Source organism: Oceanobacillus sp. AG (assembly GCF_009746545.1).
Lineage (GTDB): Bacteria > Bacillota > Bacilli > Bacillales > Amphibacillaceae > Oceanobacillus > Oceanobacillus indicireducens.
Genome location: NZ_WOWT01000009.1, coordinates 1 through 57,671, shown reverse-complemented (window position 1 = coordinate 57,671; position 57,671 = coordinate 1). Strand labels below are relative to the sequence as shown.

The following is a 57,671-nucleotide window of genomic DNA, read 5'->3' as shown; positions in this document are numbered from 1 at the left end:
TCATTTTCCCCTGCATCCGTCTCTGTCGCGTCTTCATCTGGTGTGTCGCTCGTATTGGCACCACCATCCCCACTACACGCTACGAGTGCTAATAAAAAAATCAGCAATGCAGCAAGTAAAGTCACGCGTAACTTCATTTCTTTATCCCCCTTTTTTCTTACTAAAAATATATTTTATTACTTGTCATTATATAAATGACAGGCAACAAAATGCTGATCATCGACCGGACCGAATTCCGGCCTTACTTGCGAACAAATATCCATCGCAAACGGGCATCTCGTATGGAATGCACACCCGGTCGGTGGATTCGCGGGACTTGGCACATCCCCCTCAAGAATAACCCGCTCTTTCACAATGTCCGGATCGGGTTCCGGCACGGCAGATAATAATGCTTTGGTATATGGATGCTTCGGTTCCTCGTATAAGGCATCCTTCTCAGCGAGTTCAACCATCCGGCCTAAATACATAACCCCGACCCGATCGCTAATATGTTTAACAACACTTAAATCATGTGCAATAAAAATATAGGTTAATTGAAACTCATCACGGAGTTCTTCCATTAAATTTAATATTTGTGACTGTACCGATACGTCAAGAGCAGATACAGGCTCATCACAAATAATTAATTTCGGATGATTTGCGAGGGCCCTAGCAATCCCAATTCGCTGTCTTTGACCTCCACTGAACTGATGCGGGTATCTTGAGACATGATAGCTGCTTAAGCCGACAATTTCTAGGAGCTGCCTTACACGTTTCTTTCGTTCATTCTTTGATTTCAATCCATGAACGAGTAAAGGTTCACCAACAATTTTCTCCACGGTATGCCGCGGATTTAAGGATGCGTATGGGTCCTGGAAAATAATTTGCATATCCCTTCTTAATTTCCGCATATCCTCTGAACCAAATTTTGTTATATCTTTCCCTTCGAATTTCACTTCACCTTCCGTCGGTTCGATCAATCGCAGAATCGATTTTCCCGTCGTTGATTTCCCGCAGCCTGACTCCCCGACAATTCCTAAGATTTCCCCTTCCCGCACGTGGAAAGAAACGTCATCAACCGCTTTCACTTCACCAACGGTTTTACCAAACACACCGCCTTGGATCGGGAAATATTTTTTTAACCCTTTCACTTCAAGTATTGGTTGTGACATTCTTTAATCGCTCTCCTTCCTGCTCCGAATGTAAGAAGCAACGACTTTCACGGTCTTCGCCTAAGTTGTAAATTTGCGGGTTCTCCTTGAAGCAACGTTCAAAGGCGAATTCACAACGGGGAGCAAAACGGCAGCCAATATGATCTTTCCTCGGCCTAGCTACCGTACCGGGAATGGAATAAAGCTTCTTCTCCTTCCCATGGAGCTTTGGCAAGGAACGAATTAACCCTTGCGTATAAGGATGTTTCGGATCCTTCAAGATTTCCCTTGTCGTTCCTTGTTCAACTACTTGTCCAGAATACATGACGACAACCCGGTCGCAAATATCGGCTACAACACCTAAATCATGGGTAATAAGTAAAATACTTGTCTGTTCTTCTTTATTGATTTTTTTCATTAAATCAAGAATCTGCGCTTGAATCGTCACGTCAAGTGCAGTTGTCGGCTCGTCAGCTATAAGTAAGCTCGGTTCACTAGCCATCGCCATTGCTATCATGACGCGCTGGCGCATTCCACCCGATAATTGATGGGGGTATTCATTTACAATATCTTCTGCTCGCGGTATCCCTACAACCTTCAACATCTGAATCGCTTTTTCCGTTGCCGCCTGTTTACTTACCTTCTGATGAATACGGATTGCTTCTCGCATTTGATTACCGATTGTAAATACGGGATTCAATGAAGTCATGGGCTCTTGGAAGATCATCGAAATCTCATTGCCACGAATCTTTTTCATGCGCTTCTCACTTGCTTTTGCCAAGTTTTCATCCTTATAAAAAATGGAACCGTTTACAATCTTTCCGGGAGGTTTTGGTATTAATTGTAAAATGGATAAGGAAGTAACACTTTTCCCGCTGCCTGATTCCCCCACTACTCCTACCACTTCTCCTTTATGTACGGTAAAACTTACCTGATCCACTGCTGGAATTTCTCCGCTATCCGTAAAGAAATGGGTGCTCAACTCTTTTACCTCCAGGATTGCTTCTGCCATTTTCTACCTCCTTCACATTAAAATAGGGTTAGTCTCCTCATTAATATACAGAAAATTTATTAAAATATCAAGAGAATAATTTTTTACAGTTTAGAAAAAATAGTTTATACTACTTTACAAAGGAGCGTGAACAGGATTGATCGAAGTCTATACAGATGCTGCTTCTAAAGGTAATCCCGGTAAAAGCGGAATCGGCATCGTCATCAAATCTGGAAAAAGAGACGTCGAATATTCTTTTCCAATCGGTACATATTCGAATCATGAAGCAGAATTTCACGCGGTAATCAAGGCATTAGAACTATGTAAGGTACAGTATCCAAAAGAAATACTTTCCTTTCGAACTGACTCCAAGATTGTCGTTGATACCGTAGAAAAGAACTATACAAAAAATAATAACTTCCTTCCCTTGCTTGAAAGAATTCAAGAGTTAAGTGAGCATTTCCCGTTATTTTTCATTAAATGGATCCCAGAAAAACAAAATCAACGAGCAGACCGACTAGCAAAGGAAGGTATTCATAAATAATAATAGAAAGAACAAAGGTGAATAGAACGTGAAGAAAAGTATTGTTTTAATTGGATTCATGGGTGTTGGGAAAACAACACTCGGTAAAGAACTTGCCCGTAAGTTACAATGCGGATTCCTTGACATAGATGCAGAAATTGAAGCGAAATACGGCATGGAAGCTGTCGATATTTTTAAAGTATACGGAGAAAAGGAATTCAGAAAAACGGAAAGAGAAATGATCGTGGACGCCTGTCAATTAGAAGGTAAAGTGATTTCTGTTGGTGGCGGAGCGTTCATGCAGGAAGAAATCCGCAAAGCTTGCATCGAGCATGCAATAGTCATATTTCTTGACATGACATTTGATTATTGGAAAGAGCGTATTAGTCTTTTGCTTCCAACGAGGCCCGTATTACAAGGAAAAAGTCTGGAAGAGATTAAAAGTCTCTTTGATGAACGCCAGGCGATCTACAAGGAACATCATATCCGCCTGCTAATTGATAACCTCGATGTAGACGCTGCAGTTCAAACAATTCATGATAAGTTGAAATTATTATAAGTTAGAAAAGGCGTTTGAAGAAATAAAAAAGACAAGGGGATGAATTGAATTCAAGCCCTTGTCTTTATTGAGATATTAGCGCGCCCAGGAGGATTCGAACCCCCGACAAACCTGGTACCGGAAACCAGTGCTCTATCCGGCTGAGCTATGGGCGCATCATCTATTTATGAACACAAAGATTATTATAACGTTTTTTTAGTAGACTTTCAAGCTTTTTTACATGTATACTTATTTTACTACTGTTTATAAAGATAAATAAACGGGTAAGCTAGCATTTAGTCTGTTTTTATTTAATCGAAGTCTTTCGTTTGACCTTTTTTGACCAATGGTATATGATGAAAAAAGAAAGCTCACAAGAAATACTAACGATTGACAAATGTGAATAAGGAGGATATGTAAATGAATTTAGTACCTACAGTTATTGAACAAACGAACCGTGGAGAACGTGCTTATGATATTTATTCAAGACTTTTGAAAGACCGTATCATTCTGCTTGGTAGCGGTATTGATGATAATGTGGCGAACTCAATTGTCGCTCAACTGCTATTCCTTGAGGCAGAAGATCCTGGTAAAGATATCTCTCTTTATATCAACTCTCCCGGCGGATCCATCACAGCTGGAATGGCAATCTATGATACAATGAATTTCATTAAATCAGATGTATCAACTATTTGTATCGGTATGGCCGCTTCAATGGGTGCATTCCTGCTTGCAGCAGGTGAAAAAGGCAAACGCTACGCCCTTCCAAACAGTGAGATTATGATTCACCAGCCACTTGGCGGTGCGCAAGGGCAAGCAACAGATATTGAAATCCATGCAAAACGAATCATTGAAATTAAGAAACGGATGAATGAAATCCTAGCTGAGAAAACCGGTCAGCCACTAGAAGTAATTGAGCGCGACACAGAGCGTGACAACTTCATGAATGCAGAACGTTCCGTAGAATACGGTTTAATCGACCAAATCTTAGAGCGTAAGCCAGAGGATAATTAATTAGTACTAAAAAATACCCTTTCACTAATCAAGTGAAAGGGTATTTTTTATTCTTTATTTGTGACGAAGGAGATTAAATGGTTTAAAGCTACCTCTTCATCTGGCCCATCGGCGATAATTTTTATTTCCTCACCATTTGCAATGGCCAAGCTCATTAATCCCATAATACTTTTTGCATTCACCTTTTTACCGTCTTTTTCTAAAAATAAATGCGAAGAGTAACGATTCGCTTCTTGCACAAATAGTGCAGCAGGTCTGGCCTGCAGACCTGAATCTAAATCAACCTTCACCAAATTCTCTACCAACTCAACTCATCCTCCCTGAAGTTTAGAAAACGCTACCATTTTGCTTTTACTCAATATTTATCTTTATTATGTAGGCAATAAAATTATTCTGCTTACATCGTTCCGTAGCATTTTATCACTTAATATCCCAATCGGGAATGTTGCAACATTCCCGATCTAAATTTTTTAATTATCAGTATTATAACATGAAATACGGAGAAAGAGAATATCCTTTTATTTCTTCACAAAAATTTCACCTTGCCGGATTTTCTCTGCAAATTCATCTATTTTCTTTAGACGATGATTCACACCTGACTTGGATATCTTTCCACTTCCCACCAACTCACCGAGTTCTTTCAATGAAACATCTTCATGTTCCCTTCGCAAAACAGCAATTTCCTGAAGTTTCTCTGGTAATTGGTCTAGACCGACCGTCTGTTCAATTAGCTTAATATTCTCGATTTGTCGGAATGCGGCTCCAATTGTTTTATTCAAATTAGCTGTTTCACAATTAACGAGCCGATTGACGGAATTACGCATATCACGCACAATCCGTACATCTTCAAATTTAAATAGTGCATTATGCGCTCCGATAATACTCAGGAATTCTGTAATCTTCTCCGCCTCTTTAATATAGACGATATAACCATGTCTTCTTTCAAGTGTCTTGGATTTTAAATCGAATGAATTTAATAATTCGCTTAGGGAATTGTTATGCTCTTCGTGGTAGTTGTAAATTTCCAAATGATAAGAAGAAGTTTCCGGGTTGTTTACCGACCCACCTGCAAGGAACGCACCTCTTAAATAGGCCCGCTTCTTCGCGTCATGGTTAAATATTTCCGCTGAAATCGCCCTAATGATATCATACGGGGGTTGCATAATTTCCAAATCCTGCAAAACCTTTCGTACTTCTTCTTTCATCCTGACAATATAAATATTATTTTTCTTCAATTTCATCTTCTTCCGAACAAGCACTTCAATCGGTACATCATAATTACTTTTAATCAATGTATAGATTCTACGGGCAATCGCGGCATTTTCAGTCTGCACATCAAGAGAGTAGCGCTGCCTTGATACGGAAACAACTCCATTCATGCGGATCAATGCTGCAAGTTCAGCCTTCTTTTCTGTTGCATTCGATTCTATTGTTGTTAATTCTTTCTTAATTTCTGAAGCAAAGGACATCGTGTTCTCCTCCTTCACCTTCGATTCCTTCCCTCTTTTGGTTACGCAAAAAGGCAGGTAAAAATGACACTTCACAAAAGAAGAGGTTCTGCTTAAAACACCCACATTCTACAATGTAAATCTCACCACACACGCTAGTTAGCTTTTCCGCTCCCTAAGCACTACTTGCAGCCTTGATATCGACACATAGACGTGCTAGAAGTCGGCGCTAGCAATAACGATCACGTTTTGAGCCTGCCTCATTCCTTTTCCGCCTTTTTACTACCTACTCTTCTATAATAAGGAATATAACAGCTTTGCAATCTTATCCGTGTCATGACGAAGAGCTGGATGATCTTTGTTAATAATATCCCCTTCGATAATTTCAAGTCCAAATGCAAGCAATTTATCGGTATCATAAATAACTGGTTCGGCATTCTCTTCCGCATATTTTTCCTTGATCGTATCTTTAATCGGTTCATTGTGTACGACGATCGCATCAACAATTCCTTTCCCGATATGACGGTTAATCGCCTCCACATGGTCAGATGCCGTATACCCCGTCGTTTCACCAGCCTGAGTCATCAAATTACAAACATAAACAATTTTAGCTTTTGTCTGTTCTAATGCTTCTTGTACACTTGGGACAATCAGATTGGGCATTATACTCGTATAAAGACTGCCTGGGCCGATGACAACTAGATCAGCCTCAACAATCGCCTGAACTGCATGACTAAATGGTTTTACAGGTTCAGGACTTATAAAAACATGGTCAATCCCTTTATTTGATAACGGAATATTAGATTCCCCCGAAACAATTGTTCCATCTTTCATTTTAGCATGAAGCGATAGATTTTCTGTGGAAATTGGATAGATGGTGCCTTTTACGTTCAACACACGGGAAATCTCTTTTATTCCATCATAAAAGTCGCCCGTGACAGAGGTCATCGCCGCAAGCAATAAATTGCCCAGGGAATGACCGGACAAACCGTTTCCCACTTCAAACCGGTGTTGAAATAATTCAACTAGCATCGGTTCTGCATCCGAAAGTGCAGCAATTACATTGCGAATATCTCCAGGTGCAGGGATGGCCATCTCATCCCGCAATCTCCCGGTACTTCCGCCATCATCTGCTACCGTAACAATTGCAATCAAATCAATTGGTAAATTCTTTAAACCCCGTAGCAGGACAGGCATTCCTGTACCTCCACCGATGACAACGACTCTTGGTTGTTTATCCTCATTCATCCTCAACTTCCCTTTCTCTTATCGATATCGCGATGGCTGATATGGGTAATATAATTCCTTGATAATTCCTTAGCGAAGTGTTCAGCGAGAGCAACAGAACGGTGTTGTCCTCCCGTACATCCAATCGCGATGACAAGTTGGGATTTCCCTTCTTTCTTATACTGTGGAAGCATGAACTCTAATAAATCTAAGACTTTATCAATGAATTTCTGCGTGTCCGACCATTTAAACACATAAGAGGATACTTCTTGATTCAGACCAGTAAGTGGCTTAAGATGGCCTACATAATGAGGGTTCGGTAAGAAGCGGACATCAAAAACCAGATCCGCATCAATCGGAATACCGTATTTAAAACCGAAAGAAACCATATTGATGGAGAAGATTTCCTGATGTTCTTCAGAATATATTTTCAAAATTTTATCGCGAAGCTCTCGCGGTTTCAAATCAGTCGTATCGATAATTCGTTGTGCACGTCCTCTTAATTCATCTAATATTTCTCTTTCCTGCTTAATCCCTGTAAGCGGCAAACCGCCAACAGCTAATGGATGGGAGCGCCTTGTTTCTTTATAACGGCTCACTAGTGCTGTATCTTTTGCATCTAAGAAGAGGATGTGTTCCTTAACCCAATTTTCTTCACTTAGTGAATCCAGTGCTTCGAATAAGGAATCGAAAAATTCCCTGCCCCGCAAGTCCATTACGAGGGCAACTTTTGTAATGTTATTGGTAGAATCCTTCATCAACTCCAGAAATTTAGGTAGTAATGTTGGTGGTAAGTTATCTACACAATAAAATCCCAAGTCTTCAAAGCTCTGTACTGCTACTGTCTTTCCTGCTCCTGACATTCCGGTAATAATTACTAATCGCGTTCCTGTGTCTAAGCCCATTTCCGTCTCTGCCATTTCTAATCGCACTCCTTTAGAGGAACTTTTCTTCGCTTCTTGTTTCTTATATCTATCATATGCTATTCACGAACGAATTTAAACTATATTAATTTATTTTTATTCAAACAGCTAGGTACACTTTTCATTACTTCTTTCGTTCAGCGTAAATACAACTGCCTTCTGGAGGTCCGCAGTCCAGACACCTCTCGCTTTCCGCAGGCGGCTGGTAAGCCTCCTCGTACGCTTTGCGTACTGCGGGGTCTCACCTATGCCTTTCCTCCTGCAGGAGTCTCGAGGTGTCTGGACTGCTCCGAGGAAGGACCCTATTTGGAACACTATTTTTCAGTTAAGGAATTAGAACTATCATCATAGTGGATAGTTTCCGTTAACAATAACCCTCTCTACCAGTTCAGTTGCCCGGTGGACGGTGACTCCTGCGGGAATAGCACGGGTCCGGAGACCCCGCAGGGCGATAGCCCGAGGAGGCTTCGGCTGTGCCCGCGGAAAGCATCCGTCCACCGGGCAACTGAACGGCGGTTAGAGGTCTAGCCAATAGAACGTCTAATCACTTACGCTGAATGAAAGGGATGGTGGTCCATTTAAGATTCGACAGGTTGCAACAAATTTTGATGGGGATTCATTTTTTTCGTAAAGTAAAAAAATGCACAGGTGTAGCAACCTGTGCACAAAAACTAATTTATCTATTAAAAGGGGGTCAATTAGTTATAAATAGTGTACCCAATTATTGTTGCATACGGGTTACAGGAGCGTTAAGAAGTAATGACTTTTCATTAACTTTCTTTACGATTGGGTCGTATCAATTACTTCAGGTAAATTTTCCACATAGCTGATTGCCTCTTCAGCAGCGATACTGCCATCTCCAGTTGCTGTCACAATTTGTCGTAATTTTTTGTCGCGAATATCCCCAGCTGCAAATACGCCTGGTATTTTCGTTGCCATATTTTCGTCTGTTGGAATGTAGCCTTCTTCATCTGTAATTCCGAGGGACTGGAATGGCTCACTTAAAGGTTCTGTTCCAATGTAGATAAATACACCATCTGTTTGGAAGTTAGATTTCTCACCTGTATTCCTATTTTCTAACGTAACACTCACTACTTTACCATTTTCTCCATTTATTTCAGTAACGCCAGTATCCCAGATGAATTCAATTTTTTCATTATTGAATGCTCGTTCTTGGAGAATCTTTTGAGCTCGTAATTCATCACGACGGTGAATAATTGTCACTTTACTCGCAAATCGAGTGAGGTACATTCCCTCCTCAACTGCCGAGTCGCCCCCACCGACAACGACGAGATGCCTTTCCTTAAAGAATGCCCCGTCACATACCGCACAGTAGGAAACTCCGCGTCCGGCTAATTCCTCTTCGCCAGGAATACCTAACTTCTTATGCTCTGCACCTGTTGTAATGATTAATGATTTGGTATTATATTCTTTATTGCCTGCAATAACGGTTTTATAGTCTCCGTGGTCAACAACGTCTTTAATATCACCGTATGCATATTCGGCTCCGAATTTCTTCGCATGTTCAAACATTTTATTTGATAAGTCTGGACCAAGGATATGGTCATATCCAGGATAGTTCTCCACATCTTCCGTGTTCGCTACTTGACCTCCTGGAATGCCGCGCTCGATCATCAATGTTTTTAAATTTGCTCGTGATGCGTAGACAGCTGCAGTCATACCAGCAGGACCTGCTCCAGCTATGATCACATCATATAAAATTTCTTCAGACATGTTTATCGCCTCTTTTATAATTGTTCTTATGTTGAGTTTATAATAATCTACGTTTTTCCGTCTATTTATCTGCTCACGACTCCTGCCAGGGTGCTACGTGATCTTGAAGAGCTCGATGCTTCAAGCAGCCATCTTCCCATAAGTCGAAGGCAAGCTCTTTTTTCCCTATATGGTAACAAGTGATGCTGAACCATTTATAAAAAGATAAATGCCCACGTGCCATACCCCGATTAATTCTTGTAAATCGTCGATAAGCTACGTCATAGTTCCCTGTTTTTGCCATCGTCACCGCAAGCTTAATCTGTTGATCCGCATGTAGCGGATAGACATGGATCAATTCATTTATGATTTTCTCATATGCTTCATGCTGCTCTGCTTCATAGTAGAACAGCGCAAGATTAATCATACTATGCAAGGAATTGCCCACTTCTTTAAAAATCTTCATTTCCAGATCAATTGCCTTCTGCTCTTCTCCGGTATAGAACAAGGCTTGCGCATAATCATGTCTCACAACAAGATGATCCGGAAATAAGAGGAGCATCTCATGAATGAGCGGGATTGCTTTCTGCCATTCCTCATTCTCCATCATATAGAAGACTGTCTCCTGATACTTTAGCAAGTCATCTTCCTCTTCTAATAACCAATCATCGAATTCTTCATCTTCCAGTTCGAATTCGATGAGCTCCATCAGCATCTCCGCTTCTTCACCGAACTCCCCCTCCGGTTCCTTCTCTAAATACGTTTTCGCATATTTCATGGAATCATTGAGAAGCCCAAGATGTGCATAGTTATTCGCAAGTAAATAATAACAATCTACATAATCATTGTTCTGTAATACATGATTTAATAATTGATTTGCCCTGTGATACTTCCCTGTTTCTGTATATACAACGGAAAGCTGGCATTTATATAAAGGATTCGTTGGATCTGAATCGATCGCTTTCGTTAACCACCTTACAGATTGGTCAAATCTCTGCTTCTGGAATGCTTTAACTCCTTTTGAGAAGTAAAATTCCGCCTCCGGAATAAACGGAAGAAACTTATTTGCTTTTTTACGCTGTTTATTCATTAGCCTGCTCCTAAAATTGACATATGTTTTTAGTATAACACATTTCCTTTTATAGGCGAACTTGGAACAGTACCTAAAGGTAGGTAATTGCAACATCCCTATGTTGCCCTACTTTAAGCAAAATTCGTTTTCTCGGAAACAACCAAACAACGGTGGCTGCCATATAGGCTATCACATGTGATGCATTTAATCGATTTAAAATACACCAATCCAGTTCGGCAGATGGGAATGTCACTTGGAGTATAGTTTGTTTTGTTTCATTTATAAGTTCAACTAATGCCCGGAATTTATTCTTTTTCCAAACAAATCCCAACAAAATCTTATACTTATCTTTTAAAAATAGAGCTTCAGCCTCTAGGGTGAGAAATTTCAGTTTAAATAGGAACATAATCTTTTCCCGAAATTACAATTCTCCAGAAGGATATAAAGGAAATGATCTAAGAAAGTTTCCCCTTTACTTTTAGCTTAATGTGCGTACGATTTACATTACTAGAAAAAAAGCTACGTCTGACTGTTTTAATGACTTTTTTGTGAAACTCATCACATTTTATTGTTGTTTCTGTCAGAGGTAATTCCCCCCCTGCACCAAAAAAGCGGCACATATACATGTCCCGCTTTCGCCTAAAGCTAGACTGAACTTTTCAGTCATTCCATTATTTCACGATACGAATATATTTATTCTAGTTGTGTTTTTTCCTGTTTTTTCCGTTCATCCATTTCTTCTTTCGTATATATGATTCGCATCGGGTTTCCACCAACAAATGCGCCTGCTGGAACATTTTTATGGACGAGTGTTCCAGCGGACACCGTAGCACCATCGCCAATCGTAATTCCTGGCAGGATGGTTGAATTCGCACCGATCAGCACTTCATCTCCTATTGCTACTTCCCCAAGACGGTATTCATTAATCAAATATTCATGAGCAAGAATCGTCGTGTTATAACCGATAATACTATTCCTGCCTACTTTGATTTTTTCTGGAAACATAATATCGGGCATGACCATCAAAGCAAATGCGGTCTCCTCCCCAACTTCCATTCTTAAAAAAGTTCGATATAACCAATTTTTCATCGCGAGAAACGGTGTATAGCGGGCAAGTTGGATAATAATAAAGTTTTTAACAACTTTAAGAAACGGGACCGTTTTATAAATCTGCCACAGGGAATTGGAATCTTTCACAGGATATGCTTTCGTCTTACGCATCGGTTACACACCTACTATTTGAAGAAGATCTGCCATATTTTCGAGCATATATGTCGGCTCATATGTAAGTAATCGGTCCCTTCCCTTTTGCGACCAGCTGACAGCCGCGGTCCTTACACCGGCATTGTGGCCTGATTCAATATCATGGGAATTATCTCCAACCATAATCGTAGACTTACTCTCTCCCCCCAGCTCCTCCATCGCTTTAAGAACCGGTTCTGGATGTGGTTTTGCATGTGTCACTTTATCTAACGTAACAATAGAATCAAAAAATCCAGTCAAGCCTGTTTTCTTCAAGCCCATCTCTACACCTTGTCTAATCTTTGTCGTGACGATTCCCATTTTAATATTATTCTTCTTCAATACCTGAAGTGTTTCCAGCACATTCGGAAATGCTGTTACATACTGGTCATGATACAGGTAATTATGGGCCCTGTACGTTGCTACCATCTCATCTGACCGGACTGGATCGATTTTCTTAAATGTCTCCACGAGTGGTGGACCATTAAATTCAATAATTTCCTCATCCGTAAAGTCTAATTTAAAATGTTCAAAAGTATGTTTAAAAGATGCAACAATCAACTGATTCGTATCAATGAGCGTTCCATCCAAATCAAAGAGTATTGTCCGCGTGTCCATGCTTTTAGTTCCTTTCTGGATTTCACATATTTCCTTCTAGAGCTTAACGCTTTTTCTTCTTTTTCTTCCGGTCTTTCTTCGGCTCAAGCATATCAAGATATCTTGTTGTTACCGTTTTACGGCGATAGATGATCAAGATGATCCCTAGCACGATTAATGTCACTGAAACAACTTGTGCAGTCCGCAAACCTTCAACAATATATAAACTATCCGTTCGTAAACCTTCAATAAAGAAGCGTCCAACAGAATAAAATATGAGATAGTTTAAGAATATTAAACCGCGCGTCGGGTTATATTTCCGAAGTAGAAGCAAGAAAATAAATACAAGAATATTCCAGATGGATTCATAAAGGAACGTCGGGTGGTACATGACGCCTCCAATCGTCATCTGATTCATAATAAAATCTGGTAAGTATTGGAGAAAGTTATTATAGGCTGCTTCTGAAACAGGTCCTCCATGGGCTTCCTGGTTCATGAAATTTCCCCAGCGACCAATTGCTTGTCCAAGAATCAAGCTTGGTGCGATAATATCGGCAAGCTTCCAAAATGACAACTTTTTCACTCTCGTATATACGATTGCTGTCAGAACCCCGCCAAGGACCGCGCCATGAATCGCAATTCCACCTTCCCAAATCGCAAACACCTTCCAAAACGGACCGCCAGAATACCGTTCCCATTCAAAGGTAACGTAAAAAATCCGTGCAGTTATAATTGCGATTGGAATGGCATATACGACAAAATCAATAATCGTATCTTTATTCCAACCGAGCCTCTCCGCTTCTCTCATTGCTAAATAAATTCCAAGTAATGCTCCAAAGGCAATAATGACGCCGTACCAATAAACGGTAAAAGGCCCCAATTCAAGCATAACTCGGTTTAATGGCTCTACCGTATAAATCAAAAAAACACCCCCCCTATTCCAACATGTTTTTTTCACTTTGAATGATATCTGTTAACCGCTCGGAAAATTGTTCGGCGGTGTTTATTCCCATGAGTTTGAGCCGGAAGTTCATCGCTGCTACTTCAATAATAACAGCTAAGTTTCTCCCAGGTCGTACCGGTATCGTTGCTTTCGGCAGTTTGACGTCCATAATTTGCAATGTATCTTCATCAAGTCCAAGACGGTCATACTGCTTCGTGTCATCCCAGTTTTCAAGATGAATAGCGACAGAGATACGTTTTTTCGTCCGTACTGCTCCCGCACCAAATAAAGTCATGACATCAATAATCCCTAATCCACGGATTTCCAGCATATGTTCAAGGATTTCAGGTGAGCTGCCAACAAGGCTGTCATAATCTTCTTGGTAAATTTCCACACTGTCGTCCGCAACAAGGCGATGACCACGTTTCACAAGCTCCAGTGCTGTTTCACTCTTTCCAACACCGCTTTGCCCAGTAATCAACACGCCTACACCATAAATATCAACGAGTACACCATGCATTGAAGTAGTCGGCGCGAATTTCCCTTCCAAGTAGTTCGTTAACCGACTTAATACCCGGGTTGTTTTCCGGGGTGAACGCAGAATCGGGACACCCGCTTCATTCGCAACTTCAATCAATATTTCTGGGATATCCATGCCACGTGAAACAACGATTCCTGGTGTGATATCTTCGCAAAGTTTGATTGCCCGGTCGCGTTTTTCTTCATCGGATAGTTCTAGAAAATAAGCCATCTCGGTACGTCCAATTAATTGTAGTCTCTCTTTTGGATAAAAATTAAAATACCCTGTCATTTCTATTCCCGGTCGTGATATATCACTCGTAATGATCTCTCGGTTGATTCCTTGGGCTCCAGCTACTAATGTTAATGTAAAGTTATCAAGCAGATCTTTTGTACAAACCCTCACCATTATCTTCCCTCCATATAAGATGGAAATCTGAACAAGTCGTGAAACTGTATTAACCATCGCTCTAGGAATATACAGTGCTTCCCGTGGACAGCTGACAGCTAAGTGAGCCTTGACACAAGACATGCTAATGCTGGCGTTTCCACAGTACGTATGTAATAGTCTGCCACAGGCTATCTCCTTGAGAGGGCTCACTTAGGCCGTCCGACGAACAGAATGTCTAGTTCCACCGTTGGTTACAGAACGTAAACATACTCTAGTCGCCCCCATAGGAGTCTCCATATAATTGCGAAGTAGGCAAGTAGTTTGTTCAGATTTTATCCATGCTTAAATATAATGTTCCGATTCAATATTTTTAATGTTAACTTATAGAAGTTTCACTTTATTGTAGCATAATGCCGCGAAAAATCGTAGGCGGGTGGCCTACGATTTTGATTGACGTTTATTCTTTCACCAAACCACCGAGCACAAGGGTGATGAGCGAGATAATGATGGATGCGATAAAGGCAGTGCCAAAGCCATCGATGACAAAGGAAGATCCCATCAATGCCTGGGTCGCCATTAGTGTGATGGCATTAATAACGAGCAAGAACAATCCCATTGTCAAGATTGTAATTGGTAAGGTCAGGATGATTAGAATCGGCTTCAAGAGCACATTCAATATAGCTAGAATGATACTTGCTAATATTGCTGTACCTATTCCTTCAATATAGAAAGAAGCAAAGATTTCATTCACTATTAATAGAGCGACTGTGTTGAGTGCTAGGGATATCAGAAAGCGCATCATTAGTAAATCTCCATATCTTTAGGAATAATCAGTGCTGCAACTAAATAAATTAATGCAACCGTGGTAAAACTCGGGATGAGCAATATAACGAAGATGACCCGCAATACAGTGGCATCAACGTTTAAGTAATCAGATAAACCTCCAAATACTCCTGCCACATAGCGGTTATCAGATGAACGATAAAGTTTTTTCATAAAATTCCCTCCTAAGCATAACAATACTTACCTGTTATACGGATAAGCACGAAGAAAAGTTTCGTAGGAATTGCATTTAATCATTATACTTCCATACATAAAATTGCTCGGTCGAGAAATTGTTTGCTACTTCTTTTTTAAATTCTTCCTCACTAAAACCTGGTTGCATAAATTGTGATAAAACCCCTTCAGCTTGGGTCTTATGAGCATAAATCGCCTTCAGCTTCGTATCGATTTCCGCACGAACATCATTCTTCACGTCAGGACTTCCGAGCACATCCTCGAAATTCCTACTAATTGCTTGTGCCCATACGACTGGACGCTCGCTCTTATCCATCATACGAACCGCTTCAATCGCAGCTGCTCCAAGTGCATTATGATCCGGGTGAACCGCATAATCCGAATAATGCGTGATAACTAGAGACGGTTTTATTTGATCGAGATATTCTTTAATATGAGTCGCAACCATCGTCAGGTCTTCAAACTCAAGCGTCTTATCCCTAAACCCGAGCATCTTTACTTCCATATCCAAGACCTTCGCAGCTTCCAGTAATTCTTCCCTTCTAATTTGCGGTAATGTTTCCCTGTTCGCGATTGGAGGATTCCCCATATTCCTCCCCATTTCACCTAATGTTCCGCATAAGTATGTCACAGGAACACCTTGTTTTCGGTATTGGCTTATTGTACCCGCTGCACCAAATGATTCATCATCTGGATGCGGATAAATGACGACAACATGTTTATGTTTTCCCATTTCTATCACCTATTTTCTTATCATTCCGTTTAAAAACAATCTTACTCTTTAATTTGTAAATGGCTGTTCACTAATTTGCAGTGCCACCATTAACCTACCTTCCCTATCATGGCCAGCGAGCAATAATTGCCCTTCTTCCGTTACCGTCCAATCCGTTAAGCCTTCAGCATAAACCCAACCGATTTCCAATTTGAGACCAACTCGGTATACACTGTTATTTTCAACAATTTTAGCATTTGTAAATTTCACTTCAGCATTTCGGATGAAAGCTCCAACGTTATACGCTTTTTCATTTATATGACTCGCGTAAGCACCGTTAGTTGTTTCAAGATGGAGATAAACAGATTTGTTTATGTAGTCATCCAAACAAGCTTGAACTTTTGATACATTAATAGGTTCCATTCCATTATCCTCCTACATAACTCTAGTTTAAATGTACATAATCTAAAGGTTGACGTCAAAAATTACGGCCTGATAAAGTGAAACTTCATTCAATGGGGCATTCCTTACCCCACTGAATGTTAGTTGAACAGAATCAGGTATTTACAGACTGTACATCCCCCACCTACACATGTTGGGCTTCCCTCCTGTTTTTAGAGGCGGGGTATTACAGACCGTTAATGCGTGATAAATAACAATTAACATTACTTTCATTCAGCGTAAGTGTGTGCAACTTTCATCTGGAGGTTCGCAGTCCAGACACCTCTCGCTTTCCGCGGGCGGCCGGCAAGCCTCCTCGGGCTAACGCCCTGTGAGGTCTCGCCAGGCCTATCGACGAACAGGAGGTTCTAATGCCGGCATTGGTCACAGGACGTGACCGTACTTAGCCGGCCTCCCGCAGGAGTCTCAAGGTGTCTGGACTGCTCCGAGGGGAAAGCCAAATTTGGAACACTATTTTTCATTTTAGGAATAGAACGCTGATCTTAGGGTGATAGTTTCCATTCATAATAATCATAATCATCCCTACCAGTTAAGTTTCCCGGAGGACGGTGACTCCTGCGGGAAAGCGGAGACGATGAGACCCCGCAGGAAGTGCTTTTCTTCCGAGGCAGACTAAGAACGCTCTCGTATGTGGCAACGTCTGCATTAGCACATCCTGTGCGTCGAGGCTCAGCGCGGAGCCCTAGGATGCGCATCCGTCCTCCGGGAAACTGAACGGCGATTAGAGCGCCAAATTAAATGAATGCACAAAATACTTACGCTGAATGAAAGTGTGTAGTGTTTAGGATATAAAAACACCCCAAAACTGCTGAAAGCTAGGTGTCTGGGGTGTTTGTAATTGATTAATTGCTTAATGTTTCTTTTTCCTTCATTCTTTCATCCATCCGTTTCCGGTCACGCTCCAGGATGGGTTTCAAGTATTTTCCTGTGTAGGATTTATCCGATTTTCGGGCGATGTCCTCAGGTGTTCCAGTCGCAATAACCTTCCCGCCACCTGCTCCACCTTCAGGACCTAAGTCGATAATATGGTCGGCAGTTTTAATGACATCGAGATTATGTTCGATGATTAGTACAGTATCACCATTTTCAACAAGGCGATGAAGCACCGTCAATAATCGTTTAATGTCATCTGTGTGGAGACCTGTTGTCGGTTCGTCCAGAATATACAAGGATTTCCCGTTTGAACGTTTATGGAGTTCACTTGCAAGCTTCACGCGTTGAGCTTCCCCGCCAGATAAAGTCGTTGCAGGTTGACCCAGTCTTATATAACCAAGGCCGACGTCATAGATTGTCTCGATTTTACGCTTAATTTTAGGAATTGCGCTGAAGAATTCACGTGCTTCCTCTACTCGCATATCCAAAACATCAGCAATACTTTTACCTTTATATTTCACTTCTAGCGTCTCCCGGTTATAACGCTGTCCATGACAGACCTCGCACGGGACGTAAACATCCGGGAGAAAATGCATTTCAATTTTAATAATCCCGTCACCCTTACATGCTTCGCAACGGCCGCCTTTTACATTAAAGCTGAACCGTCCTTTTTTATAACCACGGATTTTCGCTTCGTTCGTCTGGGCAAATACATCACGGATATCATCGAATACACCCGTATAGGTTGCCGGATTTGAACGCGGGGTTCTACCAATCGGTGACTGATCGATTTCAATGATTTTATCTAGATATTCGATGCCTTTAATTTCTTTATGCTTACCCGGTTTCCGTAAACGAGCACGGTAAAGCTTTGTGGACAAGGCTTTATAGATTATTTCATTTACGAGGGTACTTTTGCCTGACCCTGAAACACCTGTCACTACATTGAATAATCCGATTGGAATTTTCGCGTTTACTTTTTTCAAGTTATTTTCTTCGGCCCCAATGACTTCTATATAACGATCATCCGGTTTCCGCCTTGTTGCCGGTAACGGAATGAATTCTTTACCAGCCAAATATCTGCCAGTTAGGGATTCATCATCATTCATCACATTTTCCGGAGTATCACTTGCGATAATCTTACCGCCATGTTCACCTGCACCTGGACCAATATCGATGAGCCAATCCGCTGCAAGCATTGTATCTTCATCATGCTCAACGACAATTAACGTATTATCAAGGTCACGCATTTTTTTCAATGATTCAATCAACTTATCATTATCACGCTGATGCAAGCCAATAGATGGTTCGTCCAACACATAAAGAACACCCGTTAAAGCGGAACCGATCTGAGTTGCGAGACGGATTCGCTGTGCTTCTCCGCCGGAAAGTGTTCCTGCTGAACGGGAAAGTGTTAAATAATCCAGCCCGACATTATTTAAAAAGCTTAGCCGATTCTCAATTTCTTTAAGGACGAGTTTAGCAATCTGTTGTTCTTTTTCAGAGAGCTTCAGATTTTTAATGAAATCCATTGCGTCCACAACAGAATACTCGGTGATCTTGCTAATATGTTTACCGTCAATGAGAACAGATAACGCTTCTTTTTTCAGGCGGTGTCCTTTACAAGTCTTACAATTGTTTACCGCCATATATTTCTCCAATGTCTCTCTTGTAAAGTCAGATGACGTTTCATGGTATCGGCGGTTGATGTTATTCATCACACCTTCAAAGATAATATCCACGTCACGGACTTTTCCGAAGTCATTTTTGAAATAAAAACGAATTTTCTCTTTGCCGCTCCCATATAAAATGATGTCCATTTGTTTTTTCGGGATATCTTTAACCGGAATATCCATTGGTATACCGTAATGGTCACACACACTCTTTAAAAGCTGAGGGTAGTATTGAGAGCTAATGGGCTTCCAAGGTACAATCGCATGCTCCTCAAGTGTTAAATCCCAGTCAGGGATCACAAGGTCTAGGTCAACTTCAAGTTTCGTACCAAGTCCATCACAAGTTGGACAAGCCCCGAACGGACTATTAAAAGAGAATAGCCTTGGCTCAATTTCTCCAATGGAAAATCCGCAAATCGGACACGAGTGATCCTCACTGAATATGAGTTCTTCCTCACCGATCACATCAACAATTATCCGCCCCTCACCTAACCGGAGCCCCGTTTCAATCGAGTCTGCAAGCCGGCCTTCAATGTCCGGTTTAACGACAATTCGGTCGATGACTACTTCAATCGAATGTTTCTTATTCTTCTCAAGACTAATATCTTCATGGATTTCCCGCATCTCGCCGTCAATTCGCAAGCGAACATAACCTTCTTGACGGAGCTTCTCTAATACCTTGACATGCTCCCCCTTTCTTCCAGAAACAACAGGAGCAAGAATCTGCATTCTCGTCCGTTCTGGATACTCCATCACGCGGTCGACCATCTGTTGAACCGTTTGTGAAGTGATTTCAATGCCGTGAATCGGACATGTTGGATGTCCTACTCGCGCATATAACAATCGTAAATAATCATAAATTTCCGTTACAGTTGCAACGGTTGATCTCGGGTTGTTACTTGTCGTTTTCTGGTCAATTGAAATCGCCGGTGATAAGCCTTCAATCACATCTACATCCGGTTTATTCGTTTGACCTAGAAACATTCTGGCATAGGCGGACAATGACTCAACATAACGTCTTTGTCCTTCTGCATAGATCGTATCAAAGGCGAGAGAGGATTTCCCTGAACCGGATAGACCTGTGACGACGACCAATTTATTTTTCGGTATCGTCACATCTATCCCTTTTAAGTTATGCTCTCTCGCTCCTTGTACTACAATTTGTTTTTTCTCTGGCATGTACATGCTCATCCTTCCGCTTTAAGTTCGAAAACAATATCACGAAGCTCTGCTGCTTTTTCAAAATCAAGCGCTTTTGCTGCTTCCCGCATTTCCTTCTCGAGTTGTTCGATAACTTGCGGGCGATTCTTCTTCGTAACTTGGGCAAAGCTAGTAATTTTCTTCTCTTCTGTTTCTTCGTCTGCTGCTTCAATCGTTGCTTTTATGACATCGCGAATATCTTTTTTGATTGTTTTTGGTGTAATTCCATGTTCTTCATTATAGGCAATCTGGATTTGCCGTCTACGATTTGTTTCATCTATTGCCTTCTGCATCGAATCCGTAATCTTGTCGGCATACATAATAACTTCCCCTTTTTCATTACGGGCAGCACGGCCGATCGTTTGAATAAGGGAACGTTCAGAGCGCAGGAAGCCCTCTTTATCCGCATCCAGAATAACGACAAGCGAAACTTCCGGTATATCTAATCCTTCCCGAAGTAGGTTGATTCCAATCAAAACATCATATTTTCCAACCCGTAAATCGCGAATAACTTCGATTCGTTCGAGGGTTTTAATTTCTGAATGTAAGTAGGCTACTTTTATACCAAGCTCCTTCAAATAGTCGGTCAAATCCTCTGACATTTTCTTCGTTAGTGTTGTGACCAGGACCCGTTCATTCCTTTCGGTCCGTTCATTGATTTCTTCAATCAGGTCATCAATTTGCCCTTCGATAGGACGTACTTCAATTTTCGGATCAAGTAATCCCGTCGGTCGGATAATTTGTTCCGTCATTTCCGGAGTATGCTCCAGTTCATAGGGACCTGGTGTTGCTGACACATAAATGAGCTGGTTCGTCTTCTCTTCGAATTCTTCAAAACGAAGTGGCCGGTTATCAAGTGCGGATGGCAGCCGGAAACCATGATCGACAAGCACTTGCTTTCTTGCCTGGTCTCCATTATACATCCCCCGAATTTGCGGTAATGTAACATGGGACTCATCAATAATGACTAAAAAGTCATCTGGGAAATAATCAAGCAATGTATACGGGGTCGCTCCAGCCTCTCTTAATGTAAGATGCCGGGAATAGTTCTCGATTCCGGAACAAAAGCCCATCTCACGCATCATCTCAAGATCATAATTCGTCCGCTGTTCAATCCGCTGCGCTTCCAGCAGTTTATTTTCTGAACGTAATACTTTCAAACGTTCTTCCAGCTCTTTTTCGATGTTCTGAATTGCTTTTTTCATAATATCTTCGCGGGTAACGAAGTGAGATGCCGGGAAAATTGCCACGTGTTCCCTATCACCGATAATTTCGCCGGTTAGGGCATCCACCTCACGAATTCGATCGATTTCATCACCAAAAAATTCAATCCGGATACAATGTTCTTCCCTGGATGCAGGGATAATTTCCACCGAATCACCACGAACGCGGAACGTCCCCCGCTGGAATTCGATATCATTTCTTGCATATTGTATATCTACTAGATCCCGTAATAACTGGTCACGGTCCTTCTCCATCCCCATTCGTAAGGAAAGGACTTGACTACCATACTCTTCTGGACTACCGAGACCGTAAATACAGGATACACTGGCAACAATAAGTACATCCTCGCGCTCAAACAGAGCCGAGGTTGCGGAGTGCCGGAGTTTATCTATTTCATCGTTAACACTTGCATCTTTTTCAATGAAAGTGTCTGTTGATGGTACATAAGCTTCTGGCTGATAATAGTCATAATAACTGACAAAATATTCTACTGCGTTATTTGGGAAAAACTCTTTAAACTCACTATATAGTTGACCCGCTAAGGTTTTATTATGAGCAATTACTAATGTCGGACGGTTGATTTCCTTTACCACGTTCGATACGGTAAATGTTTTCCCTGTTCCAGTTGCACCAAGTAGTGTTTGGTGTCTTTGACCTGCCAAAACCTTTTGCACAAGTTCGTCGATTGCTTGTGGCTGATCACCAGCCGGTTCGTAATTCGATACGAGTTCAAACTTATTATTCACGAGTTCTGCCTCCCTAAATATCTAGTAACTATTTTACCACAAACGGATGAAATAATTAAAGAAAAACGAACGTCTATTCGTTTAATATTTAAAAAACTAGTGACAAAAAGGCGTAATCACTTATTTTATTTGGGGTATAATTAAGAAACATGAACGGAAACCTTCTTTCCGGCTTTCACGACCGCGCCTTCCCACAGGCCGCTGGTGAGCCTTTTTTTAGAAATGGTTCAAGTATTTATTTAAAAGAAAGACTTTAGCACTGGGTTACGTTGATATTTGTCAACAAGAACGCAATTCATTAAACTGTAATAAACAGATAGAGGGGGATGAATATGCAGGAGTTTACGCATTTCGATGAGCAAGGACGGGCCAGGATGGTCGATATAACAGAAAAGCAGACAACCAATCGTACAGCAACAGCAAGATCTAGTGTGAAGATGTCTCAGGAGATCTATAAAAATATTGTGGAACAGAAGAATAAAAAAGGAGATGTCCTTGGGGTTGCAGAAGTTGCTGGCATCATGGGGACGAAGCAAACATCCAACTTGATTCCAATGTGTCATCCGATTCCAATCAGTGGTGTTTCTATTCAGTTTGAATGGAATCGATCGGAGTCAGGAGACTATGAATTAATTATTCTAGCGGAAGTAAAAACAATCGGCAGTACAGGCGTGGAAATGGAAGCATTAACTGCCGTTACGACAGCCGCCTTAACTATCTATGATATGTGTAAGGCAATCGATAAAGGAATTGTAATCGGAGAAACCTATCTGCTCCAAAAAAGCGGTGGAAAAAGCGGAAATTACAAGCGGAAGTCTTGATACTCCGCTTGTAATCTCAGCTTAAATCCTTTTTCAGTTCATGAACGCCATGGGCGATTTCTGGTAGGATAAGTTTCTCCATCGCTAGTCGGACGGCTCCTGTTGAACCAGGTATGATGAAGACGAGACGGTGATTAATGGATCCGCATGTCGCTCGGGACAACATACTTGCACTTCCAATATCCTCTTCGTAACTAATCATCCGGAACAATTCGCCAAATCCCGGCAATTCCTTTGCAAAAAGAGGCTGCACCGCTTCAATCGTCACATCCCTGGCAGCAATTCCAGTACCTCCATTTAGTATAATCGCATCTACCGACTGATTTTTAACTAGTAATTTCATTGTTGCTTTAATGACTTCCGCATCATCCGGTACAATTTCATAACAAGTAACCTCATGTTTATCATGATTCAATAAATCAATAATCAGTTTTCCACTCTTATCATTTTGCTTATTTCGTGTGTCACTAATCGTTAACACTGCGCAATTAATGAAATTCGGCGCAAGTGTTTTATGCTCTTCATGCATCACTAATCCCTCGATCCCTCATTGAATATGGCTGTTAAAGTCCTCTAACCGATTTATGTTAATAAAAGGCCCTTCATCAGAAAACGGCACATATTTCACGTCTGCTTTATCTAACAGTGCACGCATATGCAATCTATCCGTTTCGAGCAATGTCTTGATTCGTTGTTTAAGTGTATGATGATAAAGTGCAATCAATGGTTGCAGTCTTTCATTAACTACTGGAATTACCGCTTGTACTCCTTTTCTTTCCGTTAGTAATCGCTCGAAAACTTCCTTTGCCATAAACGGGACATCTGTTGGTATAACCGCATACCAACAAGCTTCTTTCTCTTGCATTGCAGTATATAGCCCAGCAAGCGGACCTTTCCCGGCAAACTTTTCCATATCGGTAACAATCTCCACTTCCAATTCTGGTGGAAACTTTCCCTTCAGGTCTTGATTTGTAATAAGAATCGTATCATCAACAACTGGTGTAATCGCGTCAAGCGACCACTGGAAAAATGCTTTGTTATCTTTCAATGCGAACGATTTGGGACTTCCGAATCTACGTGATTTCCCACCTGCTAGAATTACGCCAACAATAGTTCCCATCACCATGCCAAATTAACCACCACTGACCGGAGGAATGAAAGCAACGGTATCACCTGACGTAATCGCGTCATCTTCCTTTGCATATTCTTCATTAATAGCCGTCATCACGTCATGTAAATTCAGCTGTGGATAATTTATTTTAAGTTTTTCTTTCAATTGCCGGACAGTGATATTTTGTACTGGAATATCCAGATTCGCCCTCCCAGTTGTTTCCTGTAATTCAGCAAATAGTAATACTTTAATCAAGTCACATCCTCCTTCATATCACAACTTATTACAAAAATGGTAGCACATGACTAATCGCACCGCAAATAAGGGTCGATCCCGCGCACACGGTCAGGACGTGTATAAATATTCATCCGGTCGCCCCGCAAAAATCCAATAACCGTTATCCCAAGTTCATCAGCAAGTTTCACAGCAAGATCTGTAACAGCGGATTTGGACAAAATAATCCCAATTCCCATTTTTGAAATTTTCAGTAACACTTCTGATGAGACTCTTCCACTGAAGACAACAAGTTTTCCCCTTGCAGGAATGTTACCTTGGAGCATGGCCCCAAATACTTTATCAAGCGCATTATGCCTGCCAATATCTGTTCGGGTGAACAATAAATCAGTTGGTGTTGCAAGCGCCGCATTATGGACGCCTCCAGTCCGTTCAAATTCAGGCGAGCTATTCATCAACCCTTTCATCAATCGCATGCACTGATCAACTGTTACTTCAAGCTCACTAGTTATCGTCTTCGCCACCCGAGCATCACTTTTAAAATAAAACTGTCGGCTTTTCCCGCAACAAGATCCAATCATACGGCTGGAGTGATCAAATTGATCCGGTTGCACTGGTTTATGGAGTGCGATATGGGAGAAACCTGTATACACATCAACTTGGATCTCTTTTATTTCAGCAGCTGTACGGATGACCCCTTCCGAAGCAAGAAATCCGACGACTAAATCTTCCAGTTGACCTGGAGAACAAACAATCGTCGCAAACTCATGACCATCCAGCATCAAGGTTAAGGGAAACTCTGCCGCTATTGCTTCTGACACATTTTCTTGATGGGTTCCCTTAATCTTAATCGTCTTCCACCCTGGTTCATCAACAATGCTCATCGGAATCCCTCCTTAGCTTGGCTCCATTTCCAGCTCCTCGATCCGCTTCTCTTTATATTTCATATCTTTATGCGCATAGAAACTATCAGCCTTCTCCACAATAACAAGGGTTGTATATTCCGGTATCCCCGCAAATTCTTCATATACGCCTTGCGGGATGACTACATTCCCCTCTGGCCAATGAAGTTCAATATTTCCGGCTTTAATATTTACGAACTTCGCTTGCCCTTTATACATGCCATATTGATTATAGACAACAATGGGATCTCCTTCCGCAACACCAAGTTCTGCTGCATCCAATTCATTCATCAGTACATCATCCCGGTCCGCTGCATTAAATGGATCTAGTTCGTCATATATCATTGAATTGAATTGTTTTCCTCTTCTCGTCGTTACATGGAAATGCCCTTCCGGCTTCCGGTGTTCGGGAATTTCCACCGCAATTAGATTACCTCTTCCGTCCGGTGTCGGGCATATTCCGTCTTCACAGAGCCAGGCTCCTCCCCACTGGAACAAATCGCCGCGATTCTTCAAATGCTGAATGCCGTCATAATTCGGCGCAGCTTTCGCAATTTCTTCTCGAATCTCAGCTGCGGATGTGAAATTGATTAAATCACTCTCTTCCGGCTTAACACGTTTCGCTAAGTCCACATAAACTTCCCACTCACATCTTGCTTCTTCAATCCGTGGTCCCTTAATCTCTGGTGAAAAATAAACCATCCGCTCTGTTGATGTTGAGGTTCCTCCCCCTTCTTGCTCATACCTTGTCATGGCTGGAAGAACAATGACCGCTTCTTTCGCATCGACTAAGGTAGATGTGTTGAAGATGATATCCTGATGCACTCGGAGATCGATATTCGCTAAGCAACGTTCCACAAAATCCGGATTCGGCATCGTTTCCAGGAAATTACCTCCAGATAAATAATAGAGGGAAAGATGACGTTCATGATTTTCAGGAAGCAAAGCATTTTCCAAGGATACGCCGACAATATCACCTTGCCATTTCGGAATCGGGAAACCCCAAATCTGTTCGACCCGTTCCCGGTTGTCCTTATCCATCCCGCCACCAGGCAAGACAAACGGATCTGCTCCCATTTCTCCAGACCCCTGTACACCGGAATGGCCACGAATTGGCATTAACCCACAATGTTCTCTCCCTAAAAAGCCACGAAGTAAAGCAAGATTCGCTACCTGGGACACATTATCCGTTCCAAAGCGGTGTTGAGTGAGGCCCATCGACCAAACAAATACGGCGGATTTTGATTTGGCAAGCAGTTGGGCTAATTCTAGCATTCTTTCTTTCGTAATCCCGGAAGAAGCCTCCAATGTTTCCCAATCGTAAGCCACCACCTTTTGCTTGAGTTCTTCCAGACCGTTTACATGTTCCTCAATAAATTCATGGTCAAGCGCAGAACCAGGGACATTCTCTTCCATTTCAAACCAATGCTTCATAATGCCATGCATAAAGGCAATATCACCGCCAATATTCACTTGATACACGTCATCCGCAATTTTTGTCCCAAATAAAGCAGATTCCGGAATCGATGGCACCCAATATTCGTCCATTGCAGGTTCATAGTACGGATTGATAATAATGATTTTTGTCCCTTTTCGTTTAGCTGCATACATATATTTCGTTGATACCGGCTGATTGTTGGCTGCAACAGATCCCCAGAAGAGCAGGACATCTGTACCAATCCAGTCTTTATAGTTACAAGTCGATGCGCCGACACCAACTGATCTCGTGAGGGCTGTTTTGGAAGGTGAGTGGCAGATTCGTGATGCATTATCAATATTATTTGTACCGAGAAAACGGGAAACCTTTGCTAGTGTATAATACACTTCATTTGTAATCCCTCTCGAAGTCGTATAAAAACCATATCGTTTCGGATCAAGCGACCGCATTTTTTGCGCAATCCGGTCAAGCGCCGCGTCCCAGGATAATCTTCTGAAACGATCGTCTCCCGGTTCCCGAATGAGCGGATACGGAATCCGGCCCAGCTTCCTCAGTTCGGTGCTCGAAAGCTTCTTTAATTCTTCTATATCGGAATGCAAGATTTCCTCCTTAATTGCGGGCATTGTGTTCAGACGAAGCACATTGAGACGAGTCGTACAAAGGTGTGGACCTTTCAGCGTCTGATCCTGCAGGCCGGAAACGCCGAGTGCGCAGCCATCACAGACACCCTGCGTAAGAATCCTTGTAGCATAAGGCAGATTATCTTTATTTTCCCAAACTACTTTCATCGTGTCGCGAATATGGTGCGGTTTCACCTTCCCAAGCCCAAAAGGCACTTTACTTACCCAGAGACTCGGATCTGGTCGCTTCGTTAATTTTACCGGACCAGTATGTTTCGTTTTCCCCAACTTAACCCCTCCTCATCAATAATAAACAGATTTTTGTTATATTTTCCATATCACTTTTCAGTCTGAAACAGCTCGGTATCCCATTAAAAAACCGTAAATTGTTATATATTTCGTTGATTCTATGAGCTCAATATGATTCATCTGTTTTGATTTTTAGGTGCAATAATGTTGAGTTATAAATTAATTTACGAGTTTTCTATATTTTACAACAACAAAGCACATATGTAAACGCCTACAAACTCATGAAATCATACTGTATTTTAAAAAAGAACAGTATGAATGACGATAAAGTAAAATAATAAAAACCCGAAGATAATATGTGCCCGTCGCTTCTTCACACTTGGAAAATATAATCGCAGCCATCCGGAAAGAACCATGCAGATAAGAATAATAATTGCACCAATTCCGCTCCACATTTTCATATTCGTCCATAAGAAACCATACCGGTGTATAATGATGGTCGCATGGAGAATAATGAGAATAAGCGCCGTTGTACCAATCCAACGGTGAAACGGATAAATCCGTTTCGAGATAGTTGCAAGCTTAATTTTCTTCTTTCGATCAGGAGTATTCCGGATAGTTGAAAAAAATGCATGCCTTGTCCAATTGAATAAGATCAAAAATAGACCTGCTAGTCCGAGTATGATATGAATGGGGAGATGCGCGTAATTATAATCCAGTGTAAAAAGAACAATGATGAATAGTAGCAGATTTAGGTATAGCCATATACTCATTCGAAACAACCTTCCTGTCAATTTCTATCTCATATCCTACCATCTTAACGCGCTTTCTGGCTAAATTCGTTATCTTTTCTTAAGAAAAGGGAATATGATAGACTAAAGACAGGTCATACCTTTGAGAGGAGGATACAGAGATATCTCTGTACATACATCATGAAAATACAAGTATCAGATAAGGCACATCAGTGGTATATTGAGGAAATGGGCTTAGAAAAAGGGGACAGTGTCCGATTTTTTGGGAAGGTCTATGGAAAAACTGAAATCCACGATAATTTCTCCGTTGCAATTAATATTGACCGTCCGAATGATCCGTTAGTTACAGAAACAGTGGATGGTATTACGTATTTTATAGAAAAAAGCGACGACTGGTTTTTCAGCGGATATAACTTCCACGTTGAATATAATGAAGAACTCGATGAAGTGACCTACCATTTTGTAGAGTAAAAAAACTGAGACACGGAGTCTCAGTTTTTTTATTTAATACGGTTTACATAGATTCGTTTGTGATCTTCTACACCGGATAAATAGACTGGAGCGGGATCATTTGTACGGTCAAACTCGGTTGACGAGCCGTCTGCTGAAAGAGTTTCTTCAAATATCTCCTCATACTCTTCTATGCTTACTTCCTTACGTGCATGAAAGAGTTCTTCATGTTGATGAACATATAGGTGGTCTTGATAGTTTGGTTGCAAAATTCCAGTGAAGAACTCGCCGACAGCGCCGGAACCGTAACTATATAATCCAATTCGCTCGCCACCTTCCAAACTGTCATTCTTCTCTAAGAGTGAAAGTAAACTCAAGTACAAGGAACCTGTGTAAATATTACCGACTTTCCGGTTATATTGAATACTTGTCTCATAATTTGCTTTCAAACGTTCACTACCTGATTCGGTTGCTTCATCAAGAATCGTACGTAATGCCTTCAAGCCCATCTTCGTATAGGGTACGTGAAAACAGAGAGCTGAAAAGTCTTCTAAGCTACGTCCAGTTTGCTCTTTATACTTTTCCCACACGGTGTTGAAAAAGTGAATATATTGTTCGTTGGAGAATTTACCGTCGACATAAGCTATATCTGAGTAAAGTGGGCGCCAGAAATCCATAATGTCATTCGTGAAATATGTACTTTCATTTTCTAAAGCAAGTAACTTCGGATCCTTGCTAATAACCATTGCGACCGCCCCTGCTCCTTGTGTTGATTCACCAGGAGTAGCTAAACCGTATCTTGCAATATCTGCACCAATAACCAACACTTTACTTTCCGGGTTTAAAGCGATATGACCTTTAGCCATTTGAATTCCTGCGGTTGCACTGTAGCAAGCTTGCTTTAATTCAACAGCGCGCGCATAAGGATTCAAGCCTAATAAGTGATGGAGATAGACTGCTGCTGATTTGGAATGGTCAATTCCTGATTCCGTGCCGAACAGGACAAGGTCAATTTTCTCCCTATCTTCCTCATCGATAACCTGTAAAGCAGCATTGGCAGCGAGTGTTACCGCATCTTGTGTAACTGGGGCAAGCGCCATTTCATCCTGGCCAATTCCAATTGTAAACTTATCCGGGTCAATCCCTCTTGCTTCAGCAAGCTTAATCATATCCACATAATAATGTGGCGCATAAAAACCAATCTTATCAATTCCGATATTCACTGCAATTCCTCTTTTCCGTATATATTCCACATCTATAAAGTGATGTTTTTCACATTATATTTTTCAGCAATATTTAAATTTTAATATAAATTACTAGGATAAAGCAAACGAAATAGCGAATTAAAAACAAAGGCACAGAGCAGACATGACTAGCCCTGGAAATCTAAGTAAGCCACAGCATTTTTACTTTAAAGTTTCCGATGCAAGAAAAGAAATCGGCTAAAGTGCGATTGTTTCTCTTTAGCCGATTTCACTTAAAATCCGTATTCTGCTTCTTTCGCTTCCCGGATATCTTTCAGCGCATCTGTTAATAAAACCGTATCCTCGATCAGACGTTCAATTCGGAAATGGATATCATCATTAATGATTTCTTTCCGGTAGAAATCTTTTTCTCCAATAAATACATAGGACTGGGTGAGTTGCCCTTTCATATATGATATAATCGGCTTGATTTGAGTTTCCGGGATTAAATAATGCTTCGACGAGCCTGCTGTAACGATAATGCTAACAACTTTATCCTGCAATGCCTGCTCTGGAAGCAGGTCAAATATATTCTTCAATGTGGCTGGAATCGAAGCTTGGAAAATCGGAGTTCCCACAACGATCGCTTCAGCCTCCATCAAGGTCCTTGTTACAAAGCCAGCATCCCCTGTATACTCCAAATAATTTCTCCCATCGCTAAACGGGATATCATAATCAGCCAAATCAAGCATACTGACCTCGATGTTCGGATATTTTTCTCTGAATACCGACTCCACATGCTGGAGGGCTGTTCTCGTCTTTGAGCCGACGATTGACCCTTGCAGTAATGCCACTTTCATTAATGTCCACTCCTTAAATGCTTCATACATATTTACAAATTACAAATTGAATACATAAGTTAGTTACCATTAATAAGTATTTTAAATAATATCGTTATGTAATACAATTGAAACGAACTGGGAATAGGAATCTTTCGTGGAACGCAAAAGAAGTGGAGCGTATGAAAACATTTCACTCCACTTCTTCTTCAATTTCAAGCATAATATTTTCCATTTCGTTGACTGCTTCTTGAAAAATACGCTCCAATTCTTTTTCTACAGTTGCTTGCTTCTCTGGGTCCACCTCTGTAACTCCAATTCGTTCAGCGATATGCTTATCCGTATACTCCCTTAGGGCTGCCAACTGTTTTTGCTTCTCGGCTTCAATAAATGTCTCCCACTCTTTTTCTACTTCCTTGATTTCTTCAGCGAGAACTTCTTTCAGGCGTTCTGTCTGGATTGCTTGCTCTTCCTTAATTGCGCTGTCTATTTCTGCAATCGACTGTTCCGTTTTGTCATCGAGCCAGCTCGTCAGAATTCCTGAGAGGGAGGAATCTGCAACAGTAGCAGTAAGTCCTCTGCCAAACAGGAGCATGATAAGTAATGCGAGTGGGATCACTTGCTTCCTATTCATTAATACTCGATACAACGTCATCAAGCGCTGTTTTTGCTTCTTCTCCGAGTTGCTGGGCTGTTACAGTAATAAGCTCTTGTTGATTTGTAACGAGCGTTGTGACTACTTCGGTAACACTTTCACGAAGATCACGAATTGCCCAATCCACTTGATTGATTAGATTTCTAGTCGTAATTTCTTGGTTCTTAGACACTTCTGCTGCAAGAGTTTCCTGGGCCTGACGAATCGCTTCTTCCAGCTCTGCAACTGCTGCGTCCTTAGCCTGATGGATATCCGCTGCTAATTGTTTAATCGCAGCATTCCCACTGTCTGCTGTGAATGCAGTGAGATCATCTGTTGCAAAGTTTAGCGCATCATTCGCATTGCCTTGGATTTCTAAATATCCATCAAGGAACACATTATAAAACTCCAAGCCAATTCCAGCAAGAATCTCCTGTTGTTCTGCATCAATTTCTCCGATATGTTCAAGTTTCGCTCGGATAATTTCTTCCAATGTCTCTCCAGTTGCAAGCTCTCTGCTTAAATCAATATCAATGCCAGCCTGTGCTTTCAGTTGGTCATATTCAGCTTGCAGCCCCGGTAATCTGCTTTCCATATATGCTTCAGTATCAGCTTCCACTTCCGCAACAGACTGATTAAACAACCCATTGTACCAAGCACGAAGCTGCTCTCCCGCATGTGATGAAGCAAATACCGCTCCAGCACTCCAGACGACAACAACAGCAAGTCCAATCGAAATGATCTTCCCTTTGAATGATTTTAAAAATGATTTCACCTAATAACTCCCCCTTTTTATTTTTTTGATAATAATTCATCTAAAAATATTGCAATCTCTTCTTCCACTTCTACATGCATCTGCTCATTTCTCTCTGTTTCATAAGTAGCGTACACTTCTATTACCGATTGCTTTTCCAATAAATTATTTAATTGCGCTTCCAATCCCTTCCCGTAATTCCTTACTTCCGTGATAATCTGTGATTTTTCGCCATCCAACAACACCTCCAATTCCGCAACTTGCTCTTCTCTTTGCCCGTCCCATTCCTCTATTGGTTTAATAGATTGCTTATGGAAGTACGTCCGAATGGTCTGAACTATTTCTTGGGCTGAATCTTTATGTAATTTCCAAGGAGTGTAGTCACTTGCTGCTATAATAGATATATTAAAAGCAAAAAGAAATAGTAACCCCATGAGTCCAGTCCGAATCGTTTTCCTCATACCCCTCCCCCTCTATTTGTTACGATTGATGTTACGTCCCATCGTATCAGATGGAGTTATAAAAAGAATCGGATAATTAAACTATTTTTCTCATAGGAGGAAAGAGTCTTTACGAGAGATCTTTTAAAAGAGGAAGAAATGATCAGAGTCTTAAAGGATAGGATTTATCTCCCAAAACGGTTTCTTTTAATAGATATTTCTTTAAATCGGAAAAAAGATAATCCGTACCTTATCTTGCTTAAGAACTAGATAGTAGAAATATTATCCATAGTTCATGCCTTTTCGTCATAAAACGAGCGTTCATGCTAGATTTATTGAAAGAGCCTCTACCTTACGACAGCATTTCTTTCCCGCAGAACGAAAATCGACAACACAAACTCAAAAGATATTCTATTAAAAAATGAAACCTATTCTAATCAATTTCCGTATATGGTAGAGGTATGTAATGAGGACAAAGGGAGGAATTATGATGAAACCATTGACGAAAAAACGCTTAAAGGCCTCACTAATTGATGGCTGTATTAGCACGGCAGCTTCTCTAGCTGCAGAATATTTCTTACGGAAAAAAATAAAAAACGAAGCATTCCATATGATTGTGTTACCAATTCTGAGCCAGTACACATTAGAATATGTGCAACTCAAAAACAGTGGACAGACAATTGGTTACAAACTAATGGGAATCGAACTAAAAAGTGAAGACGGCAAGGAATTGACGAACGAACAGATCTTAAAAAGAATGGTGCACCGGGACACTACTAGCACCATCGCGTACATAAAGAATAGGGATAGCTTTGAAGGCCAAGCAGGAAAACTATTCCCTCATGACCGCAAAGCTGGAACAATTGTAATGGAAACAACTAAATAAATAATCTACAGCTCGTCCAAAAAGTGACAGAGCTGTTTTATTTTTGAGAAAAGCGAAACTGAATTGACTTCTATTCCAACCTTTTTTGCCACTCATTCACTTTAATACATAAAAGCATTACTCCGCAAAAGAAAAATGGTTGACTATTAACGAAACTCGTCTTATAATTTACTGCAATTACTTTGTTTGGTGGAGACGAGCGGGGATGAAGGATTTTTTCAGTAAGTTATTAAACGGAATGAGTATCGGAATTGTTGTCGCACTAATTCCAAATGCTTTATTAGGTGAAATTTTAAAAATATTAATTCCATATTTTCCAGCTTTGGAGCATTTATTTGATATAACCGTAATGGTCATGAGTTTACTGCCGATTTTAATTGGAGTAATGGTTGGAGTAACATTTAAGTTAACACCGATTCAAACAGCTTCTGTCGGCATTGCAGCGACGATCGGCAGCGGGGCTATTATGAAAACCGAAGAAGGGCTATTCGCATTAAACGGTATCGGGATCGTGATTAACACTGGTATTACGGCGGCACTTGCTGTCTTATTTGTTCTATGGATTGGAAATCGTTTGAAAGGCTATTCCATTCTATTAATACCGACTTTAAGTATTATTGTTCCAGGTATGATAGGTTATGCTTTACTTCCTTTCATCCGTCATTCAACCGGATTGTTAGGAGAATTGGTTGCTGCTGTTACAAATATGCAGCCGGTTTTGATGGGGGCAATGATTGCAGTGATTTTCTGTCTCATTATCCTCTCCCCTATCTCTACTGTTGGTGTTGCAACGGTAATTATGCTTTCCGGTATCGGCTCTGGAGCGGCAAATCTCGGGATTGTAGCAGCAGGTGTTGGGCTTGCGATTGCAAGCTATAAAGCAAACTCGCTCGGTACAGCTCTTGCCCATGTGCTTGGTTCCCCGAAGATTCAAATGCGGAACTTCATCATGAAACCGAAAATTGCGTTTCCTATGCTGATTACCGCAGCTTTCCTTGGAGGACTTGCGGGGGTATTAAATATTCAAGGGACGCCTTATAGTGCGGGTTTCGGTTTATCTGGACTAGTCGGGCCTTTAAATTATATTAATCTTGCTGAGGGCGGCTGGACGTTAAATAATATAACGATTATGCTTGGCACGTTCCTCATCTTGCCAATTATATTAAACTTAGGATTAATCTATGTGTTCTCCCGGAAATTAAAAATGATTAAAGCAGATGACTATAAATTGAACTTTGAATAGGGCTGGGGATAAATGTCCCCGCCCTATTTTCTTTCCAACTTATATCCCGACTCAACGTATCGCCTTTTCTTTTTCCTTTGTACTTGATGTGTATGGTTCATTTTTTAAAAACCGGATAATAGATGCTGTCGCTTCCTCAACCTTTTCAGCTAAATAGTTCGTGCGTTCATATAAGACACTGCGAAAATGATCCAGTTGCCGCACTACCTTTGCTGTCATTGCTTCCTGCTCCTCGACTCGCTTCTCCAGACCTTTCATCCTGTTCTTGTCAATGGCTAATTGGTTCGTGATCTCCTCCTGGCGTTCCATATATGCTGTAACTTGTTTTGCAAGCCGTTCATTCTCCTCTGAAATAGCTGCTAATTTCGTTAACAGTCTTCTATATTCCGTCTCGAATTCCTGCCATTTCTGCATATTCAGCACATGTTGCCTGTCAGTTGATGATTTTATTTCCGCTACATGCTTCTCGACCGATTCATTGAATTGCGTTTGTTCTTTAAGCCTTTCAGTAGTACGGTTATGAAAATATATTACCTGATTATTATCATCAACCGTTTCATCCGTCTGATAAATATCTTCGTAATCGCCATTGATATATAATCCCATGGTTTCACCCCTTACTTGGTTACTCCCCTTATTTTATGCAAGAAATCGACCGTTAGGGAATTCTTCATTACAGCCGATAGTCCTCATTTATTGGAATCATGGATCTCATCTTACGCTTGCCAATCCGCCGGCCAACTTTCTCTAGAATCAGTTCAAGAGATTCCTCCTGTTTCAAATCATAATCTGCAATATTAATTCGTAAAACAGGACAGGCATTAAAGCTGTCAATCCACTTACTATACCGGTCATGCATTTCTTCCCAGTAACTAACCGGTGTCTTCCGCTCCATCTCTCGCCCCCGCTGGCGAATACGACCAATTATTTCATCTAAAGATCCTTCCAAATAAATCAATAAATCTGGGTGCGGGAAATATGGCGTCATGACCATCGCATCGAATAGGTTTTTATATGTTTCATAATCCGTAGGTGACATTGTTCCTTTTTCGTAATGCATTCTCGCAAAAATTCCAGTATCTTCATAAATCGAGCGATCTTGAACAAAACCGCCACCGTATTCAAATATTTTCTTTTGTTCCTTAAAACGCTCCGCCAGGAAATAAATTTGTAAATGGAAACTCCAACGCTCAAAATCCTTATAAAAGCTTTCCAGATATGGATTATGATCCACTTTTTCAAAAGATGTTTTAAAATCGAGTGCCTCCGCCAAAGCTGTAGTCATCGTCGATTTCCCAACACCTACCGTACCGGCAATCGTAATTACTGCATCATTCGGTATACCGTATTTCTCTCTCCAATTCATTTGCTTGCTCCTTTAATTGTCAGCTGTTCGTTAACCATGTTTAAAATTTTTTCCAGATGATCCTGATTTTGCATGAAATCCATCTCATCCCCGTTAATCCAAATTAGCGGGATATCGGGATTTTCTTTTTCAAATTCGTTCATGAATTGTTTATAATCCCGCGACAGTTGCTGTAAGTACTCCGATTCAATATTTTTCTCGATTTTTCTTCCCCGCTTCCTAATTCGTTCCATAATCGTATCGAGACTACCGGTTATATAAATGACAAGATTAGGTTGCGGCATGTCCTTCGTTAAAATCTCATAAATCTGCCTGTATTTATCAAACTGACCTTCATCTAAAGTCCGTTTTGCGAATATCATATTTTTCGCCATATGATAGTCCGCTACGACCGGATGACCATGCTTCAAATAGTCCTTATCTATATCTTCTAACTGTTTATATCGATTACACAGGAAAAACATTTCTGTTTGAAAACTCCACTCATTTATATCTTCATAAAATTTGTCAAGAAAAGGATTCTCACTTACAATCTCTTTCAACAAATGAAATTCAAAATGACTGGCGATCTTTTTTGCAAGTGAAGTCTTACCAATACCAATTGGACCTTCAACTGCAAGAAAAGGTACCTTCGTCATTATTATTCCTCCTTCAAATTAGATCCTTCATATTTTATCATACTTCATATGTTCCAACCATCACCATTAAAGTGAAACTCCATTTAATAAAAGGTACTTTTTATTCCCCACTGAATGGTATAGACGAATCGAGCTACTACTGGATGGTAGATCTCCCCATTTCGTATTAACGTGTTTCCGAAAACCCTGAAGCGTGATGCATCCAGCCTGTTACACTCGATAGTCGCGCCTACTTTCATAGCTATATAGTACATTCGCCTTTCCCAATTAAAAATTACTGCATTTACTATTATAAGCTCAACTTTCGTAACCTGAAACACAGGATACATCTTAAAAAAATTGAAAGAACTTCCATTCAGCGTAAGTGAAACTTTCATTTAGGCCCACAGTTTATTTAAGGAGACTGCCTTTTGTTGCAATACCATGCCTAACTATACACATCATCGACTATAAATCCCTGGTAAGATTGATTTTTTCAGGAGCGAGAGTTTAGTTATAAGGAAGATTTGAGGTGAAAGAATGCAACGACTGGAAAAATTTGTGGATCCTCTACCGCTTTTAAACACACTTCAACCGAGTAACAAAACAAGGAATGGTGCACATTACGATATAACGATGGAAGAATTCCCGGCCAAATTACACCGTGACTTGCCGCGAACCACATTATGGGGATATAATAGGCAATTTCCTGGACCGCTGATTGAAGCATTCCGTGATGAACCGGTATCTGTAACATGGCATAATGAGCTGCCGAACAGACATATCCTGCCCGTTGATACTTCCATCCATGATTTGGATAAACTCCCTACCGTCCGTACAGTTGTCCATTTACACGGGATGGAAACAAAGCCAGAAAGCGATGGGCATCCTGATGCTTGGTATACAAGAAATTTCCAAGTTACAGGGCCAACATTTACACAACGGACGTTTCATTATCCAAACCATCAGCGCAGCAGCTTACTTTGGTATCACGATCATGCAATGGGACTGACAAGGCTCAATGTATATGCCGGGCTTGCCGGAATGTACATTTTACGGGATAAACATGAAGCATCCCTAAACCTCCCAAGTGGTGACTACGAAATTCCATTAATGATTGTCGATCGGAGCTTCCATCCAGACGGCTCCTTATCCTACCCAGCGCAACCAAATGACGCTGATCCCAATTTACCGAACCCTTCCATTGTGCCAGCATTTTTAGGAGATACAATTGTTGTAAACGGAAAAATTTGGCCATATTTGGAAGTAGAACCTCGGAAATACCGTTTCCGTATTTTAAATGCCTCTAATACGAGAGGTTACCGGCTGTCGCTTGATAATGGAGAGGTTTTACATCAAATCGGCTCAGATGGCGAGCTGCTTAGAAAACGCGTCGAAATGGAAGAAATCGGGCTGCAGCCTGCCGAGCGTATCGATGTCATCATCGATTTTTCGGAATTAGAAGGCCAAACGATTATACTAAAAAATAATCTTGGACCAGGTGCTGATCCAGCTGACGGAATGGGAGAAATTATGCAATTCCGGGTTACAGAAAAGCTAAAAAGTAAAGATACGAGTAATTTACCTGTTAACCTTTCCTATGTCCCTTCCTTAAAACAAGATGAAATTAAGACGGTCCGTTATTTAAAACTAGTTGGTTCCACTGATGAATATGATCGTCCTTTACTGCTTTTAAATAATCTGAAATGGCATGATCCAGTTACGGAAAATCCACAGTTAGATTCGACAGAGATTTGGGCATTCATAAACACAACCAACTTCTCCCATCCAATCCATATTCATCTTATTCAATTTCAAGTGCTGGATCATCAGACCTTTGATCTTGAACGATTCAATGAAGATGGGACCCTTTTGTTTACAGGGGCACCACAAGCTCCTCTTGCGAATAATCGCAGTTGGAAAGATACAATTGAAGTACCCGCTGGAACGATGACCCGCGTGATTGCAAATTTCGGTCCCTATACTGGTGAATACGTCTGGCATTGCCACATCCTCGAACATGAAGATTATGACATGATGCGCCCGTATCGCGTAATTACAGATGAAAGAAAGGACAAAAAATAATGAAACCGGCTGGAAAAACTAACACATTCCAGCTGATTTTCATGCTTTCCATATTGATTTTGATTGATAAGAGTCAGAACGGACATAAGCGCTAGAATCTCTCACAACATCTTGTTTAAAATTTTCCTTTACAACGAAAAAATGGGACAGAGCCTCTGTCCCATTTGGATTAGATTGTGCGAATTCGGATTACATCCTCGATTGTATTAATTTCGGCTTCCATTCCTGGAATGACGTCCCCGTTCACTTTCTCGTCAATATCAATCATCGTATATGCCAAGTCACCACGGCTTTTGTTAATCATTGCCGCAATATTTAGGCCCCTTTTAGAAATAATCGCACTAATTTGGCCGAGCATATTCGGTACATTATGATGGAAAACCGTAACCCGGCGCTTTCCTGTATAAGGAAGAAACGCATTCGGGAAGTTCACCGCGTTTTTAATATTACCTGTCTCTAGGAAATCTCTCACCTGGCGAGTTGCCATTCGTGCACAATTTTCCTCTGATTCAATCGTTGACGCACCAAGATGGGGTAATGTTATCGCATTTTCCATATGAAGTAAGCGATCATTAGGGAAATCAGTAATGTATTTACCGACACGGCTCTTCTCCAGAGCCACTTCAAGCGCATCTTCATCGACAAGCCCGCCACGCGAGAAGTTCAGAATATGGACGCCTGGCTTCATCTGTTCAAAAGCTTCCCTATTTAGCATACCTGCTGTCTCATTTGTAAGGGGAACATGAATTGTGATAAAATCCGCCTGTTCAAATACATCTCCAAGAGACATCGCACGCTTAATATTCCGGGATAGTTCCCAAGCCGTATCAACAGAAATATACGGGTCAAACCCAATAACATCCATATCAAGATTCAGTGCATCATTAGCAACCATCGCTCCAATTGCACCAAGTCCAATGACGCCTAGCTTCTTCCCTTTCGCCTCACGTCCGACAAATTGCTTTTTCCCTTGTTCAACGAGCTGCGGTACTTCTTCCCCTTTGCCTTTTAAATCTTTCACCCAATCGACTCCGTTAAACAGGTTACGAGAGGATGCCATAATAGAAGTAAGCACGAGTTCTTTTACGGCATTCGCATTTGCCCCAGGAGTATTGAATACAACAATACCCTGATTGGAACAAGCATCAACGGGAATATTATTCACACCCGCGCCAGCACGTGCGATAGCTTTTAAATTTCCACCGAATGCCATGTCGTGCATCGGATAACTCCGGACAACAATTGCATCCGGATCATTTGCTTCATTATCAATTGTGTAATCTTCATCATTAAATATTGCGAGACCTACCTCAGCAATATGATTCAACGTTTTAATTCTTTTTGTTTTGTCTAAAGTTATTGTTGTCATCTCTCTACTCTTTCTCCTTTTTACTCTTACTTTTCTTTCTAATCTCCACAACGCAGCCTAGAAACATAAAAAGAGACTGGAAAAAAACTCCAATCTCAGAAAGATCTAGAAAACAACAAATAAACCTTTGTTGTTCTTCTGTCCTTTTGCCTGAGATTTTGAACCCTTCGGCGATGCATATGCATTCTCTCCAGAAGCCGCTCCCGTTATAGTGTCACCCATAACATTCGTCGCTTTTGAATATTCTATTCATTCAAGTCGCCTCCTTAAACATAAAAAGGCAAGGAGTTAAAAATCCCTTACCTCTGCCCAGGCGATCGACATGATTTCATTATGTGCTCCCCCGCGGTGGTCTCCGCGTTTCGCCAGTTACACATAACGTTTCAATTGTTGATGTTATCTTATCAGAATTAAATTATTTTTTCAATGGATAAAACAGGTTTTTTAAAAGTTTTTTAATAATGGTCTTTCCAATTATAGACCGTCTCTTATATAATGTATTCACATTATTGTAGTTGTTTCGAAAGGGTGGACTTTTTGAATATTATTATCGAACCAGATTCGTTTAAAGGAAGCTTATCAGCAATGGAAGCAGCTAAAGCGATAGTCTAATGGGACTCCTTTTATGGATGGAAGAAGAAATTATGCGTTGTAAGGAGAATGTGATAAAAAAGAGAAAGAAACGCGCTTCATTATTACGTTTCTTTCTCTTTTTTACGTGCCGCAAAATGTTTGATAAGATGTCCCGGTGTCATAATTTCTTTTCGCAAATTCCTTCTGTTCATCTGTATGGGCAAAGGGATTTTTCAATAGATGAATTAACTCTTCTGCTGGCGTATAATCTTCCTTTTGAACTGCCGCTTCGATGGCGTCCTCTACCCACTTATTTCTCGGAATCAATGCCGGATTATGCTCATACATAAGCTTGTTGCTTGCTTCCTGCGTCTCGCTTTGTATTTTGATCCTTTCCTGCCATTTGATTTTCCATTTTTTAAATTCATCCATACGTCCAAGCGGAAAGTCTTCTTCTTTGCCATACGTTAACGCTAGGAACGTATTCGTATAATCGGCATGATAATGTTGCATCAACGTGAGCAGTTCTTCAATGAGGGCTTCGTCCCCTTCTCGTTCACCGAATATCCCGAGTTTCTGTCGCATCCCTTTCAGCCAATATTTCTTATATAAGGGACCAAATTCTGAAATAGCTTCTTGTGCATATTTCAAGGCTTCTTCCTTGCTCCTTCCGAGTAAAGGAAGCAGTGTCTCCGCAAAGCGCGCCAGATTCCATGCGGCAATGCTCGGCTGATTCCGGTAGGCATAACGCCCATTCACATCAATCGAACTGAATACAATATCCTGATGATACGCATCCATGAAAGCACATGGACCATAATCAATTGTTTCACCGCTGATCGTCATATTATCGGTATTCATCACGCCATGAATAAACCCGACGAGCTGCCATTTCGCGACTAATTGCGCCTGCCGATCCAACACGTTTCTCAAAAAAGCGAGGTACGGATTTTCCGCATGTTTTACTTCTGGATCATGCCGCTCAATTGTATAATCAGTAAGTTGCACAAGTTCATCTATTTCACAGAAGTGGGCTGCAAATTGAAATGTACCTACCCGAATATGACTGGAAGCCACCCTCGTCAAAATCGCACCCGGGAGTATCGTCTCCCGGCGAATCCCTTCCCCTGTCGTCACTACAGCAAGGCCCCTTGTAGTAGGGATATTTAAGCCATGCATCGCTTCACTAACCATGTACTCCCTAATCATTGGCCCAAGTGCAGCCCGGCCATCACCACCACGGGAATAGGCTGTCCTCCCTGCACCCTTCAGCTGGATATCGAAGCGTTTGGAGTCAGGTGTCACTTGTTCCCCAAGCAGTACCGCACGTCCATCACCGAGCATCGTGAAATGACCGAATTGGTGACCGGCATAACTTTGAGCTAGCGGTATCGCATTTGGCGGGAGAGCATTTCCCCCATAAATAGCGATTGCTTCATCACTTTGCATTTCTTCATTATTGAGACCAAGTGCTTTTCCAAGTTCCTCATTATAAAAAACAAGTTGAGGATTCGCCACCGGGTTCGGCCTCAATTTTTGATAAAAAGTTTCAGGGAGTTCCGCGTACGTGTTCTCCAAGTTGAAATTAAATAAATTCGTCATAAGCTCTCCTTTTATAGCTTGTCATTACCCTTTAGTATACTTGGTAAGGACTAGATTATTCCAATGTGAAAACTTGACTCAATAATTAAATCCCCTTCTCTTGAAAAATCGCTCCTACTCCTGTATAGTAAAAAGTAATTGCATAAGTTGAATGTTTTCTAGGGTTCCGCAACTTTGTTGGTCTGAGACCGAGAGAAAACTCGCAGCTTTGCTGTGCCACGGAAGGATAAAAGCCTGGGAGATACTGTATTTTCACAGTTTCTCCCAGGCTTTTTTGTTTTTCGGAAATTCTTATTTTGGAGGTGCAATACAATTGAATAAAGAATGGATGAAAGTGATTATTGCTGCTTTCTTTGAAGTTTTTTGGGTGATTGGTTTAAAACACGCACAAGATTTTTGGACTTGGGCTGGAACGGTTGTCGCCATCTATATCAGCTTCTATTTAATGATTATGGCTGGAAGGAAACTCCCGGTTGGTACGGTCTATGCGGTTTTTGTCGGTTTAGGAACAGCGGGAACCGTTTTTTCTGAGATAGTATTCTTTGGAGAACCATTCGGGTTAGAGAAAGTAATATTAATTCTTATTTTATTAGCAGGTGTCGTTGGTTTGAAATTAGTGACACCGGATAACGTTAGGGAAGGCGGTGAATCCTAATGGCATGGACTTCGTTAATTTTGGCAGGTATATTTGAAATGTTCGGTGTTGCTATGATCAATAAATTGCATATCGACCGAAACTTTAAAGCATTAGGTTTGTTGATTCTTGGATTTGGGGCTAGTTTTATTTTTCTTGCATATGCCATGAGGACGCTTCCGATGGGAACAGCTTATGCAGTTTGGACAGGGATCGGCGCTTCCGGGGGAGCAATTTTAGGTATGTTAATTTACGGAGAATCCAAGGACTGGAGAAGGATTGTTTTTATTAGTATGGTACTAGGTGGTGCAGTTGGTTTGAAGCTGATTTCATAAAACTTCATAAATCATAACTCAACATTTGCCGTCTGAAACAGTTATGTATTCCTTGGCTATCTAAAGGTCCGCAGTCCCGACACCTCTCGCTTTCCGCAGAGGGCTGTGAGCCTCGACGCATAGGATGTGCTCATGCAGACGTTGCCACATACAAGAGCGTTCTTAGACCGCCTCGGGCTGAGCACTAAAGGGGCTCACCTTACTCTAATGGGAAAACTACTGAGGTTTATTTTCCCATTCGCATGCTCACCTTACTTTAATGGGAAAATTACTGAGGTTTATTCTCCCATCAATCTGTTCAGCTTACTTTAATGGGAAAACAACTGGGTTTTTTCTCCCATCAGCATGTTCAGCTTACTTTAATTGGAAAACAACCTGGGGTTATTCTCCCATCAGCATATTCAGCTTACTTTAACGGGAAAACAACTGGGTTTTATTTTCCCATATGCATGATTAGCTTACTTAACTGGGAAAGTATCCGTCCACCGGGCAACTGAACGGTAATCAGGACACCAAAATAATGACAGCAAGATACTTACGTTGAATGAAAGCATTCATTCATTTTGAGAAGACTTTTTTAATTAATAACGGTTAGGGGCGCTTAATTAGGATGATTTGCTTTAATATTTTCAGGGTGCAAAAGTTGAGTCATAAAAAAAGCTGAAATGGCTAGGACATAACTATTCTAAAATGAGTTAAATCCACACAAAGGCGCAAGCGCCCGTGTTGTTATGTCCCAGCCACTTTCCTCATCTGCTTGATGATCGATACAATAGCAAGTCCAACAAAGGTTCCGATACATAAGAATATAATCGGCAAGAAAACAGGACCAATTAACGCACCGAATATTCTCAAGGTGGAGGAGTAGATTAATCCAATTGTTCCGAAGTATGCGCTGAAAACAAATGGGAGAAAAGAGTAAGGAGACCTCGCTCCTCCTGCATCCCGATAAGCATCCCAAATGGCAAACATATATACACATGGATAGAACATAAGCCAAAGATAATTCGTCTCCGCAATGGCCGTTTGCATCTCTCCTCGGAAACTATAAATGATCACCTGATTCAAATTTGATTTCACATTAATCATGAATTCAGCTGTAATGAAGATAAGACCTTTCACGATTTTCCCATTCAACAATTGTCCAAAACCCGGCAGAGCAATACTCCAAAATATTTTTTCAAGCGGTGATTGCTTCATCCTTTCACATCCTACAGATTAAACGTTTGATAGCATATTAATTATGTTTGTTTTTGCTTTTCGCAAGCTTCTCTTTATCCACTGTACCTGGAGGTTGCTCCAACCATCCGTTTTCAATCATAATCTCTGCTCCATCTTTCGCATATTGTGCTACTTCAAGGGATAAACGTTCATAATTCACGATAAGATCATGCCGCTGACTTGCTCCAGCAGCCGTTGCATAATTTCCAATTCCTAACGCACACAACTCTGCGAACAAGAACATCCCTAGCTTTTCCGAGAAAGGGGGAATCGTTGAATCCGTTATGGAAACATCTGATGAAAGAGGTGCTAGCAAATCATTGTCGGAAAGTATCTTAGCAAAGATTCCAATATGTTTTTTCGTAATATCTCTCCCTCTTAGCATCCAGTTCTGCACCTTCTCAACGGCAGAGACTTGCGCAAAGCTTATTGCAAGCTTCCCTCCAATCATATTCGTCCGTACGTTCATATGAAGATAAGATATTTCCACTGCATTTAGTGGTCGCTTATTACTGAATGGATTCATTCCACTAAAATATTTCTTGCTGTCAATCATGTCTGCTTTTGTTGGATAAGGAATATATGGAGGCCGCACAAATAAACCTTTATCTACGGAAATATCCGTTGCCCTATCATACAACTCCAATACTCCCGTGATTCCTTCCTTAAAAATAGTTTTAATATCTTTCCTGGCACTCGTGGTGATAAAACCACTGTACGCAACTAATCCAACCCTAGTCAAATGCCCAATATATTCAAGCATAAGCCCGTCGGTATATAAGCGCGGTGCATTCAGATTGACATCTTCCTTACCAAAGCCAGCTGGCAGCGGGAGCTTCTCCATAATAAAAAGTTGGTCTAATTTATTCACATGTGTACTTATAAAATCATAAGTTTGTTGGACAAGTGATCGGATTTCCGAATCCTCAACGTCTTTTAAAAAATATTCTAATATACATTGATTCATACTGTCATTCATGTAGGATGTCCAAATTGCTGCGATTTCAGATGATGTTAGTTGTGTATTAGAGTTAGTCATAACATTACCTCCAGCGAATAATTACAAGCACCTTTATTCTTCACATATAATGTAAAATGATACATAAAAGAGCGCGCATTTTAATTAGCGCGCTCTTTAGCAAAGTAAGTATGACCGTTTACTCCTCTTCCTCTGGATCGTTTATATCTCTTCCATTCTTACTCAATTCAAACAATCCTGTGGCGGCAAGTCCACTAATTCCTCCAGCCCAGCTGCGGACAAGAAGATCTGCTCCAAGAAATGTTGCAGACGCTCCAAGCGCAACACCAATAAAAATGGATGCTAAAGGTAAATACCGCTTAGGCACTATTTTGGAAACTTTTAATGCCTGAACAATGCCTGTTGTAACAGGAGCGATTATTGTCCCCATCATAAGAATCTCTACCATGGCTAACCACCTCACCATCATTATATGAAAAGCAAAATAAAGATGTCTCTGCATTTGACATAGATGATAGTTAATTGCTCGCTGATATACTAAAAAGGTGTGTCTCCTAATCATAAGAGAATACACCTTTTATTAAACTTCTGTCATTCCTATCTTCCTAATCTTCCGGTCCATAAAACTTCCATAAAATGATCCCTTGTACAATCAAGCCACCTATAGCCATATACAACCAAATCGATAACATTGGGTTAGTCCACATTGATTATTATTCTCCCTTCCGAATCAGTATCCTACGATTAAATAAAGTGAAACTTCATTCAGTGAGGGTCTCCACTGAATGTTAGTCGAACAGGATCGGGATTTACGGACTGTATATCTCCTCCACTTTCACATGTTGGGCTTCCTTCATGTTTAGAGGTGGGGGTATTACAGACCGTCAATGCGTGATTACGCAGTCTGATCATCTGGGCGCTTTAATACATTAGCCAAAATGATCATTACAGCAATCCCCACACAAGTTGCCCACCCTCCAGCTGCGAGTGGACTGGATTCAATTCCTGTGAATACGATCATTAAATAAGATACAAGCCCAATAACCATAGACGCTTCCGCTGCACGTGGAGAGGCTTTTTTCCGGCTGAAAACAGCGTACATAATAGGACCAAGCGTGCCCGCAGAAACTCCGGAAATCCCAATCCACATCAAGTCGCCAAGAAATGGAGGCGGACTTAATACGAGAAAGCAGGCAAGTATTCCAATAACAATAACAGCCCAGCGACTAATACTCATAGCCGTCTTTTGCATCTGTTCATCGGTTACTTTAACAATTCCTCGTTTAACTAAAAATTTTCTATAAATGTCATTCGCAAATACAGTAGACATGACGACGAATAATCCGTCTGTCGTTGATAGGGCAGCAGCCAAAATCGTAACTACAACTAATGCTCCTAAAAACGCCGGCATGCTCCACTCTACATAAGCAAGTAAACCTAGGTCAGCATTTTGCAACTCTGGTACAGCAACACGACTATAGAAACCACCGAATAAAACAAGTAAGCAAAGCACCGTAGTAATAATATAAACAATAAACATTTTTCGTAAATCACTAGGTTTTTTAAGTGATAAGACTTTGTTGAATAGTTGTGGCTGAGATGCAAAAGCAAATTGAATGATAAATAAACCTAGCACTGCTGAAAAGGCATAGTAATTCGATTCTGGATTGAAAACCTTTAATAAATTCCCGTCTTGTTCTTTGAAGTTCTCGGTAATGTTAGAAAAAGCCGCATTAATATTTCCGTCACCGAATATAACAATACCAGAAATAAATACAATCACAGCAACTATAATCATTAACATCGCTTGGATGGCGTCCGTATAAACGTCGGCATAGGAACCCCCTACGAACACATACGCTATAACAATAACAGCAATAATAACTAGTCCGATGCCATAACTAGTCCCCACAATTTTCTCGAAAATTTGTGCACCTGCGGAGAATTGAGCAGCGATATAAAATAGATTAAATAACATGATAAGTCCGGAGCCAACTCTTAGAAAGTCACTGTTATAATAGTCTCCAAGCCAGTCGGGAAGGGATAAGGAACGTTGCTTTGTATTAACTTTTCTGACCATTTTTCCAACTGTAAGAAAGCCGATGGGAGTTGCTACAGATAACGATAAATAAAGCCATAAATTACTGAATCCCCAGGCATGCGAATATCCTGGATACCCCATAAATGTCGCAGCACTCATTACCGTTGCAGCGAAGGATAAGCCTAAGACAACAGGCCCTAAATTTGCTCCACTTATGGCAAAGTCATCAATTGTTTTCGTCCTTTTCGTCGCAACGACGATAACTATAGCCATAACTAAAATAAAAATAATCAATTGAATCCAGAACCATGTTGATAACATCGTTTCACTCCTACTGACCATAATATTTCCGAAATAATTTTTAATTGACTTTAATAGGCAATAATACAATTCCTGGAGCATTAAGTGTTTGTACTATCAACATATCAAAAGGGGGAAGGTTTTATGAATGATTTTTTATCTAAGGAAATCCACAGTCTGGCAAAACAAATAAAGAAGGGTGAAATCTCTCTAGTACAACTCGTTAAAAGCACAATTGACCGAATTAAAAAAACAGACCCCACATTAAATGCTTATATTACAGTGAATGAGGACAAGGCTCTTAAAGATGCAAATGAGATGGAAAAAGAAATCAAGCAAGGCAACTATAAAGGACCTCTGCATGGCATACCAATTGGGATTAAAGATAATATCTTTACAAAAGGGATTAAAACAACGATGGGTTCCGAAATATATAGGAATTTCTCACCAAAAGAAAATGCTTTCGTAATTAATAGATTAATCAAAGCAGGTGCCATTATAATCGGTAAAAATAATACACATCAATTTGCCTTTGGTCCGACTGGAGACCGTTCTCATGTTGGACCGGCACACAATCCTTATAATATAAAGAAAATGACAGGCGGATCCAGTGGGGGATCAGCTGCTGCCGTGTCAGCATATCTATGTTTCGGCGCCTTAGGAACCGATACAGGTGGTTCCGTCCGGGTTCCAGCATCTTTTTGCGGAATTGTAGGCATGAAACCGACATTTGGAAGTATTAGTAATCGGGGTGTCTATCCCCTTTCTTGGTCACTTGATCATGTTGGACCACTGACAAGATCTGTAATTGATAATGCTTTGCTATTAAATGAGATGGTTGCGTACGACCGAGAGGATCCCAAGTCTATTCGACGGAAAAAAGAAGATTACACTCGCCTATTAGGGAAAGATATGAAAGGAAAAATAATCGGTATCCCCACAGCTTATTATTACGAAGATATTGATGAAGAAATTCAATCTGCCATCAAAAACGTGATTCACACATTTGAAATGTTAGGAGCGGAAATAAGACAAATTAAACTTTCCATCAGTGAGAGAAGTTTAGAGGCACAACGGATAATTCTGCGAACGGAAGCCTACACTGTTCATGAGAATAACCTTAAGGAATATCCGGACCTTTGGGATGAGGAAGTCAAAGAAAGATTACAAACAGGCCTTCTAACAAAAGGCTTTGAATTCGCCCGTGCACTCCAAAATAGAGAATTAGCGAAAAAGGAATTCAACGAGGCACTAGACGATTGTGATATTTTACTCACGCCTACCATGTCTATTTTACCACCCGATATTGGAAGTAGAGATGTAACAATTACGAACAGGTATGGGAATCATATCCGCTCAACTATTACGAAACTCACGTCCCCGACTAATTTGAATGGGTTCCCTAGCTTAACTGTTCCATGCGGCTTTTCAAAAGACAGCCTTCCTATCGGAGTACAGCTTATAGGAAAAGAATTTGACGAAGCAACTTTGTATCAATTCGGCTTTGCGTTGGAGCAGGAAATCTCCCAAGAAATCAATAAAAAACGTCATTCTATTATGTTGTCTTTATAAACAGTCGTCCCCATTCCTGATCCAATTTTTAAGCCCTGAAGATACAAAAGCATGGATCCGATAAACTACTAACCGCCGTATTTTCCACACGTAATGTGTCATCTTTTCCATTCATGAAATTTAAAAACACAAAAAGCAGTGAGTATATCGCTTTGCTCACTGCTTTCATAATTACTTTTAACAAATAGATTCTTTTTTCATGTTAATACATTAGTTTATTTTAATTCTCGACGATCCAGGCTTAAGTCTTTTTGATTTTTATTTTCCTGTTGAATCACTTCATTGAAAAGATTATCATTTGGATTGTTCGGGCGATGAAGAAGTGGCGGCAATTGTTGTTGCGCTGCTAAGGATTGCAGGTCCCTAAATGTAACAGGCTTTGCTTCATCCACTAATTCATAGCCTAATTGACCACTAATTTCTATTGTACCAGTTTTCACATCGGTTATGGAAGATATCCCCTATTCTCTTAATTTAGATTCTAATTGGTCAACGGACATACGCAGCTTTTTTAAATTCCTACTTAAAACTTGTCCGTTTTGGATAACTAGTATTGCTTTACCCATTATCCACTTTTCTGCAAAATCAAATTTTACCGAAAGAAATTGGACAGTGATCAATAGAGCAATGAATAAACATAAAACCAAAATTGTTTTCCATAATCCATCCTCCCCCACCCCATGTCCAATCATAGAAGCCACTGTGAAGGAGCGCCAACATAAACGTAATAATTAAAAATATACTAAATAACTCCTGTGCAGCAACTAAATTCGCATTGAAAATGGAAGTAAATCCGCTGATAATATCCCCTTTATACACCCATGCAATGACAAATGTTCCGAGTAAGGTTAGTAACACAACACCTTTGCGGAAAATCATCGTCATAATAATCAAAAGCGTAAACAAGCCGTATAATAAATGAGAAATGGTCAATTCCAAATGCACACATCCTCTCATATAACATGCAATAGCCTATGCAAGAATATGAGGAAATGCTCCTGGAAACTTCCTTGTATTCATCACGTTCAATATGTGTATAGAATTGACATGTCTTCTAGGGAGAAGCAATGATTTAAACAGCATTATCGTTAGATGTTAAGCCATCTCTGCTTCTTGAATAATTAGAAACCTGCTTCTCCGCAATCAAATTGTCTAATATTTTTTTACTGTTTCCTAATGCCACCTGCATCACCGGGCCAAGTGCAAAGACCATAACTACAGTACCGACACCAATCGGTCCGCCTAATAAAAATCCAGCGACCGCAACACTGACTTCCATCATCGTACGTGCAACTCGTATACTTAATTTAAACTTTTTAACAATGAGCAGCATCAGACTATCTCGCGGACCTGCTCCTAAATTTGCTGAAATATAAATACCCGAACCACTACCTAATAATAAAATGCCGAGAATAAAACTGACCAGTTGCAGCGTAAAAGTATGTAGATCGGGAATCAGCCAATTAAAAAAATCGATAAATAAACCGACCGAAACCATATTTAAAAAGGTACCTAGTTTTGGAAATTCACGTAAACCAATAGAAGCAATCGTAATTACGATAATCCCTGCGATAATGGACCACATGCCAATCGATAACCCGAGATTTTGAAATAGACCAATATGCAACACATCCCAAGAGCCCACACCAAACCGCTGACCTTTGATGGTTAACGATACTCCGAGACCTAGCAGCATAATTCCGATAAAAAAGAAAACCCAGCGGTAAACAAAAGCTTTTTTCATCTACATCCTTCTTTCTATTAAGATACGGCAAAAATCTGCATTAATACTTATTCAACTAATCTATTATAGCTAATAAAGCTTTTTACGAGAAATTAGTTGCTTGGTAAGTGGTTAATTGAACCGTAAACATCCAGCTTTCCTATTTTGGGAAAATTACAATTTTATTTGTTTTTCTTAAATTATTAAGCTACAATCTTATTGAACTATGTGTAGTTATCAATTAAAGTGGTTAAAAAAGTTCCTGCCTAAAAATAAGTTACTTTACGAGGGGGAGTAAATTGAAAATAGCAAAAGTGTTAATTATACTTATAATGATCTATTTTGGGATCAGATTTATCTATCCAATAACGGATTCTCTTTTGTTTGTTGTAATATGGTATTCAGCAATAATATTTGGCTTAATAAATCTCGAGAGGTTATTTAGCAATACAACAACATACCTGATAGTAAGCTCAATTATATTTGGATTGTTTTTAGGTTCCGCTTTTTTTGTTATCGAGCATAGTTTCTTATTAAATAGCGAAAAAACAGTCGAAACTGTAAACGTCTTTATACCTCTTATAGCCTATATAAATTCTATAAAAAGATTTAAACATTTGATTTAATGATTATTGCAGTGAAGAAAGATGAATTAGACAGGTATGGTGGTACGGTTTGTGGGTACTGAGCCTGCAAGTGCATCATTTATAACCACTGGCAATGAAAAGTAAATAGCTATTGGAAGTTAGCTTCCAATAGCTATTATTTGTTCTAGTTTAACGCTTTTTCCACACATCTTCTTTGTCTTACTACGGAGGGAAACTCAAACCCGCTTAAAGCCCCCCTAATACCTCCCAATATAGCTCATCGTATCTATCCCATTCATTAAATCATAATGCCGCAGTTTTAACTCGAACAAGAAAAGAGGATCTTGATAGATTTCAGGTTGTTCACGCATCTCATTTAAAGAACCGTTCTTTTCTTCAATAGCTGCTTGTACTTCCTCTATTATACGATGGAGCTCTTCCTGTGGATTGAAGAAAAACTTGTTTACATCCCATCCGATGGATTCCTCAAAAAACTGTAATTGCTGGGTAAATGTTTTTGTCATTTCCTCCGCGACTTCACTGTAATCAGCATTCTCGATATAGTCCCTATACCTCCCGAGGAGCATCTCTTTATTTTTTGACAGGGGAGCTAACAGTTTTCCAGCTCCTTTTAATAACAACTGGGAAGGATTATTCCGCAACAAAATATTTACTTCTTCAAAGCGTAATAATCCCCTTGATATCCGCTCGATATCCCGCTTCCAGTCATCCAATATTTTAAAGTCACCTGACAATACAACTTTCTCTTGTTTAAATTGCTGGTTTATATTTTCACTCACTTCATCAAATAGCATCTGGCTTTCTTGAAACTCTCTTTCGCAAGTATCTAACCATTCCTCTGTCACAGATTTAAATTCGGCTAAGACTTCCTTTTCCATGTACTGTGCCATCCGGTTATTCATTTCTTCATTCAATACAAGATGAAGTTTGGAAAAGTCGCTGTCCTCTTTCACTAAATCGGAACAGTTCTTGAGTAACTCAGGTAGTTTAACTTGCGCTTTCTCCATTAATTTATTCTTTAAATCACGGAACGAACTTATCATGATGTTGGCCTTATCTTTCTCCACATCAAGTATCTCTTGATGGAAATCATGCAGTTCTGTTAAGACCTCCTCACTCCAATCAATTTCCCGCAAAATAACATTCTCGAGCTCTGCCTGCTGGTCTGAAATGTATGCTAATGCATCTTTAATAACTTCTCGAATCCTTGTTGGGCCTACCTCTTCTATTTTATATTCATCTAGCCTAGGTCCCATAAATTCTGTTAACCCTTCTAGTAAACCTTCTTTCTCCGCCCACACTTTAATAGAATCCAAAAGCTTTATTCCTTCTTCTTTGCCACTTTGATCCGGACTTGCATTTTTAAACGCTTGTTCTGCTTCCTGAATCAATGATGTATCCATCGCTGAAGGGAAAAGCTCATTCCAGGCTAGTATTGCGGCCGAAGAGATGAGACGATCGGAAGTCGAAGATACCGCTAACCAATTCGTTAAATGATCCTGCACTAAATTTGAAACATCATTTATTAAAAATCTACCACTAATTAAATAATAGTACCCTTCTTTAAATAGACTTGGTAGATTCCTCCAGTTGTAAGAGGCTTCCATGTTTTGGTACAAGAGAAGCTGGTTCACCTCTTCTAGCCAACGAAAATAATACTCGCTTTGCTTAAAGCTCCTCCATAATCCATCCGTCAAACGTTCAAAATGATATTTATCAATAGAGTATAATGTAACTAACACGTTATTGAAATAAGCAGGATCATGGTTAGATGTGACGCCAAGGTTGGCATACCCTTCTAATACCTCAAACCAGGACAGAGATTCCGTCCGGATTGCTTCATTAACTGCAAGTTCGATTGCACTATCCCAATCTTTGATACTCTCAAAATAACGCTTTGCTATTTCTGTTACATCAGCATAATCTGGATTCAATTGAACCGCTTTTTTAATGATATCAACGGACTTTTCCATTTGGTCTTGTTGGATATACAGCGAGAAAAGTTGCAGCATGACTTCTGTTTTTAATGTAACGGAATCCGTCTCCACTTCCTTATAAAACTTCTCTGCGTACTCCAATAAACCCATTTCCATGTGCGCATCTGCTATATTTTTCTGTCCCCATGGTATCAAGGATTTGTCTAAAGGATGCTGCCACTTATAAATCGCAGCTTCATAATCTTGATTCAAGAAATAAACTTCTCCTTGAGCAAAACGGATCGCAGACAGTTCAGGCTGTTCCTTCTTCATTTCTTCCATATACATCTCACCCAGTATCTTGATTGGGTGCTCTTTTTCTTTTTCATTTTCATCTATAATCGTTTGATAATAGGATTTCATAATTAATTTATTCTCCATCGTTACGATCATTCCTTTCTTCGGATACATAACTTATACTATTCATCCATTCACGTATCAATCACCAAAGTTTACTATAGGATGATAAAGGGCACAAATCTTATCCTCATTAAAGAATAATTACCCCCATCTGGTCCGCTTCTAACAGCGCAAAAATTATGACTAGAGCGCCATTCCTATCGCTCTAGAAATAGCGCTCCATAATTACGATAAAATAAAACCTCATTCAGTGGGAGTTTTTGCTCTTTTCCCACGGAGTGTTAATTGAATAAATTAGGTTGTTAGCGCTCCTTATCTACCCCCCTAAATTGTTTTAATTTATCTACCCATTTTCAGCATAAAAAAGAATAGCCAACGGTAAATATATGCCTTGGTCATCTATATCATTCTTTTAATATACAGCAGAAAAAACTTATCCTTCATCTTTAATATTTGTTCAATTAATTTATTATAGCAGATAAAGCTTTTTCAAGAAATTAGTTTCCTAGCGGTTTCTTTGGATTAGTGGAAACCCAGCCACCAACAGCACGCTTCTTAGGGTCACCTTAATAACTTACGGCTTGAGGTTCCATACCTGCACTGTTACGCTATTCCTGGAAAAACGTATCGTTCGGTGTTATTTTGACTGCTCTGCATTAAGGTTGAAACTTCGGTTTGAACAATAAAAAAGGATCAGTCCCCTCCCATGCTAACACTTTAGCACAGCAAGGAACTAATCCCATAACTTCAAAGCCTCGCTTGGATAAGACAAGTGCTCTGACCGCTCATCTTACTTCAAGTTTTCAAAAACATCAACTGCTGCTTGTGCAACTTGGATATCATGCTCAACAGCACTTCCACTTGCACCAACAGCCCCAATCACTTTATCATTTTCAACTAAGGGGATGCCTCCGCCAAAGAGAACTAACCGCCCATTATTTGTCGTGTTTAATCCATAGAGTTCAGCGTGCGGAACAGTCGCTTCAGCTAAATTGGATGTTGGCATTTTTAAAGCAACAGAAGTCCACGCTTTATTTTGTGCGATGTCAACGCTAGCCAACCAGGCATCATCCATACGATGTACTGCGATAAGATTTCCACCCTCATCCACAACAGAGATAACCATTTGTATTCCAAGTTCTGCTGCTTTTTTCTCGGCACCTTCGATAAGTTGCTTTGCTAACTCAAGATTCATTTTCGTCATGTACTACACTCCTCCCGCTCCTTATTGTAGGAATTTTATAAAAATCATTTCCATCCTTAGTATAAAAGTTACTTTCCCTTCCGTAAAATAGCTAATACTGATATTCCTCCATCTGTAAAACTGATATCATTCTTTTAAATTAGAAATAGGACTGTAAAAAATTATAAAAAAATCAGTGGATAAGAAAACACCCACCGATGTATTTTTTTATATGATAAAAAGAACAAAGTTGCCCTTCAAACGGAATATTCTTTAATTGCCGAGATATCTACATTTGGATTAACGAACGGACGGGGAATTTCATTTTCTAATATATGAATGGTATCAATAAACTTTTGCATCGTTTTTGTTAAATACGTATCCGCCTGTCTAATGAAGACAGTTGATATCTCACTATATTTTTTAGGTACTGGGTAACACCGAACATCCCCAGCTAATTTTAAATAACGAACAGTGGATTTGGGTACAAGACTGATCCCAAGCCCAGCTATCACACTTTCCAAAATCGTTTCCAATGTTCCAAATTCCATTACTTTAGCATTCACAATTCCGCTATCATGTAACCAATTCTCCAGCCGCGCTCGATAACTGCATCCCTTACTAAAAACAAGCATTGGCCTATTTTTCAAACTGCTATAACTAACTTTTTTGTTATCTGCTATTAAAACGAGTTCTTCCTTAAAAACTTCAATCTGCTCAATATCGGGGTGCCTCCCAAATCCTGTAACAAAGGCACCGTCTAATTTGCGATTCAAAATATCATTTATTAAATCATTGTTAACACCCGTTTTTAGTGTTAACTCCACATTGGGATAATTTTTATGAAAGTTGGATAAAATCATCGGTAGCTTCGTGACGGTCTCAACAGTCCCGATCTCGAGAGTACCTGAGGGATTGCTACATTCTTGAAATTCTTTCTTCATCTCTTCTATCATGTGTAAAATCTTCTCTGAATGGACTAAAAGCCTCTTTCCTTCCGAATTTAATGTCGTTCCTTTACTATGACGATCAAATAGTCGTGTTTTCAAACTTAATTCTAATGACTTAATTCGAGAAGTGATATGGGATTGTACATAATTAAGTTCATCTGCAGCTTTACTAATACTTCCATTACGAGCAACACTTTGAAAAATTAGCAAGTCTTTAATTTCCATTCTTTCCCTCCTTGTCTACTCTACCGCTCAGTATTTGTGATGGCATCTGTCATTATAAATCGTTATACATGATTTACTTCCATTTTATAGCACTTCTTAGTTTTAGACAAATTACAATTATCAGACATAGGAGATAAGAAAGAATGAAGAACCTGAGACAAGGAACTTATAAACTATATAATAAAGACAGATTAAGTTCTTATAAAAATAAGCTTCCTTATCACTCTATAAGCGTGATGTTTACTGTTTTTCTTCCCCAGTTGTATGCTTCTTCTTTTGTTGGGAGATGTACATCTATTTTATTTCCTTTGATGGCTCCACCTGTATCACCTGCCACAGCATATCCATAGCCTTCTACATAGACTTGTGTACCTAGCGGAATAACATTAGGATCTACAGCAATAACTTTTGCATAAGGGTCGTTATTCAGATTAATTCCAGTTGCAGTAACACCAGAACAGCCGGAACAGCCTGCAGTATAGGCGGTTGCTTCAACAGCAAATGTTTCTCCTCTAACTTCCCCGGTTGTTGTTTCCTCAACCTTGTTGGCCGATTCAACTTGCTCTTCTACAGCCTCTTGACTCTCTTCCGCTGAATCCTGACTCTCTTCCACTGCCTCTTGATGCTCTTCATTTGCGTCAGTACCTGTCTCAACTTCCGGTTCATCTGCTGTTTGCTCCGACTCTTCACTTACTGTTGGTTCAACTCCCACACCATTCACATTTAAACGCTGTCCCGTTATAATTAGGTCGGAGGGTAGATTATTCCATTCCCTCAGTTTATCGACCGTTACATCTTCACTATAGGAATTACTAATATGTGTCAGAGTATCTCCCTCTTGCACAATATAAAACTCCGCCTCCGTCTCTACTCCGAGTTTCAATACTTGTTTCGGATGAATTAATGACGATTTGAGTCCATTTATTTCCATCAATATTTCAACAGTTGTATTATTTTCATTCGCTATTTTCCAAAGACTGTCTCCCTTTTGTACCTCATAATCAGCTGCTGACACTGAAGTCGCAGCAATCCCTATAATAACCAGCCCTATCAATACGGATACTAACTTTTTCATTAGTAGTCCCCCTTTTGTTATTGCGTATTGTCAAAAGTTTCTTAGTAAAAACCTGTGTTTTCATTGTTTTTATGCGTTTTAACACAAAAAAACTTGCCACCCCCTTAAAAATAGGTTATTTATGAGGTAACCACACACTCAA

The 57,671-nt window shown here is 40.3% G+C and carries 58 protein-coding genes, 1 tRNA gene, 1 pseudogene and 3 riboswitches (1 of these 63 running past the window's edge); of the genes and pseudogenes, 11 read left to right on the top strand and 49 right to left on the bottom strand.

Annotated elements, in window-relative coordinates:
- The 3 genes in view from GN217_RS05890 to GN217_RS05880 are tightly spaced (at most 39 nt apart) and all read right to left on the bottom strand, a layout consistent with a single transcriptional unit that may run on beyond the window.
- Positions 1 to 137, bottom strand: partial view of an ABC transporter substrate-binding protein gene (locus GN217_RS05890; RefSeq protein ID WP_156855739.1) — the 5' end (the start) only. 1,549 nt of this gene lie to the left of the window's left edge; the window shows 137 of its 1,686 coding nt (coding positions 1-137); its start codon is at positions 135 to 137; the stop codon falls past the left edge of the window.
- Positions 138 to 176: 39 nt separating this feature from the next.
- Positions 177 to 1,151: an ABC transporter ATP-binding protein gene (locus tag GN217_RS05885; RefSeq protein ID WP_156855738.1), complete on the bottom strand. Its 975-nt coding sequence runs from the start codon at positions 1,149 to 1,151 to the stop codon at positions 177 to 179.
- A complete protein-coding gene (locus GN217_RS05880; RefSeq protein ID WP_156855737.1) occupies positions 1,132 to 2,142 on the bottom strand; it encodes an ABC transporter ATP-binding protein in 1,011 nt (336 codons plus the stop codon). Before GN217_RS05880 ends, GN217_RS05885 begins: the two co-directional genes overlap by 20 nt.
- Before the next feature lie 136 nt (positions 2,143 to 2,278).
- Here GN217_RS05880 and GN217_RS05875 point away from each other — a divergent pair, with 136 nt between their 5' ends.
- Both GN217_RS05875 and GN217_RS05870 read left to right on the top strand, forming a co-directional pair.
- Entirely contained in the window at positions 2,279 to 2,665 is a 387-nt protein-coding gene (locus tag GN217_RS05875; RefSeq protein ID WP_156855736.1) for a ribonuclease HI family protein, read from the top strand.
- Positions 2,666 to 2,723: 58 nt separating this feature from the next.
- A complete protein-coding gene (locus tag GN217_RS05870) occupies positions 2,724 to 3,203 on the top strand; it encodes a shikimate kinase (protein ID WP_156855823.1) in 480 nt (159 codons plus the stop codon).
- Positions 3,204 to 3,282: 79 nt separating this feature from the next.
- On the opposite strand, the gene GN217_RS05865 is transcribed toward GN217_RS05870, so the two are convergent.
- Positions 3,283 to 3,358 (bottom strand) — tRNA-Arg (locus GN217_RS05865).
- A gap of 244 nt (positions 3,359 to 3,602) precedes the next feature.
- Here GN217_RS05865 and clpP point away from each other — a divergent pair.
- Positions 3,603 to 4,196, top strand: a complete 594-nt coding sequence (gene clpP / locus GN217_RS05860; protein WP_156855735.1) for an ATP-dependent Clp endopeptidase proteolytic subunit ClpP — start codon at positions 3,603 to 3,605, stop codon at positions 4,194 to 4,196.
- Between the two features lie 47 nt (positions 4,197 to 4,243).
- On the opposite strand, the gene GN217_RS05855 is transcribed toward clpP, so the two are convergent.
- From GN217_RS05855 to uvrB, 17 genes are all read right to left on the bottom strand, one after another.
- Complete coding sequence (locus GN217_RS05855; RefSeq protein WP_156855734.1) at positions 4,244 to 4,501, bottom strand: HPr family phosphocarrier protein; 258 nt, start codon at positions 4,499 to 4,501, stop codon at positions 4,244 to 4,246.
- Between the two features lie 213 nt (positions 4,502 to 4,714).
- Positions 4,715 to 5,665 carry a DNA-binding protein WhiA gene (whiA, locus tag GN217_RS05850; protein ID WP_156855733.1) on the bottom strand — a complete coding sequence of 317 codons (951 nt, stop codon included), beginning with the start codon at positions 5,663 to 5,665 and terminating at the stop codon, positions 4,715 to 4,717.
- 273 nt (positions 5,666 to 5,938) lie between these two features.
- Positions 5,939 to 6,892, bottom strand: a complete 954-nt coding sequence (locus GN217_RS05845) for a gluconeogenesis factor YvcK family protein (RefSeq protein ID WP_156855732.1) — start codon at positions 6,890 to 6,892, stop codon at positions 5,939 to 5,941.
- Positions 6,893 to 6,894: 2 nt separating this feature from the next.
- On the bottom strand, positions 6,895 to 7,791 hold the full coding sequence (rapZ, locus tag GN217_RS05840; RefSeq protein WP_229782795.1) for an RNase adapter RapZ: 897 nt from the start codon (positions 7,789 to 7,791) through the stop codon (positions 6,895 to 6,897).
- A gap of 783 nt (positions 7,792 to 8,574) precedes the next feature.
- Positions 8,575 to 9,546: a thioredoxin-disulfide reductase gene (gene trxB / locus GN217_RS05835; RefSeq protein ID WP_255454353.1), complete on the bottom strand. Its 972-nt coding sequence runs from the start codon at positions 9,544 to 9,546 to the stop codon at positions 8,575 to 8,577.
- A gap of 55 nt (positions 9,547 to 9,601) precedes the next feature.
- Positions 9,602 to 10,597: a tetratricopeptide repeat protein gene (locus tag GN217_RS05830; protein WP_156855730.1), complete on the bottom strand. Its 996-nt coding sequence runs from the start codon at positions 10,595 to 10,597 to the stop codon at positions 9,602 to 9,604.
- 73 nt (positions 10,598 to 10,670) lie between these two features.
- Positions 10,671 to 10,985 carry a hypothetical protein gene (locus GN217_RS05825; RefSeq protein WP_156855729.1) on the bottom strand — a complete coding sequence of 105 codons (315 nt, stop codon included), beginning with the start codon at positions 10,983 to 10,985 and terminating at the stop codon, positions 10,671 to 10,673.
- Positions 10,986 to 11,272: 287 nt separating this feature from the next.
- A complete protein-coding gene (locus tag GN217_RS05820; protein WP_156855728.1) occupies positions 11,273 to 11,800 on the bottom strand; it encodes an acyltransferase in 528 nt (175 codons plus the stop codon).
- Positions 11,801 to 11,803: 3 nt separating this feature from the next.
- Positions 11,804 to 12,439, bottom strand: coding sequence for a pyrophosphatase PpaX (gene ppaX, locus GN217_RS05815; RefSeq protein ID WP_156855727.1), 636 nt, complete (start codon positions 12,437 to 12,439; stop codon positions 11,804 to 11,806).
- 43 nt (positions 12,440 to 12,482) lie between these two features.
- Positions 12,483 to 13,340 (bottom strand): prolipoprotein diacylglyceryl transferase, encoded by an 858-nt coding sequence (gene lgt, locus GN217_RS05810; RefSeq protein WP_156855726.1) that lies wholly within the window; start codon positions 13,338 to 13,340, stop codon positions 12,483 to 12,485.
- Positions 13,341 to 13,353: 13 nt separating this feature from the next.
- Complete coding sequence (gene hprK, locus GN217_RS05805; protein ID WP_198042601.1) at positions 13,354 to 14,289, bottom strand: HPr(Ser) kinase/phosphatase; 936 nt, start codon at positions 14,287 to 14,289, stop codon at positions 13,354 to 13,356.
- A gap of 439 nt (positions 14,290 to 14,728) precedes the next feature.
- Complete coding sequence (locus GN217_RS05800) at positions 14,729 to 15,070, bottom strand: phage holin family protein (protein ID WP_198042603.1); 342 nt, start codon at positions 15,068 to 15,070, stop codon at positions 14,729 to 14,731.
- Positions 15,071 to 15,072: 2 nt separating this feature from the next.
- Entirely contained in the window at positions 15,073 to 15,267 is a 195-nt protein-coding gene (locus tag GN217_RS05795; RefSeq protein ID WP_156855724.1) for a PspC domain-containing protein, read from the bottom strand.
- Between the two features lie 76 nt (positions 15,268 to 15,343).
- Positions 15,344 to 16,021, bottom strand: a complete 678-nt coding sequence (gene bshB2 / locus GN217_RS05790; RefSeq protein ID WP_156855723.1) for a bacillithiol biosynthesis deacetylase BshB2 — start codon at positions 16,019 to 16,021, stop codon at positions 15,344 to 15,346.
- 48 nt (positions 16,022 to 16,069) lie between these two features.
- Positions 16,070 to 16,423: a YojF family protein gene (locus GN217_RS05785; protein ID WP_156855722.1), complete on the bottom strand. Its 354-nt coding sequence runs from the start codon at positions 16,421 to 16,423 to the stop codon at positions 16,070 to 16,072.
- 881 nt (positions 16,424 to 17,304) lie between these two features.
- Positions 17,305 to 20,187, bottom strand: coding sequence for an excinuclease ABC subunit UvrA (uvrA, locus tag GN217_RS05780; RefSeq protein ID WP_156855721.1), 2,883 nt, complete (start codon positions 20,185 to 20,187; stop codon positions 17,305 to 17,307).
- A gap of 8 nt (positions 20,188 to 20,195) precedes the next feature.
- On the bottom strand, positions 20,196 to 22,178 hold the full coding sequence (uvrB, locus tag GN217_RS05775; RefSeq protein WP_156855720.1) for an excinuclease ABC subunit UvrB: 1,983 nt from the start codon (positions 22,176 to 22,178) through the stop codon (positions 20,196 to 20,198).
- A 332-nt stretch (positions 22,179 to 22,510) separates the two neighbouring features.
- Here uvrB and moaC point away from each other — a divergent pair, with 332 nt between their 5' ends.
- On the top strand, positions 22,511 to 22,999 hold the full coding sequence (moaC, locus tag GN217_RS05770) for a cyclic pyranopterin monophosphate synthase MoaC (RefSeq protein WP_156855719.1): 489 nt from the start codon (positions 22,511 to 22,513) through the stop codon (positions 22,997 to 22,999).
- A gap of 16 nt (positions 23,000 to 23,015) precedes the next feature.
- On the opposite strand, the gene GN217_RS05765 is transcribed toward moaC, so the two are convergent.
- The 6 genes from GN217_RS05765 to GN217_RS05740 all read right to left on the bottom strand — a co-directional run bounded on the left by GN217_RS05765 (position 23,016) and on the right by GN217_RS05740 (position 28,326).
- Positions 23,016 to 23,528, bottom strand: a complete 513-nt coding sequence (locus GN217_RS05765; protein ID WP_370459730.1) for a MogA/MoaB family molybdenum cofactor biosynthesis protein — start codon at positions 23,526 to 23,528, stop codon at positions 23,016 to 23,018.
- Between the two features lie 18 nt (positions 23,529 to 23,546).
- Complete coding sequence (locus tag GN217_RS05760; protein WP_156855717.1) at positions 23,547 to 24,125, bottom strand: molybdenum cofactor guanylyltransferase; 579 nt, start codon at positions 24,123 to 24,125, stop codon at positions 23,547 to 23,549.
- A 6-nt stretch (positions 24,126 to 24,131) separates the two neighbouring features.
- Positions 24,132 to 24,365, bottom strand: a complete 234-nt coding sequence (moaD, locus tag GN217_RS05755) for a molybdopterin converting factor subunit 1 (RefSeq protein WP_156855716.1) — start codon at positions 24,363 to 24,365, stop codon at positions 24,132 to 24,134.
- Positions 24,366 to 24,415: 50 nt separating this feature from the next.
- On the bottom strand, positions 24,416 to 25,228 hold the full coding sequence (gene fdhD, locus GN217_RS05750; RefSeq protein ID WP_156855715.1) for a formate dehydrogenase accessory sulfurtransferase FdhD: 813 nt from the start codon (positions 25,226 to 25,228) through the stop codon (positions 24,416 to 24,418).
- 12 nt (positions 25,229 to 25,240) lie between these two features.
- Positions 25,241 to 27,592, bottom strand: a complete 2,352-nt coding sequence (locus GN217_RS05745; protein WP_156855714.1) for an FdhF/YdeP family oxidoreductase — start codon at positions 27,590 to 27,592, stop codon at positions 25,241 to 25,243.
- A gap of 260 nt (positions 27,593 to 27,852) precedes the next feature.
- Positions 27,853 to 28,326 carry a hypothetical protein gene (locus GN217_RS05740; RefSeq protein ID WP_156855713.1) on the bottom strand — a complete coding sequence of 158 codons (474 nt, stop codon included), beginning with the start codon at positions 28,324 to 28,326 and terminating at the stop codon, positions 27,853 to 27,855.
- A 159-nt stretch (positions 28,327 to 28,485) separates the two neighbouring features.
- Here GN217_RS05740 and GN217_RS05735 point away from each other — a divergent pair, with 159 nt between their 5' ends.
- Positions 28,486 to 28,776 carry a HesB/YadR/YfhF family protein gene (locus tag GN217_RS05735; protein ID WP_156855712.1) on the top strand — a complete coding sequence of 97 codons (291 nt, stop codon included), beginning with the start codon at positions 28,486 to 28,488 and terminating at the stop codon, positions 28,774 to 28,776.
- 29 nt (positions 28,777 to 28,805) lie between these two features.
- Here the strand turns inward: GN217_RS05735 and GN217_RS05730 are convergent, their stop codons facing one another.
- The 5 genes from GN217_RS05730 to GN217_RS05710 form a co-directional block, all read right to left on the bottom strand.
- The gene (locus tag GN217_RS05730; protein WP_156855711.1) at positions 28,806 to 29,978 is read right to left on the bottom strand and encodes a hydroxymethylglutaryl-CoA synthase; all 1,173 of its coding nucleotides are present in this window, start codon (positions 29,976 to 29,978) and stop codon (positions 28,806 to 28,808) included.
- A 254-nt stretch (positions 29,979 to 30,232) separates the two neighbouring features.
- Positions 30,233 to 30,799, bottom strand: a complete 567-nt coding sequence (locus tag GN217_RS05725) for an NADPH-dependent FMN reductase (RefSeq protein ID WP_156855710.1) — start codon at positions 30,797 to 30,799, stop codon at positions 30,233 to 30,235.
- 172 nt (positions 30,800 to 30,971) lie between these two features.
- Positions 30,972 to 31,412: a hypothetical protein gene (locus tag GN217_RS05720; protein WP_156855709.1), complete on the bottom strand. Its 441-nt coding sequence runs from the start codon at positions 31,410 to 31,412 to the stop codon at positions 30,972 to 30,974.
- The gene (locus GN217_RS05715) at positions 31,405 to 32,187 is read right to left on the bottom strand and encodes a hypothetical protein (RefSeq protein WP_156855708.1); all 783 of its coding nucleotides are present in this window, start codon (positions 32,185 to 32,187) and stop codon (positions 31,405 to 31,407) included. The genes GN217_RS05720 and GN217_RS05715 overlap by 8 nt, the downstream gene beginning before the upstream one ends.
- A 17-nt stretch (positions 32,188 to 32,204) precedes the next feature.
- A complete protein-coding gene (locus tag GN217_RS05710) occupies positions 32,205 to 32,627 on the bottom strand; it encodes a hypothetical protein (RefSeq protein WP_156855707.1) in 423 nt (140 codons plus the stop codon).
- Positions 32,628 to 33,096: 469 nt separating this feature from the next.
- On the opposite strand from GN217_RS05710, the gene GN217_RS05705 reads away from it, so the two are divergent.
- Both GN217_RS05705 and GN217_RS05700 read left to right on the top strand, forming a co-directional pair.
- Positions 33,097 to 33,492: an RDD family protein gene (locus GN217_RS05705; RefSeq protein WP_156855820.1), complete on the top strand. Its 396-nt coding sequence runs from the start codon at positions 33,097 to 33,099 to the stop codon at positions 33,490 to 33,492.
- Between the two features lie 205 nt (positions 33,493 to 33,697).
- Entirely contained in the window at positions 33,698 to 34,735 is a 1,038-nt protein-coding gene (locus tag GN217_RS05700) for a PTS sugar transporter subunit IIC (RefSeq protein ID WP_156855706.1), read from the top strand.
- Positions 34,736 to 34,786: 51 nt separating this feature from the next.
- On the opposite strand, the gene GN217_RS05695 is transcribed toward GN217_RS05700, so the two are convergent.
- The 3 genes from GN217_RS05695 to GN217_RS05685 all read right to left on the bottom strand — a co-directional run bounded on the left by GN217_RS05695 (position 34,787) and on the right by GN217_RS05685 (position 36,739).
- On the bottom strand, positions 34,787 to 35,341 hold the full coding sequence (locus tag GN217_RS05695; RefSeq protein ID WP_156855705.1) for a hypothetical protein: 555 nt from the start codon (positions 35,339 to 35,341) through the stop codon (positions 34,787 to 34,789).
- Positions 35,342 to 35,408: 67 nt separating this feature from the next.
- Positions 35,409 to 36,101 (bottom strand): deoxynucleoside kinase, encoded by a 693-nt coding sequence (locus GN217_RS05690; protein ID WP_156855704.1) that lies wholly within the window; start codon positions 36,099 to 36,101, stop codon positions 35,409 to 35,411.
- Complete coding sequence (locus GN217_RS05685; protein WP_156855703.1) at positions 36,098 to 36,739, bottom strand: deoxynucleoside kinase; 642 nt, start codon at positions 36,737 to 36,739, stop codon at positions 36,098 to 36,100. Before GN217_RS05685 ends, GN217_RS05690 begins: the two co-directional genes overlap by 4 nt.
- A 519-nt stretch (positions 36,740 to 37,258) precedes the next feature.
- On the opposite strand from GN217_RS05685, the gene GN217_RS05680 reads away from it, so the two are divergent.
- Positions 37,259 to 38,803: a multicopper oxidase family protein gene (locus tag GN217_RS05680; protein ID WP_156855702.1), complete on the top strand. Its 1,545-nt coding sequence runs from the start codon at positions 37,259 to 37,261 to the stop codon at positions 38,801 to 38,803.
- 169 nt (positions 38,804 to 38,972) lie between these two features.
- On the opposite strand, the gene GN217_RS05675 is transcribed toward GN217_RS05680, so the two are convergent.
- On the bottom strand, positions 38,973 to 40,172 hold the full coding sequence (locus GN217_RS05675; protein WP_156855701.1) for a phosphoglycerate dehydrogenase: 1,200 nt from the start codon (positions 40,170 to 40,172) through the stop codon (positions 38,973 to 38,975).
- A gap of 128 nt (positions 40,173 to 40,300) precedes the next feature.
- Positions 40,301 to 40,376: riboswitch (glycine riboswitch) on the bottom strand.
- A 96-nt stretch (positions 40,377 to 40,472) separates the two neighbouring features.
- A riboswitch (ZMP/ZTP riboswitch) is annotated at positions 40,473 to 40,555 on the bottom strand.
- Positions 40,556 to 40,886: 331 nt separating this feature from the next.
- On the bottom strand, positions 40,887 to 42,347 hold the full coding sequence (locus tag GN217_RS05670) for a protein adenylyltransferase SelO (RefSeq protein WP_156855700.1): 1,461 nt from the start codon (positions 42,345 to 42,347) through the stop codon (positions 40,887 to 40,889).
- A 147-nt stretch (positions 42,348 to 42,494) separates the two neighbouring features.
- Positions 42,495 to 42,590, top strand: a riboswitch (guanidine-I (ykkC/yxkD leader).
- A 70-nt stretch (positions 42,591 to 42,660) separates the two neighbouring features.
- Between GN217_RS05670 and GN217_RS05665 the strand changes: the two genes are divergently transcribed.
- Positions 42,661 to 43,002 carry a DMT family transporter gene (locus GN217_RS05665; RefSeq protein ID WP_156855699.1) on the top strand — a complete coding sequence of 114 codons (342 nt, stop codon included), beginning with the start codon at positions 42,661 to 42,663 and terminating at the stop codon, positions 43,000 to 43,002.
- A complete protein-coding gene (locus GN217_RS05660; protein WP_156855698.1) occupies positions 43,002 to 43,316 on the top strand; it encodes a DMT family transporter in 315 nt (104 codons plus the stop codon). Before GN217_RS05665 ends, GN217_RS05660 begins: the two co-directional genes overlap by 1 nt.
- A gap of 729 nt (positions 43,317 to 44,045) precedes the next feature.
- Here GN217_RS05660 and GN217_RS05655 read toward each other — a convergent pair.
- The 4 genes from GN217_RS05655 to GN217_RS05640 all read right to left on the bottom strand — a co-directional run bounded on the left by GN217_RS05655 (position 44,046) and on the right by GN217_RS05640 (position 47,878).
- Positions 44,046 to 44,516: a hypothetical protein gene (locus tag GN217_RS05655; protein WP_156855697.1), complete on the bottom strand. Its 471-nt coding sequence runs from the start codon at positions 44,514 to 44,516 to the stop codon at positions 44,046 to 44,048.
- A gap of 37 nt (positions 44,517 to 44,553) precedes the next feature.
- The gene (locus GN217_RS05650) at positions 44,554 to 45,576 is read right to left on the bottom strand and encodes a DUF3231 family protein (RefSeq protein WP_156855696.1); all 1,023 of its coding nucleotides are present in this window, start codon (positions 45,574 to 45,576) and stop codon (positions 44,554 to 44,556) included.
- 118 nt (positions 45,577 to 45,694) lie between these two features.
- Entirely contained in the window at positions 45,695 to 45,964 is a 270-nt protein-coding gene (locus GN217_RS05645) for a holin (RefSeq protein WP_156855695.1), read from the bottom strand.
- Between the two features lie 447 nt (positions 45,965 to 46,411).
- Positions 46,412 to 47,878, bottom strand: a complete 1,467-nt coding sequence (locus tag GN217_RS05640; protein ID WP_156855694.1) for a sodium:solute symporter family protein — start codon at positions 47,876 to 47,878, stop codon at positions 46,412 to 46,414.
- 123 nt (positions 47,879 to 48,001) lie between these two features.
- On the opposite strand from GN217_RS05640, the gene GN217_RS05635 reads away from it, so the two are divergent.
- Positions 48,002 to 49,429 (top strand): amidase, encoded by a 1,428-nt coding sequence (locus tag GN217_RS05635; RefSeq protein ID WP_156855693.1) that lies wholly within the window; start codon positions 48,002 to 48,004, stop codon positions 49,427 to 49,429.
- A 215-nt stretch (positions 49,430 to 49,644) separates the two neighbouring features.
- On the opposite strand, the gene GN217_RS19535 is transcribed toward GN217_RS05635, so the two are convergent.
- The 8 genes and pseudogenes from GN217_RS19535 to GN217_RS05595 form a co-directional block, all read right to left on the bottom strand.
- Complete coding sequence (locus tag GN217_RS19535) at positions 49,645 to 49,869, bottom strand: hypothetical protein (RefSeq protein WP_156855692.1); 225 nt, start codon at positions 49,867 to 49,869, stop codon at positions 49,645 to 49,647.
- Between the two features lie 21 nt (positions 49,870 to 49,890).
- Positions 49,891 to 49,995 (bottom strand): YetF domain-containing protein, encoded by a 105-nt coding sequence (locus tag GN217_RS19530; RefSeq protein WP_198042600.1) that lies wholly within the window; start codon positions 49,993 to 49,995, stop codon positions 49,891 to 49,893.
- A gap of 133 nt (positions 49,996 to 50,128) precedes the next feature.
- Positions 50,129 to 50,368: pseudogene (locus GN217_RS05620) on the bottom strand (hypothetical protein); the annotation flags it as partial.
- 133 nt (positions 50,369 to 50,501) lie between these two features.
- Positions 50,502 to 51,173, bottom strand: a complete 672-nt coding sequence (locus GN217_RS05615) for a YczE/YyaS/YitT family protein (protein WP_156855690.1) — start codon at positions 51,171 to 51,173, stop codon at positions 50,502 to 50,504.
- 823 nt (positions 51,174 to 51,996) lie between these two features.
- A complete protein-coding gene (locus tag GN217_RS05610; RefSeq protein WP_232334345.1) occupies positions 51,997 to 54,117 on the bottom strand; it encodes a tetratricopeptide repeat protein in 2,121 nt (706 codons plus the stop codon).
- 769 nt (positions 54,118 to 54,886) lie between these two features.
- A complete protein-coding gene (locus GN217_RS05605) occupies positions 54,887 to 55,300 on the bottom strand; it encodes a GlcG/HbpS family heme-binding protein (RefSeq protein WP_156855688.1) in 414 nt (137 codons plus the stop codon).
- 236 nt (positions 55,301 to 55,536) lie between these two features.
- Positions 55,537 to 56,454 carry a LysR family transcriptional regulator gene (locus GN217_RS05600; RefSeq protein ID WP_156855687.1) on the bottom strand — a complete coding sequence of 306 codons (918 nt, stop codon included), beginning with the start codon at positions 56,452 to 56,454 and terminating at the stop codon, positions 55,537 to 55,539.
- A gap of 220 nt (positions 56,455 to 56,674) precedes the next feature.
- Positions 56,675 to 57,529, bottom strand: coding sequence for a 3D domain-containing protein (locus GN217_RS05595; protein ID WP_156855686.1), 855 nt, complete (start codon positions 57,527 to 57,529; stop codon positions 56,675 to 56,677).
- Positions 57,530 to 57,671 lie beyond the last annotated feature (142 nt).

Bases quoted from the DNA above. Each gene is read 5' to 3' on its own strand.
- GN217_RS05705 (WP_156855820.1), top strand. From the start codon at position 33,097: ATGAAACCATTGACGAAAAAACGCTTAAAGGCCTCACTAATTGATGGC.
- GN217_RS05690 (WP_156855704.1), bottom strand. From the start codon at position 36,101: ATGAATTGGAGAGAGAAATACGGTATACCGAATGATGCAGTAATTACG.
- ppaX (WP_156855727.1), bottom strand. From the start codon at position 12,439: ATGGACACGCGGACAATACTCTTTGATTTGGATGGAACGCTCATTGAT.
- GN217_RS19530 (WP_198042600.1), bottom strand. From the start codon at position 49,995: ATGGGTAAAGCAATACTAGTTATCCAAAACGGACAAGTTTTAAGTAGG.
- GN217_RS05640 (WP_156855694.1), bottom strand. From the start codon at position 47,878: ATGTTATCAACATGGTTCTGGATTCAATTGATTATTTTTATTTTAGTT.
- GN217_RS05695 (WP_156855705.1), bottom strand. From the start codon at position 35,341: ATGGGATTATATATCAATGGCGATTACGAAGATATTTATCAGACGGAT.
- bshB2 (WP_156855723.1), bottom strand. From the start codon at position 16,021: ATGGGAAAACATAAACATGTTGTCGTCATTTATCCGCATCCAGATGAT.
- GN217_RS05680 (WP_156855702.1), top strand. From the start codon at position 37,259: ATGCAACGACTGGAAAAATTTGTGGATCCTCTACCGCTTTTAAACACA.
- GN217_RS05595 (WP_156855686.1), bottom strand. From the start codon at position 57,529: ATGAAAAAGTTAGTATCCGTATTGATAGGGCTGGTTATTATAGGGATT.
- GN217_RS05825 (WP_156855729.1), bottom strand. From the start codon at position 10,985: ATGTTCCTATTTAAACTGAAATTTCTCACCCTAGAGGCTGAAGCTCTA.
- rapZ (WP_229782795.1), bottom strand. From the start codon at position 7,791: ATGGCAGAGACGGAAATGGGCTTAGACACAGGAACGCGATTAGTAATT.
- GN217_RS05700 (WP_156855706.1), top strand. From the start codon at position 33,698: ATGAAGGATTTTTTCAGTAAGTTATTAAACGGAATGAGTATCGGAATT.
- fdhD (WP_156855715.1), bottom strand. From the start codon at position 25,228: ATGAGCATTGTTGATGAACCAGGGTGGAAGACGATTAAGATTAAGGGA.
- moaC (WP_156855719.1), top strand. From the start codon at position 22,511: ATGCAGGAGTTTACGCATTTCGATGAGCAAGGACGGGCCAGGATGGTC.
- GN217_RS05845 (WP_156855732.1), bottom strand. From the start codon at position 6,892: ATGAATGAGGATAAACAACCAAGAGTCGTTGTCATCGGTGGAGGTACA.
- GN217_RS05880 (WP_156855737.1), bottom strand. From the start codon at position 2,142: ATGGCAGAAGCAATCCTGGAGGTAAAAGAGTTGAGCACCCATTTCTTT.
- clpP (WP_156855735.1), top strand. From the start codon at position 3,603: ATGAATTTAGTACCTACAGTTATTGAACAAACGAACCGTGGAGAACGT.
- uvrA (WP_156855721.1), bottom strand. From the start codon at position 20,187: ATGCCAGAGAAAAAACAAATTGTAGTACAAGGAGCGAGAGAGCATAAC.
- GN217_RS05635 (WP_156855693.1), top strand. From the start codon at position 48,002: ATGAATGATTTTTTATCTAAGGAAATCCACAGTCTGGCAAAACAAATA.
- GN217_RS05660 (WP_156855698.1), top strand. From the start codon at position 43,002: ATGGCATGGACTTCGTTAATTTTGGCAGGTATATTTGAAATGTTCGGT.
- GN217_RS05765 (WP_370459730.1), bottom strand. From the start codon at position 23,528: ATGCATGAAGAGCATAAAACACTTGCGCCGAATTTCATTAATTGCGCA.
- GN217_RS05600 (WP_156855687.1), bottom strand. From the start codon at position 56,454: ATGGAAATTAAAGACTTGCTAATTTTTCAAAGTGTTGCTCGTAATGGA.
- GN217_RS05830 (WP_156855730.1), bottom strand. From the start codon at position 10,597: ATGAATAAACAGCGTAAAAAAGCAAATAAGTTTCTTCCGTTTATTCCG.
- GN217_RS05820 (WP_156855728.1), bottom strand. From the start codon at position 11,800: ATGCGTAAGACGAAAGCATATCCTGTGAAAGATTCCAATTCCCTGTGG.
- GN217_RS05735 (WP_156855712.1), top strand. From the start codon at position 28,486: ATGAAAATACAAGTATCAGATAAGGCACATCAGTGGTATATTGAGGAA.
- GN217_RS05605 (WP_156855688.1), bottom strand. From the start codon at position 55,300: ATGACGAAAATGAATCTTGAGTTAGCAAAGCAACTTATCGAAGGTGCC.
- GN217_RS05645 (WP_156855695.1), bottom strand. From the start codon at position 45,964: ATGGTAGAGATTCTTATGATGGGGACAATAATCGCTCCTGTTACAACA.
- GN217_RS05670 (WP_156855700.1), bottom strand. From the start codon at position 42,347: ATGACGAATTTATTTAATTTCAACTTGGAGAACACGTACGCGGAACTC.
- GN217_RS05740 (WP_156855713.1), bottom strand. From the start codon at position 28,326: ATGAGTATATGGCTATACCTAAATCTGCTACTATTCATCATTGTTCTT.
- GN217_RS05710 (WP_156855707.1), bottom strand. From the start codon at position 32,627: ATGAGGAAAACGATTCGGACTGGACTCATGGGGTTACTATTTCTTTTT.
- hprK (WP_198042601.1), bottom strand. From the start codon at position 14,289: ATGGTGAGGGTTTGTACAAAAGATCTGCTTGATAACTTTACATTAACA.
- GN217_RS05610 (WP_232334345.1), bottom strand. From the start codon at position 54,117: ATGGAGAATAAATTAATTATGAAATCCTATTATCAAACGATTATAGAT.
- GN217_RS05785 (WP_156855722.1), bottom strand. From the start codon at position 16,423: ATGGAACCTATTAATGTATCAAAAGTTCAAGCTTGTTTGGATGACTAC.
- GN217_RS05795 (WP_156855724.1), bottom strand. From the start codon at position 15,267: ATGAAAAAACTTTATCGTTCATCTGATAACCGCTATGTGGCAGGAGTA.
- whiA (WP_156855733.1), bottom strand. From the start codon at position 5,665: ATGTCCTTTGCTTCAGAAATTAAGAAAGAATTAACAACAATAGAATCG.
- GN217_RS05650 (WP_156855696.1), bottom strand. From the start codon at position 45,576: ATGACTAACTCTAATACACAACTAACATCATCTGAAATCGCAGCAATT.
- GN217_RS05885 (WP_156855738.1), bottom strand. From the start codon at position 1,151: ATGTCACAACCAATACTTGAAGTGAAAGGGTTAAAAAAATATTTCCCG.
- GN217_RS05655 (WP_156855697.1), bottom strand. From the start codon at position 44,516: ATGAAGCAATCACCGCTTGAAAAAATATTTTGGAGTATTGCTCTGCCG.
- GN217_RS05725 (WP_156855710.1), bottom strand. From the start codon at position 30,799: ATGAAAGTGGCATTACTGCAAGGGTCAATCGTCGGCTCAAAGACGAGA.
- GN217_RS05675 (WP_156855701.1), bottom strand. From the start codon at position 40,172: ATGACAACAATAACTTTAGACAAAACAAAAAGAATTAAAACGTTGAAT.
- GN217_RS05870 (WP_156855823.1), top strand. From the start codon at position 2,724: ATGGGTGTTGGGAAAACAACACTCGGTAAAGAACTTGCCCGTAAGTTA.
- GN217_RS05800 (WP_198042603.1), bottom strand. From the start codon at position 15,070: ATGCGCTTTCTGATATCCCTAGCACTCAACACAGTCGCTCTATTAATA.
- GN217_RS05615 (WP_156855690.1), bottom strand. From the start codon at position 51,173: ATGAAAAAAGCTTTTGTTTACCGCTGGGTTTTCTTTTTTATCGGAATT.
- GN217_RS05685 (WP_156855703.1), bottom strand. From the start codon at position 36,739: ATGACGAAGGTACCTTTTCTTGCAGTTGAAGGTCCAATTGGTATTGGT.
- GN217_RS05720 (WP_156855709.1), bottom strand. From the start codon at position 31,412: ATGAATAGGAAGCAAGTGATCCCACTCGCATTACTTATCATGCTCCTG.
- GN217_RS05760 (WP_156855717.1), bottom strand. From the start codon at position 24,125: ATGGTGATGGGAACTATTGTTGGCGTAATTCTAGCAGGTGGGAAATCA.